Consider the following 57,671-nt stretch of genomic DNA (forward strand, 5'->3'; position numbering starts at 1 on the left):
GCGTCGGCGAGCAGGGCGCGGGCGATGGAGAGCCGCTGGCGTTCGCCGCCGGAGAGCTTCATGCCGCGTTCGCCGACGACGGTGTCCAGCCCGTCGGGCAGCGCGTCGACGAAGCCCGCGGCGTTGGCCGCCGCGAGCGCGTCCCGCAGCTGCGCGGCGGTGGCGTGCGGTCGGGCGATCGTGAGGTTGTCGCGGACCGAGCGGTGGAACAGGTAGGTGTCCTGTGAGACGACGGCGACCTGGCGGCGCAGCTCCTCCAGGTCCCAGTCGGCGACCGGTGTCCCGCCGAGCAGGACCGTGCCGTGCTGCGGGTCGAACCAGCGCAGCAGGAGCCCGATCAGGGTGGTCTTGCCGGCGCCGGATCGGCCGACGACGGCGACGTGTTCGCCGGCGCCGACGCGCAGGGTGAGGTCGCGGACGGCGGGTCCGGCCCGGCCCGGGTAGGTGAAGGTGACCGCCTCGAAGTCCAGCGCCAGCGACCGCGTCGCCGGCACCCACGGCCGGGCCGGCGACGTGACCGGCGGGTCGGCGTCGAGGATCTCGAAGATGCCGGTGGCCGCGGACAGGGCCGGGTACCCGGCGTGGAAGGCGTTCTGGAGGTCGCGGAGCGGGCGGAAGCACTCCCGGGTCAGCAGCAGGATCATCAGCAGTGACAGGGCCGGTATGGCGCCCTCGGCGTGCCGGACCGCGCCGAGGCCGGCGGCGAACGCGGTGCCGAAGCCGACCGCCAGGCCGACCACGCCGACGTAGAGGACGGTGATCGCGCACAGGCGGATGGAGACGCGGCAGAAGTCCTTGGCCTTCTCGGTCAGCTCCCAGCCGCGGCGGCGCGCGGCGCCGAAGACCTTGAGCGTGGCCATGCCCTGGATCGCGTCGAGGTTTTCCGCGTAGAGGGCGTGGTAGGCGGCCATCCACGGGTCCGTCCGGCGGGCCAGTATCCGCTGCGACAGCTGCGGCACGAGCGGGACGGCGAGCGCGCAGGCGGGCACGACCGCGCCGACGACCGGGTCCAGCGCGAGCAGAAAGCCGGCGATCGCCGCGGCGCCGACGAGGGCGGCGACCGCCTGCGGCAGGAAGCGGCCGACGTACGCGTCGAGCGCCTCGACCCCGTCGACCAATGTGGACTGCACCGCGCCGGTGCGGCGGCGGCGCACGTCGGCCGGGCCGAGCCGCAGCAGCTGGGCGTACAGGTCGGCGCGGACCGCCTCCTTGACCGCGGCGGCGGCGCCCGCGGCGGCCACCTCGCGCCGCCACTGCGCGGCGGCGCGGACCGCCTGCACCGCCACAAGACCGGTCAGGGCGGGCACCGAGCCGCCGAGGCCGGCACCCTCGACGACGTCGTCGACCACCACCGCGAGCAGCAGCCCCTGCGCCGCGTAGGTGGCGGTGACGGCGACGGAGAGGGCGACCAGCTCGGCCATCCGCCACCGCGCCCGCAGGGACCAGCGCAGCAGGCGCGCGTTGGCGCTCATCGGACGGCGAGCAGGACCCGGTCGTCCAGGTCCTGCCAGATCGTGCCGATCTCCCGGAAGCCGGCCTCGGTGAGCGCGGTCACGTGGGTGCCGAGCGAGGTGAGCCGGTCGCCGTCGCGCGGCCCGTAGCGCTCGTCGGCCCGCTCCCGCCGCCGCTGCCGCTCCCGAGCCTCGCCGGCGAGCGCGTCACCGGCGAGGGACCACCAGCGTTCCCAGTCCGGCACGCCGGCCACCGTGAACGCCTCGTGCGTGGCCCGCTTGGTGGCCTCGTCGGCCAGCCGCTGATGGAGCGCCTGGCCGGGGTCGTACGGCATGTTGTCGCCGTTGAGCAGCACGCCGCCGGGGCGCAGCAGCTGACCGACCCGCTGGTACAGCGCGAACAGCGCGCCCGGTTCGAGCCAGTGCAAGGCGGTGGTGGAGACGACGGCGTCCACTCGCCCCACGCCCACGAGGGAGGTCCACGACGGATCGCGCAGGTCCGCGTCCACCCAGCGGAGCCGGTCGTCGTACCCGGTCAGGGCGTTGCGGCCGAGCCGCAGCAGCAGCGGGTCGGCGTCCACCGCGACGGCGGTCGCCTCGGGGTACGCGTCGAGGACGCGCTGGGACAGCGAGCCCGGCCCGCACCCGAGGTCGAGGACGGTGAACCGGTCGCCGACGGCGGCGCCGAGCGCGCGGACCATCGCCGCGAAGCGCTCCTCCCGCCGGGGAAGGTACCCGGCCTGCTGGGCGTCCCAGGTGGACAGCAGGTCGGTCCAGCTCGGTGTGGTGTCCACAGTGGTCATGGCGAAACCCCTTCGATCGTTGGCAGATGGCGGAAGAAGTCACGGGCGGCGAGCAGGTCGCGGGTCACCGGATGGCGGCCGGTGCCGGCCGGCAGCTCGTCGACGAACCGGCCGGCGTGCATGACGAGCATCCGGTCGGCGACCTGCTCGACCACTCCCAGGTCGTGCGAGATGAGCAGCATGCTGAGCCGGTCGCCGCGCAGGTCGCGGAGCAGGTCGACGAAGCCGGCGCGGTGGATCGAGTCGAGCGCGCTGACCGGCTCGTCGAGGATGAGCAGGTCGGGTTCGCCGGCCAGCGCGCGGGCGAGCACGGCACGCTGCCGCTCGCCACCGGACAGCTGCCACGGCCGCCGCGCGCCGTGCGCGCCGGTCAGTCCGACCCGGGCCAGCAGCGCCGCGCGGCGGGCGGGCACGGTGTCCGCCGGTACCCGATGGAGGTGGAGTGCCTCGTCGAGCGCGTCGGCGATCCGCTGGCGGCGGTCGAGCGCCGCGGTCGGGTCCTGGAAGACGAGGTGCACGCGCTGACCGTCCACAGTGACCGTCCCGGACAGGCGGTTTTCCAGGCCGGCCAGCGCGCGGGCCAATGTGGACTTGCCGCAGCCGGAGTTGCCGACGAGCGCGACGACCTCACCGCGGCGCAGCGTCAGGTCGACGCCGGCGACCGCGGTGACCGGTGGGCGGCGGCCGCCGCCGGGGTAGGTGACGCGCAGGTCGCGGGCGGTCAGCAGCACCGGTCCGGCCGGCGGCGGCGCGACGACCGGCTCAGGCAGGTCGGCGGCGGCGACGAGGCTCCGGGTGACCGGGTGGGCGGGCCGGCTGAGCACGGTGGCCACCGGTCCCGACTCGACGACGCGGCCGGCGTCGAAGACGGCGATCGTGTCGGCCAGCCGCGCGGCCATCCCCAGGTCGTGGGTGATGACCACGAGCGTGGTGCCGAGCCGCCGCTGGATCCGGCCCAGGAGCTCGACCACGCCGACCGCGGCGGTGGCGTCCAGCGCGCTGGTCGGCTCGTCGGCGATCAGCACCTGGGGATTGCCGGCCAGCGCGAGCGCGAGCAGCACTCGCTGCCGCATCCCGCCGGACAGCTCGCCCGGCCGCTGCCGCGCGACCCGGTCCGGTTCCTCGATCCCGACCAGTGCGAGCAGCTCGCGTGGGCTCCGGTCACCACTGTGGAGGGTCACCGCGGACGCGAGCTGGGCGCCGACGCGGCGCAGTGGGTTGAGCGCGCCGCCGAGATCCTGTGGCACGTACGCGACGGTGCGGCCGCGGACCGTCCGCAGGCCGGCCTCGTCGAGCCCGACGAGCTCGCGTCCGGCGATCCGGGCGGAGCCGCCGACGCGGGCGGTCATGTGTGGCGGGAAGAGGCCGAGCGCGCCGAGCACGGTCATCGTCTTGCCGCTGCCGCTCGGGCCGACGACCGCAAGGGTTCCACCGGCCGGTGCGGACAGGGTGGCGCCGTCGACGACGCGGGCGCCGTTCACGTCGACGGTCAGGCCGGTGATCCGCAGGCCGCCGCCGGTGTCGGGCGCCGCGGCCGGTGGCGGCTCGCCGGTGGTCCGGCTTCCCGCCGTGGTACGGGCGGTGCCGTGCGTGAACCATCCGCCGAGCCGGTCGGCGAGCAGGTTGCCGGCGACCGCGACGGCGGCGACGGCGGCGGCCGGGGCGAGAAACAGCCAGGGCGCCGTGGACAGGTACGGGCGCGACTCGACAAGCATCGTGCCCCACTCCGGGGTGGGCGGCGGGGCGCCGAGGCCGAGGAAGCTGAGCGTCGCCACGGCGACGATCACCTCGGCCGCCGTGATGCCGAGCAGCACGAGGACCGGGCCGCCCAGCGACGGCAGGATGTGGCGCAGCAGGATGCGGGCCGGCCCGGCACCGAGCAGCCGCAGCGCCTGGTTGCTCGGCTCGTCCCGGCGCAGCCGGGTCTCGGTGCGGACCACACGGGCGTACGGGGGCCACAGCGTCAGCCCGAGGGCGAGCGCGACGTGCCACGGGCCGCCGCCGAGCAGGCCGGCCAGCACCAGCCCGAGCAGCAGCGTCGGCACGCTCGTCACGACGTCGACCAGCCGGAGCAGGAGCCGGTCGAGCGGGCCGCCCCGCCAGCCCGCGACGACGCCGACGCCGCCGCCGAGGAGCAGGCACAGCAGCAGGACGACACCCACCGCGATCACCGGACCGCGGGCGCCGGCGACGACCCGGGCGAGCTCGTCCCGGCCGAGGTGGTCGGTGCCGAGCCAGGCGGCCGGGCCGGGGCCGAGCAGGGCCCGCCCCAGGTCGGTCTGCCGTTCCCGGCCACCGGTCAGCACCGGACCTGCGACGCCGGCCAGCGCGAACGCGCCCACCACGGCGGCGGGCAGCACGAGGCGGCGCCTCACGGCGTGCTCCGCGCGCGGGGGTCGACCAGCGCGGCCAGGGCGAGGCTCGCGCCGCGGGCCACGATCACCACCACGCACATCAGCAGGACGCTGGCCTGGAGCGGCTGCCAGTCCCGGTACCGCAGCGCCGAGACAAGATACGAGCCGAGGCCGGGCCAGCCGAACACCTCTTCCACGATCAGCGTGCTCGTGGCCAGCGCGGCCAGGATGTTGCCCGCCACGACAAGACTGGTGACCGCCGCGTTCGGCAGCGCCGTGCGCAGCAGGCAGGCGGTGCGGGATAAGCCCTGGGCGCGGGCCATGACGACGTACGGCTCGGCCATCACCTCCCGCAGCCGGGTCGACAGCACCCGTCCCAGCGCGGCGCCGCCCGGCAGCCCCAGCACCAGCGCCGGCAGCACGAGTGCCCGCGGTCCGCCGGCCATGCCCTGGGTGGGAAACCAGCCCAGCCGTACCGAGAACTGCTCGACCAGCGCGAACGCCAACGCGAACGCGGGCACCGACACCAGCAGCAGCGACAGGCCGCGGGAGGCTGCGGGCAGGACGCGTCCGGTGGCGGCGTTCTCGACCAGGCCGATCGCGAGGCCGACGAGCAGCGCGACGAGGCTCCCGGAGGCGGCGAGCGTGAGCGTCGGCGCGAGCCGCTCGGCGACCTCGCCGGCCACCGGGTGGCCGGTCCGGATCGACACGCCGAGGTCGCCGGTGACCGCGCGGCCGAGCATGTCCACGTACCGCTCGTGTGGCGGCAGGTCCAGGCCGAGGCGTTGCCGCTCCGTGGCGATCCGCTCCTGGGTGACCGGGCCGCCCTGCTCGCGGACCACCGAGGTGGCCGCGTCGCCACGGGTCAGGCAGAGTAGGCCGAAGCTGACCAGCGAGATCACCAGCACCAGCGCGGCCATCTCGGCCACCCGGCCGGCCACCATCGCGACCGGCCCGCCCCACCGCGACCGCATCGGCTACCGGGCCACGCCGACTTTGGTCAGCGGCAGGTCGTACTCGGTGACGCCGAGCGTGAATCCCTTGACCGCCGGGCCGACCGCCCAGACCCGGGGCAGCTCGACCACCGGCGCGACGGCCCAGTCGTCGTCGAGCCGGCGCCACACCTTGTCGTACGCCGCCGCCCGCACCGCGTCGGTCGTGCCGGCGAGGGCGGTGTCGATGAGCCCGTCGAGCCCCGGCGCGGTGTACAGGAACGTCGGCTCGGTGCTGCGGAAGTTGGCGTTGAGCATCGCGAACGGGTCGTACGGCGGGCCGTACGTGAGGTAGAAGCGCAGGTCGTAGTCGCGCTTGGCGGCGGTGTCGGAGTATCCGGCCGCGTCGAGCTGGTCGATCTTCACCTGGATGCCGACCTTGGCCAGGTCGGCCTGCACGGCTTCGCTGAGCGTGCGCGCCTGCGGCAGCATCCCCGGGTCCAGGATCAGTCGCAGGGACAATGTGGACTGTCCGGCCTGGGCCAGCAGGTCTCTGGCCTTCTGCTGGTCGAGGGACACCTCGCGGGGCTGTTGCGGCGCGTACGGGATCGAGGGCGGAAACACCTGGGTGGCCGGCTTGGCCAGGTCGTGGAAGAGCACCTTCGCGTACGCGTCCCGGTCCAGGGCCCGGTTGACCGCCTCGCGCACGCGCGGATCGGCGAGGGCGCGGTTGCCGGTCGTGGTGTTGAACGCCAGCAACAGGTTCGTCGAGGACGGCTCGGTCAGCAGCGAGATCCCTGACTGGCGGCGCAGGTCGAGGCTCTCCTCGGGGGCGAGCGGCGCCAGGTAGTCGCCGCCGATCACGTCCACCTCGCCCGCCTTCAACGCCGCGAGCCGGGCCTGCGAGTTCGGCATCACCGCGAAGACGACCCGGTCGAGGTTGGGTCGGCCGCCCCAGTACGTGTCGTTACGGACCAGCACAATCTCGGTCTGCGAGGACGACTCCAGCTTGTACGGTCCGGTGCCGATCGGCTTCACGAAGTTGCCGGCGGCGTCGAACGACGCCGGGCTGCGAAACCGCACCGGCCGCATCAGCGTCAGCTCCTGGAGCGCCGGGTAGTACGGGTCGGTCAGGCGGAGCACCAGCGTCCGCTCGTCCGGCGCCTCGATCACCTTCGTCTGCCGGGAGACGCCGAGGAACGGGGTGTCGCCGATCCACCGTTCCATGTCGGTCTTGGCCACCGGCGCGGTGAACGCCGTCCCGTCGGAGAACGTCACGCCGGCGCGCAGGTGGAACGTCAGCGTGCGCCCGTCGGGGCTGACCTCCCAGCGCTCGGCAAGCGCGGGCTGGATCTCGCCTTTGGGGCCGTACCGCACGAGCGGCTCGTAGATCTGGTCGAGCACGTTGAACGAGTGCGTCTTGTACTGGAGACCGTTCAGGTCCGCCTCCGGCTGTCCCAACGCCACCCGGAGGGTGCCGCCGGCCGGCACGGCCGTGTCGCCGCCCCCGGTATCGCCGGTGCCGGTGCCGCCGCTTCCGCACGCCGCGAGCCCCACGACCAGCGCGGCACAGGCCACCGCCGCTCGCCAGCGCCGTCGCCCCCTCATGCCCGCCCTCCTCACATCTTGTTGAAAATGAAAATCGTCTGCTGCTAGCGGCAGGCTAGCGGTCGATCATGAAGAGAGCAAGAGCAGCTAGTTGCAGATATATAGCAGTTGCCAAAGATTTGCAACTAGACGGCAGGTTAGCTTTTGTCGATCACGGTGGACAACAGCTGGGTGAGCCAGATCACCGACGCGAACGCGCGACTGGGCTTTGTGCCGGCGCGGGTGTGGTGGGATCGCCCGCCCGGCTCCCACCGGGCAGGGCGGCCGGCGGCGTGCCAGCCGCGGGTGCGGCGCACCCCGGCCTTCGCGGCCAGGTCGGGGAGGTAGTCGCCGTCTGGTTCCCGGGAACTACCGGCGGCGCGGACCGCCCTCACCGGGGTCTCGCGCGGAGCCGGCGGCGAAGGAGTAGGCGGCCAACAGACGGTCGAGGTAACGCCCCGCCGGATACGCCGCGGCGGCGTCCCGGCCCGCCTCGGCCAGCCGCTCGCGCAGCTCCGGCTCGGCCAGCACCCGGCCAAGTGCGGCGGCGAACGGAGCCGCCCGCGCCGGTGTGCTCAGCCGGCCGGCCGCGCCGCCGCTCGTGCCGGAGCCCGGGCGGGTGGCCAGCGCCGGGTCCGCGATGACGACCGGGAGCCCAACCTGTTCCGCCTCCAGCAGCACCAGGCCTTGGGTGTCCGTAGTGGACGGAAACGCGAGCACGTCGGCCGTCCGGTAGTACCCGGCCATCCGCGCGTGCGGGACCGGAGGCACGATCCGCAGCGCGCGGGCGACCCCGGCCCGGCGGGCCAGGCGCAGCAGCGCGCGGCGCCGCTGCCGGACGCCGAGCATCACCAGGTGGGCGTCGGGGATCCGTCGCACCAGCTCGGCGAACGAGGCCAGCAGGAGCGACGGGTTCTTCTCCGGCGTGGCCCGCCCGACGGCGAGTACGACCGGCGCGGCCGGCGGGATGTCCAGCGCGCGGCGCGTCTCCTCCCGGCTCCGCGGATCGTCCGCGAGTGCCAGTGAGGTCGGCACCGTCCAAACAGGCGGGACGCGGGCGAACTCGGCGAAGCCCGCCGCGGTCTTGTCGGACGGCGCGAGGATGAGCGCGACGTGGTCCATGAACGCGTCACCCAGCCGGAGCAGCTGGCCTCGGCGCCCGGCGCCGGGCCGCACCAGGCGCAGGTAGTCGCGGACCGACCAGCCGAGCCGAAGTTGCAGTGCGGCGACCGCGGCACCGACCTGTATCTCGGGGAAGAAGGCGGAGTACGCGAGCAGGTCGGTGTGCCAGGTCATGACCACCGGGATCGCGTGCGCGCGGGCGTACCTCATGCCCCCGATGCCGATCGGCCCGGTCGTGTGGACGTGGACGACGTCCGGGACCGGCCGTGGCGTGGCGAAGCGCGGCACACCGACGCGGATCTCGCGGAACGGCACCGGCACCGAACGCACTCCGTACGGCTCGTCGCGGCCGCCCAGCAACGGCACCGCCTGGTAGAGCCGCACCTCGTGGCCGGCGGCGCGCAGCAGCGAGACGGTGGCCGCGACGGCTGTGGCCACGCCGTCGGTGCGGCCGCGGTGGCTGTCACAGAAGTGCGCGATCCTCATGGCACTCGATGCCCTTCCCCCGACAAGGGACCATTGTGCATCCCCGCGCCAGCGGCATAATCGCTCTAGAAACGGGGGACCGAAATGGATGTTCGCGGTCGCGGTGCCCGGCAGGGGCGCCTGGTGGCCGCCGTCGCCGCACCGTTGCTGCTGATGGCGGGCACGCTCCTGGCCGAGGCGCTCCAGCCTCCTGGCTTCGACCCTCTCGATGCCACGCTGAGCGACATGGCCAGCCTCGACGCCGCCCACCGCGAGGTGATGACCGGCGTGATCATCGGCATGGGCGCGTGGTTCGCCGTGACGGGATGGTGGCTGGCCGTAGTCGGAAAGGCTGGGCGGATCATGCTCGGTGCCGGCGGGGCCGCGTGCCTCGGCATCATCGCGTATCCGGTGTCCGAAGACGCCGTCCCGCTCCAGCATTTCGTCTTCGCCACGCTGGCGTTCTCGGCGCTGTCGCTCTGGCCGGTGGCGGGGATGCGACGGTCCGTGGACGCGCCGTGGCCGGTGCGGCCCGCGGCCGCGATCACGGTCAGCGCTGTCCTGTGTGTACTGTCCGCCTGGTTCACCGTCACCGTGACGCGCGAGGCGGGGATGGGGCTGCCCGAGCACATCCTCGCCGTCATCCAGGTGACCTGGCCATCCGTCGTCGCCTTCGCGTCCCGCGATCGCCCCCGCGCGGCGGCCGCACCGAGCCCGGGCCGCCGCGAGTACGCGGAGCAGGCACGATGATCGTCGCCGTCTCCGCGCTCTTCTGGGCGATCGTGGTGCTGACCTGCCCGCTGTTCTTCCTCGGCGCGGTGGTGGTCTGGGCGTTGACGCTGCCGTTCGACCGGCGCCGCGTCCTGCTGCACCTGTACTCGTCCGCGTGGGCGGTGTTCTACGTGCACGTCAATCCACTATGGAGGCTGCGCACGTCGGGGCGCGAGCTGTTGCCCTGGCACGGCGGAGCCGTCCTGGTCGCCAACCACACCTCGCTCGTCGACGTCCTGGCCCTGTTCTCCCTCTTCCGCCCCTACAAGTGGGTCGCCAAGGCGAGCCTGTTCCGGGTGCCGCTGATGGGCTGGAACATGCGGCTCAACGGATACGTACCACTGGTTCGCGGCAGCGGCAGCTCGGTCCGCGCGATGATGGATCGCTGCGGCCGCCTGCTGCGGATCGGCGCACCGGTGTTCTTCTTCCCGGAAGGCAGCCGCTCGGCCGACGGCCGGCTCGGCGAGTTCAAGATGGGCGCCTTCACGCTGGCGGTCGACCACCGGGTGCCGGTCTATCCGGTCGCGGTGTGGGGCACCCGGGACGCCCTGCCCAAGCACGGCCTGACGTTTCGGCAGCGCGCGGACATCCGGGTCCAGGTCCTGCCACCGCTGCTCCCGGCCGACCACCCCACCGCCGAGGACCTCCGCGACGCCACCCATCGGGCACTCGCCGAAGCGCTCGCGGGCCGCCGCCAGTAGAGAGGCGCTCAGGAGGCGGCGCGGGTGATCTGGTCGTGCATGCGGCGGCGGGCGAGCTCCATGCGGATGCGTTGGTCGCTGCGGGGGTCGGTGGTCACCGGCGCGATGGGCTCGCCGACGACGATGACCATCGTGGGTTTGCGGCGCAGCAGCCGGCCCACGCCGGTCGGCGGGGTGAAGCGGATGGACAGCGGCACGACGGGCACCCGGGCCTGGGCGGCGAGGTGGAAGGCGCCGCGCTTGAAGTCGCGCAGGCTCGTGTCGTAGGGCTTCAGGTCGCCCTCGGGGAAGAAGTGCACGATCCTGCCCTTGGCCAGGAAGAGCTCCATCTCGGAGAAGAAGAGCGGCAGCCCGGCCGGCGTGAGCGGCACCGCGACGCCGCCCAGCAGCCGCACCAGGCCGCCGTACCAGCGGTTCTGGAGGTTGATCGGCGCCGAGGTGAAGACGACCCTGCGCGGAAACACGGCGAGCCCGACGAGCGCGCTGTCGAGCATATGCACGTGGTTGCAGACGGTGAGCGCGCCGCCGGTACGCGGGAGCCGGTCGCGGCCTTCGGTGCGGACGCCGAGGACCGCCCGCGTCCAGACGAATAGAAGCGGGATCGCCACCGCGTAGTAGAAGGCGGTCGACAGCAGCCGGTAGAGCCAGCCGGCGTATCCGGCCGGCCTGTCCGGCGCGCGGCCCGCCCTGGCGTAGACCCGCTCGATCCCCTTGACGCTGCGGTCGACCGCGTAGAGCGTGCCGTAGCGGGCATAGGTTTCCGACAGGGCGTCGAGCTCAGCCGGATGGTCGATCCAGTCGTCGATGCGTTCGGCGAGGGACGCCGGGTCGCCGGCGCGAAACAGGTTGCGCGGTTCGAGGGCGAACTGGCCGGTCGCGCTGCGCCGGCTGTCGGAGATGACCGGCACCAGCCCGCAGGAGAACGCCTCCATACAGGACAGTCCCTCGATCTCGACGTCGGAGGCGTGCACGTACAGGTCGCAGTCGCGGATGAGGGCGACGAGCTCTTCCTGCGAGTAGTAGCCGAACCGCGCCGGGTTGGGCAGCTTCGCGGCCATCCGGCGCAGGCGCTTCTCCTGCGGGCCGCGCCCGGCGAAGTGCAGCTCGATGCGTGCGGCGTGGCGCGACCGTCGCATCGCCCGGATCAGGACGTCCTGCCGCTTCTCCGGGGAGAAACGGCCGACCATGAGTATCCGGAACGGTTCGTCGGCTTTCCGCGCGCGGGCGGGGCCCGGCCGGAAGCTGCCGTCCACGCCGTTGGAGATCACGTGCAGGCGGGCCCGGTAGCCGTGGCGGCGCAACTGCGCGGCGATGAAGGTGGATGGACAGTGGATGTCCGCGAAGCGGCCGTAAAAGGCGAGGCGCAGCAGGAGGTACACCAGGTGCGCGGCAGGTGGAAACCAGCCCAGGCCGATGTTGTAGGTGATGTTTTCCGGCTGGACGTGAAACGCGGCGATGGCCGGCACGCCGAGCCGGCGCGCGATCCGCTCCGCGGCCCGGCCCAGCGGCCAGGGTTGGTAGATGTGGACCACGTCGGCACCCTCGATCGCGGCGACCAGCACCTCGTGCACGGGCTTGGCGAAGAGGGTGTGCTGGCGATGGGCGAAGCGGCTCGCGATCGGCACCACGAGCTCCGGCACGTAGAACATCTCGGGCCCGCCGGGCGCCTCGGCACCCGGCTCCCCGCAGGCGACCACGCGGACCGTATGCCCCCGCGAGATGAGGGCCGTGGCGAAGCGCATCGCCGACATTGTCGTGCCGTTGTTGTTCACGTTGAACGTGTCGGTGACCAGCGTGATGATCATCGCTGCGTTTCTTGCCGAAGGTCCACACGCGGCAGCGGCATCCCGGCTCCTCACATGTTCGAACGGGGCCTACGTAGTGTGCCTCCCACACCCGCCGCCGGTGCCCCGGGAACCACCGGCGCGTCCCGACCGTCAGAGGCCAGGTGAGACGGACACAGCACGGCCCGGCGGCCATCCTCGTGATCGTCGCGCTGGCAGTCACCGCGTGCCAGGAGCCGGGCGCCCGCGCCACCCAGGTCGACGAGCGGGTGTCGGGCGTCGGCATCCTGTTCAAAGACGCGGACGGCACGGTGCGACTGTGTGCCTCCGCCGTCGTCCCGGCCCCGGCCGGCCCGCCCCTGGTGGGCAACTGCTACCCACCCGACGTCCCGGTGGCCGGGGCACCGGATTCGGCGTTCACCGTCAAGGGTGACGGCCGGGCCAGCAGCGACTCCGTCCGCGTGGAGGGCGTGTACCGCGACGGCACGGTGTCGGTCGACAAGGTCCAGCCGGGTGAAGGCCCGATTGGTACGGAGCCCGCGGCCCTGGATGTGCCCTGTGACGCGCCTCCGGGCGGATGGCGGACAACCTCGGTGTACACCGACGGCGCCGACCTCGATCGGGCGCGGGTCCGGCTCGCGCAGGTGGTGGACGCCGATCCCGAGACCTACGCCGGCCGCCGGATGGGATACCCCGACGATCGCCGGACCGGCGCCTCGGTGTTGGTCGTCGGCACCGTCCGCGATGTCGAGCGGGCACGCCGGGCGGTCTCCGCGGTCTACCAGGACAACCTCTGCGTCTACAGTGCCCGATTCAGCGCCGCGGATCTGGATCGGACGGTGGCCGAACTGGAGGCCGGCGGGGTGACGGCGGAGGCCGACGTCACGGCGAACCGGGTGCGGGTGCGGCCGGTGATCCTCGACGCGCCGACCAACCACCTCTTCGACCAGGTCGGCCGGGAAGCCCTCGTCATCGACGATCCGCTGCTCGCCATCCGGTAGCTCATGACCGGAGTGCGGGCGCGCCGGCCGGCGCGCCGACGTCGAGTTTTCCGCGCCGGCCCGCCCACCGCTTGAACGCCAGGGTGGCGAACGGCGGTATCCCGCACGCCAGCGCCGCGGCGGTGACCCACAGGCTCCACCGCTGGGCCCATGCGGTCGCCAGGGCCAGCACGCAGTACGCCAGGAACAGCGCGCCGTGGATCGGCCCGAAGACCCGCACGCCGATCTCGTTGTCGGGTGGGCCGTACTTGACCACCATCCCGCAGAGCAGGCCCGCCCAGGAGAACGCCTCCGCGATCGCCACCGCCACGAACAGCCGGGTCACCTTGTCACGCACCCGGCCAGCGTAATAGTGGTGCGATTATGGCGGTGATGGAGTCTTACGTCGAGCGTCCGCCGGTGCCCGGATTGGCGAGGGTGGTGCGGACGGTCTGGATCCAGCGCACCGGCGCGGAGGCGTACGTGCAGCGGCACCTGCCGACCGGCGGGGTGGAGATCCACTTTCCGATCGGCGGCCCGCCGCAGCTGGTCGGTCCGCTGACCGGTCCGGAGATAGAGGTCATCCCGGCACATACCACCATCGTCGGCGTGCGGTTTCAGCCAGGGACCGCGCCGCCCCTTCCGGCCGTGCTCGACGACCTGGTCGACCAGCGCCTGGGCCTGGCGGACCTGTGGGGCGGCTCGGTCGACCGCCTCGTGGAGGCGATGGCCGGGGCCGGGACGCCCGAGCGGGCGCTCGTGGCCTTGCAGACCCACCTCCTGCTGGAGTTTCGACGTGCCGCCTCCGTCGATCCGCTGGTGGGCGAGGCGGTGCGCGCGCTGATGCCCTGGCACTCCGTCGACATCGACAGCCTGGCCACCCACCTGGCGCTCTCCGCGAGCCAGCTGCGCCGCCGCTGCCTGCACGCGGTGGGGGTGGGTCCCAAGGTTCTCCAGCGGACGCTGCGGTTCCAGGGCTTCCTCGCGCTGGCCCAGGCGGGCGCCGCCGCCTCCGGTCGGCGTGGCGCGGACGGCGTGGCCGGGCTGGCGGTCGACGTGGGGTACGCCGACCAGGCGCACCTCAGCCGGGAGTGTCTGCGCCTGACCGGCCTGACGCCGCGCCAGCTCCTCGGCGGCGACCTCGAGCGGTGCGCCTGCGGCCACGACCACTCCGCGTCGTACAAGCCGTTTCTCGCCGCCCGCGGCCGGCATGCTCGATTCGTTCAAGACGGGCCGCCACGCCGCTCGTAGGTTCGCGTATGTGCCTGATCTCGCGCTCGACGGCGAAGCGTTCGCGCCCGACTCGCCGGGCTACGACGCGGTCCGCCGCCCGGCCGGCGCCGCGTACCGGGACACACGCCCTCGGCTCGTGGTGCGGTGCCGCTCGGTCGCGGACGTCACCCGCACCGTCCTCCACGCGGCGGCCACCGGGGACCGCCTCGCCGTCCGCGGCGGCGGGCACTGCTTCGCGGGCCGCTCGTCGACGGACGGGATCGTGCTCGACATGTCTGGCCTCGACGGCATCTCGGTGGCCGGCGACGGGGTCGCCACGATCGGGGCCGGCGCCCGCCTGGCGGCGGTGTACGCGGCCCTGCACGCCCACGGCCGGACCCTGCCGGCCGGGTGCGGTCCGACCGTCGGCATCACCGGTCTCACGCTCGGCGGCGGCATCGGCCTGCTCGGCCGCCAGCACGGGCTGACCTGCGACCGCCTCGTCGGCGCGCGGGTCGTGCTCGCCGACGGCAGCGTCGTGGACTGCGACCACGACCGCGAACCGGACCTGTTCTGGGCGCTGCGCGGCGCGGGCGGCGGCCAGTTCGCCGTGGTCACGTCGCTGCGGTTCGACACCGTCGCCGAGCCGACGACCACCCGCGTCGAGGCGCGCTGGTCGGACGTCGCCGTCGAGGACCTGGTCGCCGCCTGGCAAACCTGGGCACCGGACGCGCCGGACGGGCTCACCGTCAACCTCGCCCTCGACTCCGAGCCCGGGGTACCCGTCCGGGCCACCCTCTTCGGTGCGTCCACCCTCGGCGAGAAGCCGACCGCGGCGCTGCTGCGCGAGCTCACCGGCCGCGCGTTCGCGCTGCGCGCCGGCCTCCCCTTCCACCAGCTGAAGAGCGGTTTCGCTGGCCCCCGGGACGCGCCCGCCACGCGCACGCGGTCGGAGTTCTTCGCACGCGCGCTGCCCGAGGACACGATCGCGTCGCTGCTGGCCCGGCTCGGCGAGCCACGGGCCGGGGGCCGGCGGCAGCTCGCTTTCACCGCGATGGGCGGGGCGTACAACAGGGTCGCCGAGGACGCCACCGCGTTCGCCCACCGCGGCGAGCGCTTCCTGCTCGAACACATCGCCGCACCGGCCGACCAGTGGGTCGACGGCTCCTGGGCGACCGCCCACGCCCACGGGTCGGGCCGGGTCTACCCCAACTTTCCGGACCTCGCGCTCGACGACTGGGCCGCGGCGTACCACGCGGGCAACCGCCACCGGTTGGCCGCGGTCAAGGACGCCTACGACCCGGACCGGTTCTTCGACTTCCCGCAAGCCATCCAAGGAGGGACATGAGCAAGGTAATCAGCGCCCACTCCGTCTCGGTCGACGGTTACATCAGTGGTCGCACGCCCGCGGGCCAGAGGAGTTCGGGCGCGGTCTCGGCGAACGAGGTGGTCCGATGATCCTCGTCACCGGCGGGCTCGGCATGATCGGCGCCCACACCGCCCGCGCGCTCGTCGACCTCGGACAGGAGGTCGTCGTCACCTCGCACCGCAGGGCCGAGATCCCGTCGTTTCTCGCCGGCAAGGTCGCCGTGGAACGCCTCGACGTCACCGACCGGGACGCGTTTCTCGCCCTCGGCGGTCGCTACGACGTCAGCGACATCGTCCACCTCGCCGGCAGCATCCCCGGCGAGGACCCGGTCGCCTTCTTCCGCACCGACATGACCGGCCTGCTCAACGCGCTGGACGCCGCTCGCGCCTGGGGCGTGCGCCGGTTCGCGGTCGCCAGCAGCCTCGGCGTGTACCTCGGCGCGAGCGAGACCCCCTGGCACGAGGAGCTGGCGCTGCCCACCGCGGACCTGCCGCACCTGATCGTCGCCTTCAAGAAGGCCGTCGAGCCGATCACCACGCACGCCCTTCAGGGCAGCGGTGTCCAGCCGGTCGTGCTGCGGATCGGCAGCACGTGGGGGCCGCTCATGGACCCGGAGTCGCCGTTCAACGCCATCCCGCCGTACATCAGCGCGGTACTCCGCGGCGAGCGGCCGGGTCCGCTGCATGCCGGCGACGGCGGCGACTCCTGCTACGCACCCGACGCCGGGCGCGCGATCGCCCTGCTGATGACCACGGAGACCCTGCGCCACGACACGTACAACGTCTCCAGCGGCCGGGGGTTCACCCACCGCGAGCTCGTGGACGGCCTCCAGGCGATCACTCCGGGCCTGGAGCTCGACCTGCTGCCCGGCGGACAGCCGGGACCTCACCTCGACATCACCCGGCTCACCAAGGACACCGGGTTCGCGCCGGCCTTCGACGTCGCCGCCGCGGTCGCCGACTACGTGGCCTGGCGATCCGGCAATCCCCGCTGACGAGCCCGCGAGCCCCGGGTTCAGGCCCAGATCGCCTCGGCGACCGCGACGCCGCAGAAGGCCGCGCCGAGCCCGGCCGCCACGCTGCCGGTCACGTACGCCGCGGCGTAGAAGTAGGCGCGGTCCTCGACCAGCCGGATCGTCTCGTACCCGAAGGTGGAGTAGGTGGTGAGCGCCCCGCAGAACCCGACGCCCGCCAGCGCCATCACCTCGTCGGACACGCCGCCCGCGGCCACGCCGGCGGCCAGCAGGCCGAGCAGGAACGAGCCGGCCACGTTGACCGACCAGGTGCCCCACGGAAACCGCGAGTCGTGGCGGGCCTGCACGAACCGGTCGGTCAGGTAGCGCAGCGGCGCCCCGACCATGGCCCCGGCCACGACCAGCAGCAGGGCGCTCACGCCGGTGTCCCGCCGCGGGCCCGGACGACCGTCCACCGGGTGACGCCGAGCCCCACCCACGTCGCCGCCAGCGCCGCGAGCAGGGTGCCGGCCAGGTACAGCAGCCCGGTACCGGCCGCGCCCGTGTCGACGAGGCGCTGGATGTCGACCGCGTAGGTGGAGAACGTGGTGAACCCGCCCAGCACCCCGACGCCCAGAAACGGCCGCACCAGCGGGCGGCCGGTCCACACGTCGACGACCAGGACCATGAGCACGCCGATCAGCAGGCAACCGGAGACGTTCACCCAGAAGATCGCCCACGGGAAGCCATCCGGAGCGGCGGGAAACGCCCGGTCGAGCCCATACCGGGCGGACGCCCCGAGCGCGCCGCCGGCGGAGATCACCGACAGCACGGCCCACGGCGCCCGCCGCAACTCCGCACGCTGCCGGGGCATCCGCAGGTCGACGTCCGAGTCCGCGGGGAGGGCCTCCGCCCCCGATTCAGTCACTACGCACTCCTACCAGCACACTTCGCGTGCGGGCGAGCCGGGTACCGGCAGAACCTCCCATCTGCGCGGAGGCGGACGTAACGTCGGAGCCGTGGAGACCGCATGGACCGAAGACGAGCTGCGCCGGGTCGGCGGCGCCGAGGAGCTACAGGTCACCTCTCGCCGCGCCGACGGCAGCCTGCGCCCGTACGTGACGATCTGGGTGGTGCGGGCCGGTGACGAGCTGTACATCCGCTCCGCCTACGGCTCGGACAACCCCTGGTACCGCCGGGCCAAGGCCAGCGGCAGCGGCCGGATCCGCGCCGGCGGCGTGGAACGCGACGTCACCTTCGCCGACGCCGACCCCGCGGTCCATGCCGGTGTCGATGCCGCCTACCACAGCAAGTACGACAGGCACGGGCCCGCGATCGTCGGCACCGTCGTCGGAGACAAGGCCGCCGCGGTGACCTTCCGCCTGCTGCCGCGCGCCGCCTGAGCGGAAGCGGCCGACCGCGGCGGAGTTGTTGTGGGGTGCTTACGAGTCGGCGCACAGCGGTCCGGCGGGGCGCCGCGGGCCGTACGGTGCGGGTGTGCGGATTCTGGTCACCGGCGGTGCCGGCTTCGTCGGCTCCCACGTCGCCGATCTCCTCGCCGCGGACGGGCACGAGGTCGTCCTGCTCGACGCGTTGCTTCCGCAGACGCATGGCGGCGGCCCGCCGCCCTGGTCCGCCGGGCACGACCTGGTCGACGGCGACGTCCGTGACGGTGCGCTGCTGCGACGGCTGCTGCGCGGTGTGGACGCGGTGTGCCACCAGGCGGCGATGGTCGGGCACGGCCTCGACCCGTCCGACGCGCCGGCGTACGCGAGCCACAACGACTACGGCACCGCGGTGCTGCTCGCCGCGATGCACGGGGCGGGTGTGCGCCGGCTGGTCCTGGCGAGCTCGATGGTCGTCTACGGCGAGGGCCGCTACACCTGCCGGACCCACGGCGCCGTCCGCCCCGGCCCGCGCCGGGAGGCGGACCTCGCCGCCGGCCGGTTCGATCCACTGTGTACGGAGTGCGGTGCCGCGCTGGAGCCGGGCCTGGTGCCCGAAGACGCGCCGCTGGAGCCGCGCAGCACCTACGCCGCCACCAAGCTGGCGCAGGAGCACCTCGCCGCCGCCTGGGCACGGCAGGTAGGCGGCGCGGTGTGGGCGCTGCGCTACCACAACGTGTACGGCCCTCGGATGCCCCGTGACACGCCGTACGCCGGCGTGGCGTCCATCTTCCGTTCGGCGCTGGCCCGGGGCGAGGCGCCGCGGGTGCTGGAGGACGGGCGGCAGCGCCGCGACTTCGTGCACGTGACGGACGTGGCGCGGGCCAACGCCCTCGCACTCGCCGCCGCGCCGCCACCGGGCGGGTTCGCCGCGGTCAACATCTGTTCCGGCGAGCCGCACACCGTCGGCGACCTGGCCGAGACGCTGGCCGCCGCGATGGGTGGGCCGGCGCCGGTGGTGGCCGGTGGCGCGCGGGCCGCGGACGTGCGCCACGTGGTCGCCGCGCCGCACCGGGCGGCCGAGCTGCTCGGCTACCGGGCGGCGGTCGGCTTCGCCGAGGGGGTCGCCGCGTTTGCCACCGACCCGCTGCGCGAGCCGGCCGCGGTCACCACCACGTCCACAGTAGATGGTTGACGGCCAGCGCCGTGCCCGCCTGGGCGATCAGCCAGGCTCGGTGGTGCGGTGCGGGCAGCCGGGCCGCGGCCACCACCAGCCACACGGTAAACGGTAGCCAGATCCGCTCCACCTCGGCCTTGCTCAGCCCGGACAGGTCGGCCAGCAGCACCGCGACCGCCGCGGCGAGGGGCAGCACGACCGACGCGGCCCGGTCGCGGCGCACCGCGCGGACCGTCCTCTGGAGCGCGGGCAGGAGCACCGGTCCGGCGGCGAGCACAAGGGCAGCGAGGTTGGCCCACACCCAGTAGCCGTAGGGGCGGTCGGCGGCCCAGCCCTGGTAGTAGCGCTCGACCACCAGCTCGTACCCCTCCGGCCACCAGAAACCGGCGGCGGTGAAGGTGAGCGCGACGGCGGTGGCACCGGTCGTGCCGGCCGCCAGCACGGCGAGGCGGCGCCGGCGGCGCAGCGCGATCACGGCGAGCGCGAGCAGGCCGGCGAGCACGAACCCGTACGACAGGTAGAGCGCGAAGCCCAGCACCGCACCGCCGGCGAGGCCGAGCCACCAGCGGGGTGCGGCGAGCAGCGCGAGCCCGGCGGCCACCACGGCGGCGAAGATGCCGTCCGCGGACACACCCACCCACACCGCGCCGGGAAGCAGCACCAGGTACGGCACCACGGCCCGCGCGGCGGCCTCGTCGCCCAGCCACCGCAGCGCCACCGGCACCGACACGGTGACCGTGGCACCGGCCAGCACGCAGGCGAGGGCCGCCGCGCCACCGCCGCCGAGACCGATCCGGTCCAGCCAGACGAAGACGAGCAGGGCACCGGGCGGATGCCCGGCGGTGTGCGTCGACCACACACCGGCGTCGGTGGCCACGATCTTGTCGGCGAAGCCGGCCAGCGTCGCTGGGATGTCGGTCACCCGCGGCACCTCGTTGAGGTACTCCGCCTCCGGGGTGAGCCGGGTCGCCAGGCCGTCGCGCCAACCGTCCACAAAGGCGAGTGCGAGGATCCAGGCCACCGTCGCCGCATAGGCCGCCGCGAGCAGCCGTACCCAGGGAAGCCGGCGGGCCCAGGACGGACCGCGCCACACCACGAGCGCGGCGACCACGACGGCGGCCGGGGTGCCCCAGCCGGCGTGCGGCCGCCACTGGCCGAAGATCGGGGCGGCATCGGCCCACAGCCGCACACCCCGCGTGTGGAGAACCGCGCCCACCGCGAACGCGGCGGCCACGAGGGCCGCCTCGACGCCGAGCGCGAACAGGTCCGCCCGTTTACCGCCGTTCATATGGCCGGTGACGGTACGGCAGTGTCGCGGCCGCCGCGACCGGAACGAGCGAGCCGTCAGAGGTTCGTAACAACCTGTGCCACGGTAAGGGTTTCGTAAGCGGCAGCGCCGTTCCCGGCGGCCGGCGCGCGCCTACGGTGCCGGTATGGATCCGGATGTGGACGTGGTGCTGCCGTGCCTGGACGAGGCCGCGGCACTGCCCGGCGTGCTCGCCGCGCTGCCCGCGCGATACCGGGCGATCGTCGTCGACAACGGCTCGCGGGACGGGTCGCCGGAGGTGGCCGCGGCACACGGCGCCACCGTGGTTAGCGAGCGGAGAAAGGGGTACGGCGCGGCCGTGCACCGCGGCCTGGAGGCGGCGACCGCGGAGGTGGTGTGCTTCCTGGACGCCGACGGCTCGCTGGACCCCGCCGCGCTGCCCGCCCTCGCCGCGCCCGTGCTGGCGGGCACGGCCGACCTCGCCGCCGGTCGCCGGATCCCCGTCCGCGGCGCCTGGCCGTGGCACGCCCGCGCGGGCAACGCCCTGCTCGCCGCGCGGCTGCGCCGCCGGGGCGTGGCCGTCCACGACATCGCCCCGATGCGGGTCGCGCGCCGCGAGGCGCTGCTCGACCTGGGGGTTGGCGACCGCGCTTTCGGGTACCCGCTGGAACTGCTGCTGCGCGCCGGCGCGGCCGGCTGGCGGATCGTCGAGCTGCCCGTGGCATACCGGCCGCGGACGGCAGGTACCCGGTCCAAGGTCTCCGGCTCGGTGCGCGGCACCCTGCGCGCCGCCCGCGACATGGCGGCGGTGCTGCGGTGACGGTCCTGCTCGTAGTGGCGAAGGCTCCGGTGGCGGGCCTTGCCAAGACCCGGCTCTGCCCGCCGGCCACGCCGGTACAGGCAGCCCGGATCGCGGCCGGCGCGCTGCTCGACACGCTCGCCGCCGTCCGCGCCACGCCGGAGGTCGCGCCGGTCCTGGCGTACACCGGCGACCTCGACGCCGCCGAACGCGCGGACGAGCTCCGGGCCGCGCTGGCCGGCTGGACCGTCCTGCGCCAGCGCGGCGACGGGTTCGGCGAACGCCTCGCCGCCGCGCACCGGGACGCCGGTGCCCGCTGGCCGCGCCGGCCGGTGCTCCAGATCGGCATGGACACCCCGCAGGTGACGCCGGGCCTGCTGGCCGCCTCGGCACACCGGCTGTCCACCGTGGACGCCGTGGACGCCGTGCTCGGGGCGGCCGCGGACGGCGGCTGGTGGGCGCTCGGGGTGCGCGATCCGCGCCACGCCGCGGTCCTGTGCCAGGTGCCGATGTCCACACCCGAAACCGGCCGTCTCACCCGGTCCGCCCTGACCGCGATCGGCCTTCACGTGGAGGTGCTGCCAGTCTTGTCCGATGTGGACACATGGGAAGACGCGCTGTCCGTGGCCGAAACCGTGCCAGACGGGCGGTTCGCCGCCGCGGTCTGGGACAGCGCCCACCACCATTCCGGCGCGGAGCCGGTCTGGCTCGTCACCGCCGACGGATGGCGGCACCGCCTGCCGGTCTCACGGTGGCGAGACGGCCCGGAGCCGGCCGTCCGCGAGCTGCTGGAACGCTGCACCGGGCCCACGCTCGACGTCGGCTGCGGTCCGGGCCGGCTCACCGCCGCGCTCGCCGCGCGGGGCGTGACGACGCTCGGCATCGACACCTCCGCCGGCGCGGTCGCACAGGCTCGCCGGCGGGGCGGCAGCGCGCTTCGACGCGACGTGTTCGCGCCGGTGCCGGGCGAGGGCAGGTGGGCGCACGTGCTGCTCGTCGACGGCAACATCGGCATCGGCGGCGACCCGGTGCGGCTCCTGCGCCGCTGCGCCGCCCTGCTCCGGCCGGGCGGCACCGTGCTGGCCGAGCTCGACGCCGGCGACACCGGGCTGTGGCGGGGATACGCGCACCTGTCCTATGGGGAGCGTGCTCACCGCACCGCCCCGTTTCGCTGGGCCCGCCTCGGCCTGACGGCTCTGCACCGGCTCGCGGACACCGCCGAGCTCACCGTACGGGCGGTACTGCACCGTGACGGGCGCTGGTTCGCCGAACTGGAGCGGCGGTGAAGCTCCCGATCCCGCGCCCCGAGGACTTCCGCGCACCGGCGCACGCTCCGGCGGTGACGGCGCGGATCGGACTGTGGCTGGGTGTCGCGTTCGGACTGTGCTTCCTGACCGGGCTGCTCAGCCACGCCGCCCAGCACCCGCCCGGCTGGTTCACCTGGCCCACCCGGCCGGTGAGCCTCTACCGGATCACCCAGGGCGTGCACGTCCTTTCCGGCATCGCCGCGATCCCGTTGCTGCTGGCGAAGCTGTGGAGCGTCTACCCGCGCCTGTTCATCCGCCCCTGGCACCGCGGCCTCGCCGAGCGGGTATCGGTGCTCGTGCTGCTCTGCGCCGCGTTCTTCGAGCTCGCCACCGGGCTGTTCAACGTCGCCCAGTCGTACCCGTGGCGGTTCTTCTTCATCGAGACCCACTACGCGGTCGGCTGGATCGCGGCCGGCGCGCTGGCCGTGCACATCGCGGTAAAGCTGCCGGTCGCCCGGGAAGGGCTCGGCGTCCGCCCGGACGCCGACCGGAGGGCCTTCCTGCGCACCGCGTGGGCGGCGTCCACAGTGGCCGTACTCGCCACCGCCGGCATCACCGTGCCGTGGCTGCGCCGGGTCTCCGCGCTCGCCTGGCGTTCGGCGGGTGGGCCGCAGGGGCTGCCGGTCAACCGCACCGCCGCGGCCGCCGGCATCCAGGTGCCCGCCGACTGGCGGCTCGAGGTCGTGTGGGAGGGCGCGCGGCACGCGTTCACGCTCGACCAGCTCGCCGCCCTCCCGCAGCGGACCGAGACGCTGCCGATCGCCTGCGTCGAGGGGTGGAGCGCCACCGCGCGCTGGACCGGCGTGCGGATCCGCGACCTGCTCGCCACCGCCGGCGCGCCGACCGGCCGGGCGGTACGGGTCACCTCGCTGGAGCGGGCCGGCCTGTACGCCGCGAGCACGCTGCCCGCCCCGCACGCCGCCGACCCGCTGACCCTGCTCGCCCTCCGCGTCGACGGGCAGGTGCTGGACGCCGACCACGGTTTCCCGTGCCGGATCATCGCGCCCAGCCGGCCCGGCGTGCTCCAGACCAAGTGGGTGACCCGCCTGGAGGTCCTTCCGTGAGGGCCACGCGGTTCCTGCTCGCCGCGGCCGGCTTCGCGCTCGCCGCCTACGGCGCGTGGCTGCTGCGCCCGCAGCTGCCCTACGCCTGGACCTGGCTTGTCGCCGGCCCGGTCCTGCACGACGCGGTGGTGGCGCCGCTGGTGGGCCTCACCGGCCTGGCGCTCGCCCGCCTGCTGCCCGGCCGGACCTGGCGGCGCTGGGTCGCGGCCGGTCTCGCGGTCACCGGGACGCTGCTGCTGATCGCGACACCCCTCGTCTGGCGGCCGCACCGCGCACCGCCCAACCCGGGCCTCCAGGACCGCGACTACGTCCGCGGCCTAGCCATCTGGCTGGCGGTCCTCTGGGCCTGCGTCCTACTCGGCGCCGCCGCCAGCCGCCTGCGCGCCCGGCGCGCTCGGCCGTAAGGCTTTCGAAACACTTTGCCGCGCACAGCGGACTAGCCTGAACACGATGCGCGACCTGCTACTGATCTTCGCTGCCGCGCTGGCCGGCGCGCTCGCGATCGGTGCCCTCGGCGCGGCGGCCCTCCGGCTGCTGCACCGCCGCACGATCATGACGCACATCTGGGTGCTGATAGCGGTGACCGTCGGCAGCGTGACAGCCGGCGTCGTGGTCATCGCCGAGGCCATGTTCCTGTCCCCGCACGACCTCCAGGTGGTGCTGACCACGGTGGCCGCCGGCGCCGCGGTCAGCGTCGCGGTCGGCTGGCTGTTCGGCCGCCGGCTCGCGGCCGCGGCGGTGTGGGCAGCCCAGGCCCGCGAACGGGAGCGGCGCCTGGAGAAGGGCCGCCGCGACCTTGTCGCGTGGGTATCGCACGACCTCCGCACGCCCCTGGCCGGTCTGCGGGCGATGGCGGAAGCCCTCGAAGACGGCGTGGTGTCCGACCCGGCCACGGTCGCCGAGTACCACCGGCGCATCCGCGTGGAGAGCGACCGCATGGCCCGGCTGGTCGACGACCTGTTCGAGCTGTCCCGCATCAACGCCGGCGCGCTCCGGCTGTCACCGTCCACGGTGCCGCTCGGCGACGTGGTCTCCGACGCTGTCGCGGCGACCGCGCCGATCGCCGACACACGCGGCATCCGGCTGGTGGCGATGGAGTCCGGCTGGCCCGTGGTGCGGGCGAGCGAGCCGGAGCTCGCCCGCGTGCTGGCCAACCTTCTCCTCAACGCCGTGCGATACACGCCGCAGGACGGCACGATCTGGGTCAGCGGCGGCAACGACCGCGACGGCGCCTGGCTCGCCGTCGACGACAGCTGCGGCGGCATCCCGGAGGCCGACCTGCCCCGCGTCTTCGACGTCGCGTTCCGGGGCGAGCCGGCCCGCACCCCGCGCGGCGCCGACGGCGCGGTCGGCGGGCTCGGGCTGGCCATCGTCCGCGGACTTGTCGAAGCACACGGCGGCCGCGTCGACGCACGCAACATCCCCAACGGCTGCCGCTTCGTGGTCCACCTCCCCACCGCCCTCTGACCCCCGAGCCATCGCCGGCACAGGGAGTGGAGGCGACACCGGAACGTAGGATCGTCCGCGTGGATCTGGACGACACCGCCGCCCGGCTCGGGGTACCCGTCGAAGACGTCGACCGCGTGCACCGCCTCGCCGGCGACCGGCCGTCGGCTCCGCTACCCGCCAAGGCCGACGCGCAAGCGCTCCTCGACCGGCTCGCGGTGCGGCCGGACGACGCCGCCGAGATCATGGCGGGCTGGCCGGACCCAGACTCTCCACTATGGACACCCGAGCTGCGCTGGCTGCTCGACCGCTCGATCGCCCTGGTCCGCGCCGACCTCGGGGGCCACGAGTGGCTGCCGCCCGGTCCGGAGCTGCCACGCGAGCGGGGCCTAGCCTGGCGGCACCTCTACGTGTACGCGTACCTTGCCCTGGTCGGCGTCGTCACCGGCTACCACCGCGACCACGGCGTCACCGAGGCCGTATCCTGGGCGTCCCTCGCCGACCTGGGCCGCAACCTCGCGATCGACCGGCGGATGCGGCGCGAGGGCTGGCCGGTCATGCAGAGCTGGCTGACGCTGCACGCCCGCGGCGCCATCTACGAGCTGGGCCGCCTGCAATACCACCGCGGCGGCACCGCCATCGACCTGCACATCCCCGAGTCGGGCCCGATGACCCCGGAGTCCGTCACGGCGTCGCTCGACGAGGCCCGCGCGTTCTTCCCGCGTCACTTTCCCGACGAGCACTACACGGAGTTCGCCTGCGGCTCGTGGCTGCTCGACCCGCAGCTGCTGGAGTACCTGCCCGAGGACTCCAACATCGTCAAGTTCCAGCGCAGGTTCGCGCTGGATCCCTACGAAAAGCAGGAATGGATCGACGCCGACGTCGAGGTGATGCGGTTCGTGTTCCGCACGCTGACCACCCCGCTCGACCAGCTCCCGCGCCGCACCGTGCTCCAGCGCGCGATCGTCGACCACCTGAAGGCCGGCCGCCACTGGCAGGTCCGCCGCGGCCGCTTCCCGATCTAAGCCCTTCGGAGTCAGGGTGTCTGCCCGTGGTGAGTTTCTGGAGACATATTTGCCCACGCCCGCGTCAGCTGTAGACCGTATGCTCCCGCGGGCACCGCTCCCGGCCGGCGGCTCGCAGCGCTCGCCGAACTCCCCGGCCGTCCACTGCCAGCTCCGCGAGACAAGCCCCGAAGGGGTCTACGCGGGCCCCACCCGCACCATCCTGACGCAACGTAACCAGCCAAACGGGCCAGACTTCGAGAACAGACATTGTGGGCAAACGTCGACCACCGGCGCGACCAACGGCGGACGGGTGAGGCCGCGGGAGCAACGGTCTGGACCACGACGGACATCGCGGTAGCTCAAATCTCTGTCCAAATAAGGGATTCAGTGGTCAAAGCCGCCCGACTCTGGAAGGTCTTTAGACCAAAGCTAAGGATTCGGGTCACCGGAGCGACCCGAATCCTTCACGATGACGCCGCGCCACGAGTTGGTCAGTCGGTCACGGCTACCGGCTGGCGGGACGGGGTGAGCATCATCGCGACGCTGGCGATCGTGACCACGACCACGACACCGACGAGGACCTGGATGGCCGCCGGCACGTCGACGAAGAACGCCGGCAGCGCGGTGACCATGGAGATGATCCGGGCACCCGCGGCGACGCGGACGGCGGTGCGTCTGGCGGTGCGCCAGGCGATCACGACGGCGATCACGGTGATCAGGCCGAGCACGCCGTCGAGCACCAGGATGGCGAAGGGCGGGCCCGCCTCGGCGTCGTCGGGCGTCGGCTGGAACGGCGCGGTCATGTCGCCCAGGCCGAGCAGGAAGGCGATGACGAGTCCGGTCTTGTTGAGCTTGGAGAGCTTCACGACTATCACTCCCGGGTCGGAAGGGCACCTGTTCTTCGGTGCCGTTGGGCCAAAGCTTGCGGGCCGGCCCGTTCCCGCCGGATCGGTCGACGTGCCTGCCGCACCGGGAAGATTCCCGACCGTACCCGGGAATGTATTCCTGGGTCGATGATCAGCGCAGCCCTCATGATGGATCCATGACACCGCCCGATGGACCGATCACCGTCGTCCTGGTCGACGACCATTTCGTGGTTCGGGAGGGGCTGCGGGCGCTCATCGAGTCGTTCGAGGGGTTCGCGGTCGTGGGCGAGGCGACCGATGGCGAGCAGGCGGTCCGCGAGGTCCAGCTCCACCGCCCCGACGTGGTGGTGATGGACGTGATGATGCCGCGGGTGGACGGCGTCGAGGCGACCCGCCGGATCGTCCGCGCGTGTCCCGGCACCGCCGTGCTGGTGCTGTCGATGGCGGAGGACGACGAGGTGGTGTTCAGCGCGATGCAGGCCGGCGCCCGTGGATACCTGCTCAAGGGCGCCGCGCAGGAGGAGATCGACCGGGCCCTCAAGGCGGTGGTGGCCGGTGAGGCGATCTTCGGCCCGGGCATCGCCACGCGGGTCCTCGGCCTGTTCGCGCGCGGCGCCACCGGGCACGCGCCGCCGTTTCCCGAGCTGACGCCGCGTGAGCGGGACGTGCTCGAGCTCGTGGCGCAGGGTCGGCGCAACGCGGCCATCGCCAAGGCGCTCGGCATGGCACCCAAGACGGTCGCCAACCACCTGTCGTCGATCTTCGTGAAGCTCCAGGTCACCGACCGCTCGGCGGCGATCGTGCGGGCCCGCGACAGCGGGCTGGGCCAGGGCCGACCGTCATGATCATCTGGCTCTCGCTCGGCATCGGCGCGGCCTTGCTCGCCGTTGCCGTGCTGATTCTCCTCGCACTGCGGCGGCGGGCATGGCCGGACGGCACCGTACCCGCGCGGCTGCTGGGGCTGCTGCTCGCCGCCGCCGCGACCGGTCTGCTGGCGGTGGCGCTGCGCCTGGTCACGGGACCCGGCGGGGTGCCTGACCGGTTGGCCGTGTTGAGCGTCGTCGTGCTGCTCCCGACCGCGCTCGTGCTGTACCCGGACGACAAGCCGCCGGCCGGCCTCGGCTGGACTCCGGTGGCCGTCGTGGCGCTGTGCGGCGGGATGGGGCTCGTCTATCCCGGCCTGTTCGCCAAGAGCGGCCTCGGCGAGTTGGTGGCGTACCTGTTGGTGCTCGCCGCGCAGTGGTGGCGCTTCGAACACACCGACGTCGCCGGCCGCCGCGCGCTCCAGTGGTTGGCGCTCGGCGCCCTGCCCGGCCCGCTGCTGGCGGCCATGGCGAGCTTCGCCATCTCGGACGTGCTGGCGGCCGTGCTCGACCTCGCCGTGTGGACCGTCTTTCTGGCGTGCTTCTGCGTGGGCCTGGCCGCGCCGGGCGTCCGGGACGTGCGCGCCATAACGCTTTCCGTGGGCGTCCACGCGGCCGGCGGGCTCCTCGTGCTCGCGGTCTTCGCGTCGGTGATCTCGCTGATCGACACGGTGGCCGGGGATCGGGTCGTCCTCTCGCCGGGTGCGCTCGGCCTGGTCGCCGCCGCGTGCGCCATGGGCTACCCACCGGTCTCCCGGCTGCTCAGGCAGGTCGTCGAGCTGCTGCTGTTCGGTGCGCGCAGCGATCCGATCGAGGCCGCGTCCACTGTGGGCGAACGGCTCGGCGACGACCCCGTACCGGCGCTGCGGTCGCTGCGGGAGTCGTTGGCGCTGCCGTACGCGGCGCTGGTCGACCCGGCGGGTCAGGCGGTGGCCGTCAGCGGTCGCCCGCCCGAGTCGGCGGTCCGGCGCGCCCTGACCGTCGCCGATGGCACGCTCGGATACCTCGACGTGGGGCTGCGACCAGGCCAGCAGGCGCTGCTGCGCACCGACGAGCAGGTCGTGGCGGTGCTCGCGCCGGCGCTGGCGCAGCTGATGCAGGCCCGCAGGTTTCGCGCGGACCTCCAGGCGTCCCGGGCCTCGATCGTCGCGGCGGTCGAGGAGGAGCGGCGCCGGCTGCGGCGCGACCTGCACGACGGGCTGGGGCCGCGCCTGACCGGCGTCGCGTACGCCGCCGACGCCGCGCGGAACCTCCTGCACCGAAACCCGGCGCGCGCCGCGGAGTTGCTCGTCAGCGTGCGGGCCGAGGCGGGAGAGGCGATCACCGACGTGCGGCGGCTCGTCGAAGGCCTCCGCCCGCCCAGCCTGGACCAGGTCGGGTTGGAGCAGACCGTGCGCCAGCACGCCCGCCACCTGCTCCGCCCGGACGGCGGCCCGATAGAGGTCGACGTGCGGGTGCCCGCCCCGCTGCCGGGACTGGGCGCCGCCGTGGAGGTGACGGCGTACCGCATCGTCGTGGAGGCGCTGACCAACGCCGCCCGCCACTCCGGCGGCCACCACGCCACCGTCACGCTCTGCCTCGAAGACGGCGCGGACGACAAGGTACTGGCGATCGAGGTACGCGACGACGGCCGGTCCGGCGAGCAATGGGTGCCCGGGTTCGGGCTCACGTCGATGCGCGAGCGCGCGGAGATGCTCGGCGGCACGCTACAGGCGCACGTCGACGGCACCGGCGGTGTGGTCTCCGCCCGGCTTCCGCTCGAAGCCGGGCGCGGCTGACGCGTCGATCAGGTGCGCGACGCGAGCGCGAAGCGGGGCGGCGCGGGCGCCGCTCCGATGACGAGGTCCGCGACGATCCGACCGATCACGGGCGCGAACTTGAAGCCGTGCCCCGAGAACCCGGTCGCGACGGTGACCGGTCCGACCCGGTCGATGACGAAGTCGTGGCTGGCCGTGTTGTCGTAGAGGCAGCTGATCGGCTCGGCGGTGTCCGGGTCGAGCCCGGGCAGCCAGCGCCGGACGTAGTCGCGCAGCAGGCGGCTGCCTTCCTCGGTCGCGGTGAAGTCGCGGCGGTCCGGGTCGACGACCGGGCCGCTGCCGTGAAATCCCACCTTGACGCCCTCGCCGGGGCTGAGCAGCCCGTACGCGGCGTGCTCGGGCTCGGCACGCCAGTGGATGAAGCTGGGCCAGCCGGCGCCCGGGTCGAGCGCGTGGAAGTGTGCCGGCTGCTCCTGCGTGACGGTCAGCGCCGGCAGGTCCAGGACGCCGCGCAGGATGCCGGGGGCCCACCCGCCGGCCGCGACGACGACGTGCCGGGCGGAGAGGACACCCTCGGCGGTCCACACCTCGACGGCGTCGTCGCCGCGGACCGCGACGCCAGTGACCCGGCGGCCGTGCTCGATCCGGGCACCCGCCTCGGACGCGAGGCGTTGCAGAACCTGGATCGCCGCGTCGGCCAGCAGGCGGCCACCGTCCGGCTGGTGCAGGACGGGCGACTCGAACTCCATGCCCGGCCATCGCCGCTTCGCCGCGGCGGCGTCGAGGACCGTGAACGGCACGCCGTGCGCCGCCAGGACCTCGGCGATGCCCAGCGCGTCCGGACCGTGGTCGATCGCTCCGGTGGTGGTCAGCAGCGGGACGCCGGACTCCTCCTCCAGGTCGCGCCAGAGCCGCAGGGCGCGCCGGGCGAGGGTGACGTAGTCGGGCTCGGGGTAAGCGAGCCGGAAGATCCGGGTGGCGCCGTGCGAGCCGCCGCGGTCGTGGCCGGCCTCGAAGCGCTCGAGAAGATGCACCTCGCGGCCGGCCGCGGCGAGGGCCCAGGCGGCGGCCGAGCCCATCGCGCCACCGCCGACCACGATTACGTCCTGCACGTTTTCAAACGCTACAGACAGCCGACGATGGCGGCTCGGCGCGGTTCAATCCTTGCCGCAGATCGTGCCCTTCGAGGTGCCCGCGGGGAGGGTGGCGCGTTCGTCGGCGGTCAGGTCCCTACCCACGATCGCGCACAGGTGTGCGGCCCACTGCTCGGGGGCGAGCGGATAGACGGCGCGGCCGACGTTGCCGGTCACCTGAAGAGCGTTGCCGTCGTCGGCGAGGTCGACATCGCCGGCATCGGCCAGGTGCAGCACCGCGGCCCGCCGGTCCCAGCTCCAGAGCGTGAAACCGTCCGAGGACTTGATGCCGATCAACGTGCCGGTGAGGTGGCCGGCGCGGACGATGCCGACGAGCTCGGGGATCGTGCCGGGTGGTGAGACGGTCAGCGCGGGCCCGTCGAGTCGGCGGCGCGCCACGTCCCACATCTGGAGCGAGCCGTCGGTGAGGATCATCAGCCGTTGCCCGTCCGGGGTGTACCTCATGTCGCGGACCTCGGCGGCCTCGGGCATCGGCAGCTCGGCGATCCGCGTGCCCTCGGTGGCCGACCACATCTCGACCCGGCGCTGGTCGACCTGCACGGCCACCTCGGGCCGTCCGGGCCAGGACGCGCAGGCCACGCCGTGGCCGGTGGCCAGCAGCTCGGTCCTGGTACGCCACGGCTGTACCGCGTCGCCGACCTGGGTGCCCCGGCGGATGTCGAAGCGGCTGAGCATCCCGCCGTACCAGACAGTGATGGTGTCCGTGGTTGCCGCTTCGGGTTCACAGATCGCGATCGACGTCCACAGCGTGCCGGGCGAGGGTCGGGGAACCCCCGGCGCCGCGGGTATCGGGATCCGCGCGGTGAGTCGCATCGTGGCGGTGTCCCACACCAGCAGGTGCCGCCACGGTGCGTCGACCATCAGGATCGTCCGCCCGCTGTCGACGAACCCGTACAGCCGCTCCGTTTGGGCGAACAGGTCGGACGGGTTTTCGGGCACCCGCGGGAGGTCCGGCGGTCGGTCGGCTCGGCCGAGCTCCTGCCCCGTGGTGGCGTCCCACAACCGCAGCCACGGTCCCTCGGGGGTGAGTGTGGCGATGCGCCGCCGGTCCGCGTCGAGCACCAGGTCACGTCCGGGAGTGGCGAGCGCGTCGTCCAGCGACGAGAAGGCGGACGGTTCGACGTCCGCCACGGCGACGGTCGGGCCGAGCGCGGTGGCCAGCCACCACCCCCGCGAGGTGGTGCCCAACAGCATCTCCGGACGCATCCCCGCCTCGCCGGCGGGCAACCGGACGTGTGCGGTGGCGCCGGTCTCCAGGTCGGTCATTTCGGCGGACCGGCCGGGTAGCTCGTCGTCCGACCGGCGAAATGTGTCGTGGACGACGGCTCGGGCGCTGTGGTCGACGAGGATCTCACCGCCGAGGAGGTTGCCGGGAGCGGCGATGCCGTCGTCACAGCCTCCGCGGGTCGTGACCGGCGGACGTCGTGCCCCGGTGACCAGGTCCCAGATATGCAGCGTCTGGTCCACGCACGCCACGGCGGTGCGCGCGTCGCCGCTGACTCCGGCCGCTGTCGCGCCGGCGGTGAGCGTGCGCCGGCGACCGGTCGCCAGGTCCCACACGTCCAAAGTGGTGTTTCCGGCGCGTCTTGTCGCGACCACGAGCTGTCGACCTGGCCCGAACCAGGCGTTGGCCCGGTCGGGCAGGCCGGCCGGAGTGCGTTCGGCGGTGGCCCGGGTCACGTCGAAGATCCGTAGCCCTTCGCCGGGGAAGCCCGCGATCAGCCGGTGGCCTTGGCCGTCGAAGCGCAGCAGATCAGGGGTGGTCGCACCGTCGTGCAGCGTGACGACCTTGCGGCTCGGGCCGATGACCGCGATCCGGCCGCCGTCGAAGGCCGCCGCGACCGTCGCGCCGTCCGGGCTGACGGCGAGCGTCCCGATCCGCGCGTCGATGCCCTCCTCGAACTCCGTCCTGGTCTCCACCCGCTCCAGCCGCTGGTCCACCCGCCCCCAGAGCAGCACTCCGTCCCGGCCGGCGGCCGCTATCACCGACCCGTCCGAGGACGCCGCGAACGCGGTGAGGTCTCCGGCGCCGATGTCGAGCAGGCGGCTCGTGGCGCGGTAGCGGTCGTACTGGTCGAACAGGCGCACCAGCGCTTGTGGGTGCGGGCTGGTCCGGTACGCCGCGATCGCGGTCAGGACGGCGGTGTCCGGCCGGCTCCGGTCCTGCTGCCCGGCGAGGTGGCCGAGCAGCTGCGCGGCGTTCTCCCGTACCTGAGCGTCCAGCTCGTCCGACCGCCTGTCCAGCACCACCGCGAACGTGCTGGTCAACACCAGCAACGCCACGATGAGCGCGGCGGCGCCTCGCCATGCCACGGCCACCCGCCGGTGCCGGCGGCGGCTGGCCAGGATGAAGTCGCGCTCGTCGGCGCTGATGTCGCTCGGATGCGCGCGCAGCCAGCGCACGCCGTCGGCAAGCCGCTGGCGGCGCAGCGGCTCCGCGCGGTCCATGCTCGCGCGCAGGTCTTCCTGCCAGGAGCGGAAGTCGCGTTCCTCGGCCAGCCAGGCACGCATCCGGTCCCAGTGGACGGCCAGCACCTCGTGGGCGAGGTCGTAGCTGCGGCCGCCCCCGGGGTCGTGCCCGGCGACCAGCAGGCGGCCGGCGGCCAACACCTCGGCCACCGGCAGCAGCTCCGCGTCGAGCTCGGCGGCGCGTGCGGTGCGCCGGGTGCCGCCGTGCGGGTCAGGCCGGACGAGCTGGACGAACAGCCGCCGGGCGGCGGTGCGCTGGGCGGCGCCGAGCTGCTCGGTCCAGACCTGCTCGGCGTAGCTGGTCAGGGCGCCGGTCACGCCGCCGAGCTCTTCGTAGGCGGCGTGGGTCAGCCTCCCGGCGTCCTGCGTCTCCCACAGCTGGGTCAGGGTGAACTCGACCAGGGTCAGCGCGGCGGGAGCGTCGTCGACGTCGGCCACGATCCGTTCCACGAGACCGGGTTCGAAGACGACACCGGTGTCGCGTAGCGGCGCCTCGATCGCGGTGCGCAGGTCGTCCGGGCGCATGGGGCCGACCAGGTACACGGTCTCCCGGGCCGCTTCGTCGAGCGCCAGATGATCCGCGGCGATGTCGAGCAGGTGCGGGCGCAAGGTGACCGTCACGTGCACGGCAACCGCCCCTTGCGAGATCGCGACCAGCACCTCCGCCAGCTCGCGCGCGGCCCGCCGGTCGGCGACCACGAGCTCTTCGAACTGATCCACCACCACCAGCAGGCGCCCGGCTCCGGTGCGCGCCAGCACGTCGCCGAGCAGCTCGGCAAGCCGGCCATCCCCGATCGCCGCGGAGAGGGTGGCGCGCGCTTCCAACGCCCGCGCGCCGCTCGCGTCCGGCTCGAGCAACGGCAGCAGGGCGTCGGCGAGCATGGTGGCCACGGGCAGCCCGGCCACCGGCCGGAACGTGGCCACGGCGAACCCGCGCGGGCGTACGCGCGGCAGCAGGCCCGCGTACACCAGAGACGACTTGCCGGACCCCGACGCCCCGACGACGGCGATGAACCTCGACCCGGTCACCCGCTGCGCCAGGCGGTCGGCGAGCGCGTCCCGCCCGAAGAACAACTCCGCGTCCGCCTCCCGAAACGGGGCCAGGCCCCGGTACGGGCACGGTGGCCGGCTCGCGGCGACCACCTCGGGCCACGCCTGGAAAATCTGCTCGCTCGGAATCAGGTACGCGGTACGCAACGCCGGATTTGTCTCCGCCGCGACCGCCATGCCGACGATGCCGCCGAGCTGCTCGTCCCAGACCGGGGCGCCGGAGAAGCCGGGCGCGATCCGGAAGCCGACCGCGCCGTCCGCCTCGACCTGGATCCATCCGCTGCCCAGCCGGCCGAGCAACCGGCCCGAAAACCACACCCCACCGTCGCGCCGGGCCGGAAACCCGAACACCCGACACCGGTGATGCCACACGTCGCCGGCCGGCAACAGCCCCAACGGGCGGATGCCCGCCGGCCGCTCCACCAGCCGCAGGCCCGCGATATCGCCCGAGTGGTCCGGCCGGGGCGGCGCCCAGATCTCCACCCGAGCCGTGACGACGTGCTCGGCGGCCACGAGCGGAAAGACCATCCGCACCGGATCACCCGGCGTGTCCCCCGAGTCGTCCGGCAGGCCCAGCGACCGAGCCACGACATGCGCACACGTCAGAACCTGATCCTGGCCGACCAGAAAACCGGCGCCGACCGCACGGCCTTGTCCATCGAGTATCGCCGCCACGCACGCGTCGAGAGCGCTGGCATCAGGCACGTCGACCCCAGATTGGAAATGATTCCTTTGGCCCACAGTCTAGAGATGGAACGTCACAGCCTGCCATCGATGTCGGTCGCGTGCCCGGGACGCCCGTCAGTCAGGCGACGCGGCCGCGGACCGGCCGGCCCGGCATGGCGTCGAGCACCAGCTCGTGGTCGCGGACCACGAACTCCCCGTTGACCAGTACGTGCGCGATCCCCGCGGACGGCAGGATCTCCGTGTACGTGGCCCGGTCGGCGACCGTGGCGGGGTCGAAGAGCACGAGGTCGGCGTCGGCGCCCGGCCGGATCCGGCCCTTGTCGCGCATGGCCGGTGCGAAAGGTTCGAGCATCTGGGCGGGCAGCAGCGAGCAGCGCCGCACCGCCTCCATCATGGACAGCGCGCCAAGCTCGCGGACCAGCCAGCGAAACGTGCGGGCGTACCCGCCGGCGCTGCGCGGGTGTACCCGGGCGGTCGGCGGCACCGGCCACGTGTCGCCGGCGAGCCGCACGCCACCGTCCACAATGGGCATCGTGTCGGTGGCGACGACCGTGTCGGTCAGCAGCAGCGAGCGCAGCAGCAGGTCGCGTTCGACCGGATCCGTCTCGTCGCGGAAGTCGATGATGACAAGCCCGCCGGGGTCGTCGGAGCGCAGCTGGCGCAGCCGGGCCGCGTCGGCGACCCGCTCCCCCGTCGCCAGGTAGGTCACCACGGTGGTCGGGCGGCCCTGATCGGCCAGTGCCTCCGGCGACAGGAAGGGCGCGCCGATGTTGGTCGACGCCGCGCCGTACGGGTACGCCTCGGTGGTGACCAGCGCGCCGCGGGCCCGAGCCTCGGTAATGGCCGCGCAGATCTCCTCGGTGTCGTTCTCGGAGGAGCTGTTGAGGTGGCAGATGTGCAGCCGCGCCCCGGTCTGCTCCGCCGCCGCGAGCACCTCGGCGACCCCGGCCATCCCCGCGTACCGCATGTGGGTCCAGCACGGCACGCCGAGCGACGCGGCCAGGGAGGCGAGCGCCAGGTACTCGGACCGGTCGGTGTCCGGTGCGTACCCGAGCAGGACCCCGAAGCCGAGCGCCCCGTCGGCGACCTCCCGCCCGAGCAGGTCGAGCAGCCGGTCCACGTCGCCGGGCGCGGCCGGCCGCCGCCAGTGCGGCCGGTGCACGTTGGCCAGCCCCACGTCCAGCGCGTCGCCGTCCACCGGCACCCCGTCGAACAGGTGCATCCGGCTGACCTGCCAACCGGCCGAGTACCCGAAGTTGATGGGCCGACCCTCGTCGGCGGCACGCTGGTAGCGCACGGCCACCGGCAGCCCGCCGGCCTCCAGCTCCAGCGCGGTCGTCACGCCGTCGAGGGCCTGGAGCCGCATGCCGACCTGGTCCTGCGCGTGGCTGTGCAGGTCGACGAAGCCGGGCGCCAGGACGAGCCCGGTGGCGTCCAGGACGGTGGTCGCCGGCGGCGGCGTCTCGGTCACGCTCGCGACGGCGCCACCACGGACGCCGACCGCGCGCACCGCGTCGAGACCGGACTCGGGATCGACGACCCGGGCACCGGCGATCACAAGATCCACAGGCCCCACCTTAGCGACCCGTCATGCCGGCTTGCGGGCGAGGACGAGCCCGCCGCGCGGGTCGCCGTCCCGCTGCCGGCCGAGCTCGGTCAGCGCGGCGGTGGTCACGGTGAAGCCGGCCGCCGTCAGGTCGTCGCGGAGCGCGGGCAGCGGGGTGGTGCGGTAGTACATGACGAACGGGGGCCGCCACACGGCGTTGCGGACCCGCATGGCCAGGTCGAACCCGAGCGTGAACCAGTAGGCGACCGCCGTGAGGGGCGGCGGCGCGCCGATCGGGAAGGCGAACAGCCCGCCGGGACGCAGGGCGCGGTACACCCCCTCGAAGACCGCGGGGCGTTCGGCGGGTAGGAAGTGCCCGAGCGCGCCGAAGGTGACCGCGAGGTCGAAGCGTCCGGCGAAAGGCATGGCGCGGGCGTCGGCCCGTACCCAGGTGGCGTCCGGGTGTGCGTCGCGTGCCTGTGCGAGCATGCCGGCGCTGAAGTCGACCCCGGTGATCCGCCCCTGGCACACGGCGCGGAGCACATGCATGCCCGCGCCGGTGCCGCAACACACGTCCAGCCCGTCGCGGAACGGCCCGAGCTCCGACAAGGCCTGGGCGGTCGCGTCGAGGATGCTCCGCGGTGTGCGGAAGGGCGTGTGGTCGAACTTCGGGGCCAGCAGGTCGTAGCCGCGCTCGACCGAGGACAGCGCCTGGACGCACAGCTCGCGCAGCGACGGGCCTTGAGGCGAGAACATCGGCCGAGGGTACCCGCCCCGCTACCCGTCGTCGTCCTGCACGGTCAACAGGCCGTACGCGTCGCCGACCGAGGCTCCGCTGACCGCCTTGGCGGCGACGACGTAGGTGCGGCCGTCGCCAGGCTGGGTGTCGCCGGTCACCTGGATCGGGATCGGGATCGTGGTGCTGCCGGGAGGGACGGTCACGACGGTAGCGGTGACGCCGCCGGTCGCCGGGTCCACGACGAAGACCCGTACCCGGCCGTTGCCGCTGCCGGAGATCTGGGCGGGCACGTGGTGGGTGACTGTGCCGGAGTCGCCTTCCGGCACGGTCAGCTCCCCCAGGTCCGCCCGCGGCAGCCCGACCGGCTGCGGTGCCGGCAGGCCGGGGCGCCAGCCCCAGGCGTCGAGCAGCCAGACCTGTGCCCAGGACTCACCGGCCCGCGGCACGATCTCCAGCCGCGTGACCCGGCCGAGGTCGAGCCCGGCCGTGACGGCGTTGGTCAGCGGCATCCGCACCTCCTGCCCCCACGTGTGCGAGAGCATCGGGTCGAGAGTGGACGTGCCCAGGACAGCCCGCCGGCCGGCGGAGTCGGCGATGGCGACGTCGAATCGCGTGCCCGGCGAGCCGATCGGCACCACCACCCGCAGCGCCACCGCCTGGGCGTTCGTGAGCGAAACCGCCGCCGGCGGCTGGATCGTGACCGGCGTGCCCAGCGCCGTCCACCGGACCCGCACCGCGTACCGGCCGGCCTCCGGGCGGATCGGCTCGAACGGGTCGAAGTGCGGGTTGGTGCTGTCGCAGGAGGTCGGCGTGGTGGTCGCGGTGACCTGCTGGCACAGCACACCACCGGTGCCACTGACCACAGTGGACGAGTCCGGGACCACCAGCGGCGCCCGGTTGCCGCCCACCGCGTGGCTCAGCACGACCGCCGGGTCGACCGACGGTGCCCGTACCCCGGAACCGTCCAGCAACGGACGGACCTGGTCGTCGCCGGCCACGAACGCGGCCGCCGCGGCGGCGGTATAGGTGGCGCCCACCTTCTGCTGCTGTTCGGGGGTGAGCCGCTGTGGCGAGGCCGACCTGCATATCGGGTCGTGCGGGCTGGCGAAGTCGTCGAACGACGGTGCCGCGGACAGGCCCGGAGTCCACTCGGTGTTGTAGTAGTTGTGGTTGGCGCCGACGACGTACGCCGCGCCGTGCAGGGCGAGACCACGGCCGACCCCGCGGGTCGCGTCCACGTACTGCTGGCCTTGCAGGTCGGAGACGTCGCCGTCGCAGCTGGACAGGATGGTCATCGACGGCACGTCCGGCGCCGGGTTCTGCGGCAGGAGCGTGGGTGCGATCAGCGCCAACCCACGGATCTGCCAGCGCACCGCGCCGGTGTACCCGTCGCGGCCCGCGGGTGGTGGCGTGAGGCTGTCGACCGCCGCCCTGCCCACCCCTTCCCCGCCACGCGAGTGGCCGACCAGCAGCACCCGCGTCATGTCGGTCACCGGCGCCGACCGCACGACGGCGGGCGCGCCCGGCCGCCCGCTGCCGGCCCAGTCCGCCCAGCGCGCAAGATGGATCCGGACCAGCGACGACCGCGCCTGCGCACCGCCGTCCGCCGGCGGCACGAGGCCACCGTCCTGGGCGTTGACGCCGTTCGCCGCGATCGACACGGTCACGTAGCCCTGCGATGCCAGCAACTGCTGTGCCCGCTGGTATCCGAGGTGGCTGGGCACCGGCGTCCAGCCGGCCGGGCACGGCCACGCCAGGGTCGGCTGCGCGGTGCCCTGGTAGCACGTGGCGTGCCGGCCGTGCAGGAACAACACCAGCGGGCGCTGGCCCGACGTGGCCTGCGGCGCCACCACGAACCCGCGCATCTCCACGGGCGCCGCGAAGCCGGGGAGGGACACGTCGGGCAGCGTGTACTCGCCGGAAATCGTCGAGAACGGGCCGGGCACACCCGGATCGACGGCGTTGGGCGGCAGCTGGGCCAGCTTCGCCACGCCCTGGCGGCGGTCGACCGCGCCGGCGGGAACGTCAAGTCGCCGACCACCCGCCAACACCCGCGGGTCGGTCAGCCTCCGCAGGGCCACACCGTCGACCGCGAGCCGGAACGTCCGCTGGTCGGCCGCGGCGACCGGCCAACCCAACAGCCGGTCACCGGCGTGGAACTCGACCATCGCGCCGCCGACCGGCACCGGCGCCGGCGCGTGCCAGACAAGCTCGAACCCCGATCCGCCGCGGCGCACCTCCCAACCATCCGGCAACGCCGCGGCCGCCGACGCGCCCTGACCCGGCTCCGCCCACGCGGCTCCACCACCGCCCAACGCCAACGCGAGCGACACCGCCGCCGCGACCACGCCTCGACCGACGCGCACCGACACCCTCCCCCGTGTATCCGTGAGGATCGATGCTAAGGGCCGGCGGCTTCACTTGGGCTTCACGCCCCAACCCGACCGGGACGGGGGCGGAGGCGGCGTCCGGGTGTGCGGCCACAAACCTAGATTCGAAAGACAGATCTGAGCTACCGCGACGTCCGCCGTGGTCCAGACCGCTGCTCCCGCGGCCTCACCCGTCCGCCGCTGGTCGCGCAACGCGAACAGATCTTGGTACGCACGCGCCCCCACAGGGGCCAATCCGTACCAAGGTCTGGTGGAGTGACATGGGTAAATCTGTCTGCGGAAACTCACCGAGAGCGAGACCCCTGATCCCAAAGGATCTCTAGGACCGGCATTTCGGTGCTGGTCAGAGCGTGTGGCGACTGTTCGTCGCGATCGCCGGAGGCGGTCCGGGGTGCCGGTGATGCGGGCTCGGGTCCGGTGTCCAAAGTGCTGCGATCGGCGACGAGGGTGGGCGAGATCCTGGTGATCGCCCGCCGACAAGGATCAGACGGCTCCCGGGCCAATCGGCGCGCCCGGGTGACCGCGGGTCTACGCGCTGCCCCGCCAGACGATGGGGGTGGGCATCAGGGTGCCGCCGGTAGGGGGTGTCTCGCCCATGAGCTGTCGCAGCACCAGGTCGGCGGCGTGCGCGCCGATCTCCTTCGCCGGCTGGTGCACAGTGGACAGTGCGGGGTCGGTGCGCTGGGCCCAGGGGCTGTCGTCGAAGCCGACGATGCCCACGTCGCCGGGGACGGTGCGGCCGGCCTCGCGCAGCACCTGGATGGCGCCGGCGGCGACCGAGTCGGACGCGGCGAAGACGCCGTCGATGCGAGGCTCGCGGCACAGCAGCTCGCGCATGCCGTCCATGCCCGCCGTGTAGTTGTAGAAGTCGACCTCGGCGACCAGCCGGGGGTCGAACCGGGGCCCGAGCGCCTGGCGGAAACCGGCGAGCCGGTCGGCGCCGGAGTCGCGGTCGAGCGCGGCGGCGATCATGCCGATCCGCTCGCGGCCGGTGGCGGCCAGCCGCTCGGTGATCGCCCGCGCGGAGCCGAGGTTGTCGACGCCGACGAACGGGATGCCCTGCCGCAGGTCGGGTGGGTGGCCGACGAACGCGGCCGGCAGCGCGAGGTCGGCGACCAGGCGGGTGATCGGGTCGTTGGCGCGGGCCGAGACGATGACCGCGCCGTCGACGAAGCCGCCGCTGAGGTACTTGGTGATCCGCTCGATGTCGCGGGCGGAGTCGATGACGAGGTTGACCATCTGGTAGTCGGCGTCGGACAGCACGGCGTTGACGCCGAGCATGATGGCGCCGATGTTGGGGTCTTCGAGCAGCAGGCTGTGTGGCTCGAGGACGAGGAAGCCGATCGCCTGGGAGCGCTGGGTGACGAGGTTTCGCGCGGCGGTGTTGGGCGCGTAGCCGACCTGGGCGATGGCGGCCTCGATCGCCGCCCGGGCCTCCGCCGAGACGTATCCACCATTGAGGACTCGGCTGACGGTGCCCCGTGAGACGCCCGCGACGGCCGCGACGTCGTGCACGGTCGCCCGCTTCGACGCCCCCTGCCGCCGCTGCACGCAGTCACTCTAGCGCCAGGGCTTGACCGGGGCGAGTCGCTGTGCCTAGTGTGTGCACGTTCACACATGTGCACGTGCACACACGGCCTGACCTCGGAGGGGAGCCGATGATTACTGCCGGCATCGGCCTCGGTTGTGACTACAACCCGGAGCAGTGGTCACCGGACGTCTGGCGGGAGGACGTCCGGCTGATGCGGCAGGCCGGCATCGACATCGTCGCCATCAACATCTTCGGCTGGGCGTACCTGGAGCCCCGGCCGGACGAGTACGACTTCACCGGGCTCGACGCGATCGTGCGACTGCTGCACGAGCACGACATCAAGATCAACCTTGGCACCGGGACCGCGTCACCGCCGCCGTGGCTGGCGACCCGGCATCCGGAGATCCTGCCGGTCGCGGCGGACGGCACCACGCTTTACCCCGGCGGCCGCCAGGCCTGGTGTCCCAGTTCGCCGGTCTTCCGGCGGCGGGCGCTGGCGCTCGTGGAGCGGGTCGCCCGGCGCTACGGCGAGCACCCGGCGCTGGCCCTCTGGCACGTCTCCAACGAACTGGGCTGCCACAACGCGCACTGCTACGACGAGGACACCGCCGAGGCGTTCCGGCGCTGGCTGCGCAAGCGCTACGGGAGCGTCGACGCCCTCAACGACGGGTGGGGGACGTCGTTCTGGAGCCAGCGGTACGGGGACTGGTCCGAGGTGCGGCCGCCCGGCCAGGCGCTGTCCGCCCGAAACCCGGGTCAGGTGCTCGACTTCCACCGGTTCAGCTCGGACGAGCTGCTCGACTACTACCGCGACGAGGTCGAGGTGCTGCGCCGGCACTCCGCCGTGCCGATCACCACGAACTTCATGGTCACGGCCCACATCCGCAACCTCGACTACTGGACCTGGGCGCCCGAGATGGACGTCGTGGCCAACGACCACTACCTCGACCACCGGCTCGGCGACCCCACGGCGGAGCTCGCGTTCGCCGCCGACCTCACCCGCGGCCTGGCCGGCGGCCAGCCGTGGATGCTCATGGAGTCGGCGGTCGGCGCGGTCACCTGGCAGCCGCACAACCTGACCAAGGCACCGGGTGAGGCGATCCGCAACTCCCTGACGCACGTCGCGCGGGGCGCCGACGCCGTGTGCTTCTTCCAGTGGCGCGCGTCGACGCAGGGCGCGGAGAAGTTCCACTCGGCGCTGATCCCGCACGCGGGCACGGACACCGAGGCGTGGCGCGAGGTGCTGCGACTGTCGGCGACGCTCGACCGGCTGGACGAGGTCGCCGGGACCACTGTGGACACCGACGTGGCCCTGCTCTTCAGCTGGCAGGCCTGGTGGGCGTGCGACGGGGAAAGCCGCCCGTCGCAGGACCTGCGCTACCTGGACCAGGTGCACCGGGCGTACAACGCGGTGCGCGAGCTGGGCGCGACCACCGACGTGGTGGCCCCTTCCGCGGCGCTGGACCGGTATCGCCTGGTGGTCGTCCCGTGCCTCCACCTTGTCTCGGACCAGGAGGCGGCGGCGATCCAGGCCTATGTGGCGGCCGGCGGGCACGTGCTCGTCACGTTCTACAGCGGCATCGTCGACCAGGACGACCGCATCCGCCTCGGCGGATACCCGGGGGCCTTCTGCGAGATGCTGGGCGTCTCGGTCGAGGAGTTCGTGCCGCTGCTGCCCGGCCACGAGGTGTCGCTGGACACCGGCGGCCGGGCCCGGCTGTGGACCGAGCGCCTGCGGACCACGACCGCGCGACCCGTCGCCCGGTACGTCGGCGGCCCGCTGCCTGGCGTCGCGGCCGTCACCCGAAACGCGTACGGCGCGGGCACCGCGTGGTACGTCGCGACCGAACTGCGGCCCGACGCCCTGCGCGACGTGGTCCGCGAGGCGGTCCGGACGGCCGGCGTACGGCCGCTCGGCCCGGAAGGCGACGGCTCGGTGGAGGTGGTGCGCCGCTCGGCGCCAGGCCGCAGCTACCTGTTCGTCGTCAACCACGGCACCCGCGACGCCGAGTACGCGGCCACCGGCCTCGAGCTGGTGACCGGCGACGCCGTGAACGGCCTGATGCGGATCCCCGCCGGTGAGGTCCGGGTGATTCGCGAGGAGTCCAGATGACCGTCATATCCGGGCGCCGCCGCGTCCCGCACAAGGGCGCGATCGCCTTCTTCGTCCTGCCTTTCGGAGTGTTGTTCGCACTGTTCTTCGTCGTGCCCGTCGGCTACGCCGTGGTCCAGTCACTGTACAAAGTGGAACGGGTGGGCACGTTCGGCCCGGCGCGGGAGGTGTTCGGCGGGCTGACCCAGTACAGCCAGGTCTTCTCGGCCGGACCGTTCTGGTCCTCGGTCGGCCGGGTGCTGCTGTTCGGTGTCGTGCAGGTGCCGGTGATGCTGGGGATCGCCCTGCTGCTCGCGCTGCTGCTGGACTCCGGGCTGGTCAAGGCCGGGCGCTTCTTCCGGCTGGCCTTCTTCCTGCCGTACGCGGTGCCGGGCGTGGTCGCGGCGATCATGTGGGGCTTCCTCTACTCGCCGAACCTGTCCCCGTTCACCGCGATCACCTCGCGCCTCGACCTGCTCTCGGCCAACTTCGTGCTATGGGCGATCGCGAACGTCGTGACCTGGGTCTACGTCGGTTACAACATGATCATCATCTACTCGTACCTGCTGGCGATCCCGACCGAGATCTACGAGGCGGCCCGCCTCGACGGCGCCGGACCGATCCGGGTCGCCTGGTCGATCAAGATCCCCCTCGTGGCGCCGGCGCTAGTGCTGACGACGGTGTTCTCCATCATCGGCACGTTCCAGCTGCTGGCCGAGCCGCAGGTGTTCCGCAGCTTCAGCTCGGCCGTATCGAGCACGTACACGCCCAACATGACGGTGTACTCCACCTCCTCGATCCCGAACTTCAACCTGGCGGCGGCCTTCTCGGTGGTGCTCGCGCTGGCGACCTTCGCCCTGTCGTTCGGATTCCTCAAGATCACTCAGCGGAAGGGGTGGCGGTGAGACCTCGCGAAAGCCTCCTCAGCCGGTCCGCGGCCATGATGGTCATGGGCGTGTGCGCGCTCTACATCCTGCTGCCGGTTTGGTGGCTGGTCGTCGCCTCCACCAAGAACCGCGACCAGTTCACCGGCACGAACCCCTTGTGGTTCGCCGACTTCTCGTTCGTCCACAATGTCCGCGAGCTGCTGACCTACCGGGACGGCGTGTTTCTGCGCTGGGTCGGCAACAGCATCGCCTACACCGGTGGCGCGGCCCTCTTCGGCACGCTGCTCGCCGCCATGTGCGGCTACGCGCTGTCGAAGTACCGGTTCCCCGGCCGGGAGGCGCTTTTCAACGTGGTGCTCGGGGGCGTGCTCGTGCCCGCCACGGCGCTGGCCCTGCCGCTGTTCCTCATCTTCAGCTACGTCGGCGCCACCAACACGTTCTGGTCCGTGTTCCTGCCCAGCCTGGTCAACCCGTTCGGGGTGTACCTCGCACAGATCTACGCCCGGGCCAGCGTGCCGGACGAGCTGCTGGAGGCGGCGCGCATCGACGGGGCCGGCGAGGTACGCACGTTCTTCACCGTGGCGACCCGGCTGATGTTTCCGGGCCTCGTGACGATCTTCCTGTTTCACTTCGTCGCCGTCTGGAACAGCTTCCTGCTCCCGCTGATCATGCTCGGCGACGAGCGGCTGTTTCCGGTGACGCTCGGCCTCTACACCTGGAACACGCAGGTCAACCAACTGCCGGAGCTGCGCGGGCTCGTGCTCGTCGGCTCGCTGCTGTCGATCGCTCCGCTGGTCGCCGCATTCCTTCTGCTCCAGCGCTTCTGGCGCAACGGACTCGGCACGGGGGCCGTGAAATAGCCGCCCTACGAAAGGAACCCACGATGAAGGCTATTTTGAAACCGGCCAGCGTCCTGCTGGCATCCGCACTCGTTCTCGCGGCATGTGGCTCGGACGACTCGTCTTCCACCGGCGCCGCCGCCCCGAACGCCTGCGCGCCGTCCAGCGGCACCGTCAACCTGACCTTCACGTCCTGGATCCCCGGGATCGAAGAGGTGGCCAAGGTGTGGAACGACAAGAACCCCAACATCCAGGTCAAGGTGCAGACCGGGCCGAACGGCAACGGCGGCACCTACCAGAACTTCTTCAACCAGCTCAAGGCCGGCAACGCCCCCGACCTCGGCCAGATCGAGTACGACACGCTGCCGAGCTTCCGCGTCCAAGATGGACTGACCAACCTCGCCTCCTGTGACATCGTCACCGGCGCCAAGGACAAGTTCGTCGACTGGACGTGGGGCCAGGTCACCTTCGGCGAGCAGGACTCGGTCTACGCGGTCCCGCAGGACGCCGGCCCGATGGCCATGTTCTACCGCGCCGACCTGTTCGAGGCGAACGGCATCGCCGTGCCGACCACCTGGGCCGAGTACGCCGCGGCGGCGGAGAAGGTCAAGGCCGCCGGCGGCTACATCACCAACTTCTCGCAGAGCGACGTCAACCAGTTCGCTGGACTGGCCTGGCAGGCCGGCGGCCGCTGGTTCGGCAACGACGGCGCACAGTGGACCGTCGACTTCGCGGACGCGAAGACCACCGAGGTCGCCACCTACTGGCAGGACCTGCTGAGCCGCAAGCTCGTCTCGACCGTCCCGCCGTGGACCACCGAGTGGGACAACGCCTACAACACCGGCAAGGCCTGGACCTGGGTGTCCGCGGTGTGGGGCGCGAACTCCATCGCCACCGGCGCACCGGCCACCAAGGGCAAGTGGGCGGTGGCACCGATGCCGCAGTGGAACGCCGGCGACAAGGCCGCCGGAAACTGGGGCGGCTCCTCCACGGCCGTCTTCAAGACCTCCAAGCACCCGTACGAGGCGGCGCAGTTCGCGCTCTGGCTGAACACCTCGGACGAGGCGCTGACCCTGCTCAACCAGAAGGCCAACCTCTACCCGGCGACCAAGGCCGGCGCCACGCTGCCCGCCCTGAGCAGCGGCGTCGACTTCTACGGCGGTCAGAAGATCTACGAGGTCTTCGCCGAGGCCTCCACCCAGGTGTCCCCCGACTTCGTCTGGGGTCCGATCATGACCAAGACCTACGCCGACGCGGCCGACGGTTTCAAGGCCGCGGCGTCCGGACAGAGCACCCTCACCGACGCGCTGAAGGCCGCGCAGACCTCCACCATCGAAGCCATGAAGTCACAAGCCATCCCGGTCAAGGGCTAGCCGATTGCTCGTCTACCTGCGCGCCGCGGGTGCCAGCCTGGTGCTGGACGCCCGCGGCGCCACCACGCCCGCCGTCATCCACTGGGGCGCCGACCTCGGTGACCTGGACGAGACCGCGCTGGCGGCATTCGCCGACGCGTCCATCCCCGCCGTCCCGTCGAGCGCCATCGACACGCCGTTCCGGCTGACGCTGCTGCCCACGCCCGCGGAGGGCTGGAGCGGCCGCCCGGCGATCTCCGGATGCTCGCTCGCCGGCGCGGACCCGGTGATCGACCTGCGCCTGGAGCGGGTGCACCAGGCCGCCGCCGGCGCCGCGGTCGTCGAACTGTCCACTCCGGACGGCCGCCTGCACCTCACCACCGACATAGGACTGTCACCCGAGGGCGTGCTGGCGATCCGGCACGAGCTGCACAACCGCGGGCCGGACACGTTCCAGCTCGCGTCCCTCGACGTGCTGCTCCCGGTACCGCGGGAGGCTCGGGAGATCCTCGACTTCAGCGGGGTGTGGGCGCAGGAACGCCGGCCACAGCGGACCAGCCTCGGCGACGGGGTGTGGAGCCGGGAGACCCGCCACGGCCGCCCCGGCCACGACGACGCGTACCTGATGGTCGCCGGCGAGCCCGGCTTCGGGTTCCGGTCCGGACGGGTCTGGGCCGTACACCTCGCCTGGAGCGGCGACAAGCGCGTCTGGGCCGAGCGCCACTCCGCGGGCCAGGCGGCCATCGCCTGCGGTGAGCTGCTCGCGCCCGGTGAGGTAAGGCTCGCGCCCGGGGAACGGTACGCCACCCCGTGGGCCGTCGCCGCCTGGTCCGACGCCGGCCTCGACTGCCTGTCGGCCCGCCTGCACGCGTGGATCCGGGCCCGCTCGGGACCGCGCGGGCCGCGTCCGGTCGTGCTCAACACATGGGAGGCGGTCTACTTCGACCACGACCCCGACCGCCTCGACCGCCTCGTCGACCTCGCGGCCGAGGCCGGCGTCGAGCGCTTCGTACTGGACGACGGCTGGTTCGCCGGACGCCGCGACGAGCGCCGGGCGCTCGGCGACTGGCACGTCGACAAGGAACGGTGGCCCGCCGCGCTGCACCCGCTGATCGAACGCGTGCACAGCCGGGGCATGGACTTCGGGCTGTGGGTGGAGCCGGAGATGGTCAGCCCGGACTCCGAGCTCGCCCGCGCGCACCCGGAGTGGGTGCTCGGCCCGGCACACGCGCCGACCTGGCGGTTCCAGCGGGTCCTCGACCTCGCCAACCCGGCCGCCTACGACTACGTTCTGGAGCGGCTCACCGCGCTGCTGACTGAGTACCCGATCAGCTATCTCAAGTGGGACCACAACCGCGACCTGCTGCGGGAGGGCGCCGCGCACCGGCAGACCACGGCCGCGTACCGCCTGCTCGCGGCCGTGCGGGCGGCGTTTCCCACCCTGGAGATCGAGGGCTGCGCCGCCGGCGGCGCCCGCATCGACCTCGGCATGCTCGACCTCGTCGACCGCGTGTGGACATCGGACAACAACGACCCGCTGGAACGCCAACGCATCCAGCGCTGGACCAGCCTGCTCGTGCCCCCGGAGTACCTCGGCGGGCACCTGGGCGCCGCGACCGCACACGTCACCGGCCGCACCTCGGACCTCAGCTTCCGGCTCGCCACCGCACTGTTCGGCAACGCCGGCATCGAGTGGGACCTCACCGCCGCCACACCCGACGAACGCGCGGCCGTCGCCGGCTGGGTCGCCCGGTACAAGGCGCTGCGGCCGCTGCTGCACACCGGCACGGTCGTCCGCACCGGCGGCGACGACCCGGACCGCTTCGTGCACGGCGTGGTCAGCGCCGACCGCGGCACCGCCCTCTACGCGTACGTCGCCCTACGCCCGGCCGAGTCGGCACCACCCGCACCGATCCGGCTGCACGGACTCGACCCGGATCGGCTGTACACCGTGCGCCCGCTGCCGCTGGGCCCGCCGGTCCGCACCACGCACCAGGTGGCGCCCGCCTGGATCCGCGCCGGCGCGGTCCGCCTGCCCGGCCGTGTGCTGGCCGAGGCCGGCCTACCCGCGCCGCTGCTGGCCCCCGCCCAAGCGACGCTTTACGAGGTAGAAGCGGTCGGGTGAGGGCCCTTCGAAGGCGGGTTCGCCGCCTCTACCTCACACCGCCGCGACGGTTACTCGCAGCGACGAAACCTCTGTCGCTTTCCCGGACCGTCGATCCGGGAATAGACATCGTGGACAGACGTCGACCGCCGCCTGACCCAGCTCCATTACCCGCCCCGTTTCCTCCCGCCGGTTGCGCACAGGAACGACCGCGACCAACGGCGGACGGTTGAGGCCGCGGGAGCAGCGGTCCGGACCGCAACGGACATCGCGGTAGCTCGAAAAAGTCCTGGAATTTGGTCGCCTAGCTCACCTTCCAGGCGCGGGTGATCGTCTGGTCGATGCGGTTGCCGGCGGTATCGGTCGCGGTGACCCGCACGGTGGCGAACCGCGCCCCCGCCGGCGCCGCCGGGATCGTCGCCGTAACCTGGCGTCCGCCGGTCGTCGGCGCGGTGCGCCAGTGTGCTCCGTCGTCATAGGACACCCGCACGACCACCACGATCTTCCCGGCCCGCTGGTAGCCCGGCTGGTAGCCGAGGTTCAGCCTCAGCGGGTACGGGCGGCCGGCGGGCACCGTGTTGTCCAGGGCGGCGTCGATGTCGTAGCCGACCTGGAGCAGTGGCAGCACGCTGACCTTGTCGCCCTTGGGCTGGCTGGAGTCGAACGTCCAGGTGGTCGACGTGGCGGTCGACGTGGTCCACCACTCGCGGCCCTCGGTGAAGCGGTCGCGCGCGACGTCCAGCGTCAGCTTGTACCGGCCGTCGCCGGACGGCACGGTGAACCAGTAGTAGGGCCGGGTGGTCTCGCCGAGCACCTTGCCGCCCCGGGTGAGGGTGAGCTTGCCGGCGTCCGAGCGGTAGTCCAGCCAGCCGTACTGACTGACCGCTCCGTCGGCGTACTGGGGCATGGCGACGCGGATGACGTCGTGCCAGCGGTTGGCCGGCGCCCCGTAGGCGTAGTCCGCCGTGGTGTCGGGCATCGCGGGGCGGACGATCGGGCCGAACCATGTCTCGCGGCTCCGCTCGCCGGCCCGGTAGACGCGGCCCAGGTCGTTCATCGTGCCGAGGCTGCCGCCGAGGCCGAACGTGGTCTCCTGGGTCACCTGGTGCCGCCAGGCCACGCTGTCCCGGGTGCTGACGTAGTCGGTGCGCACGCCCGGCCGGCTGATGGCGCGGCTGAGGCCGAGCCCGACGTCGATGCCGTCGACGAATCCGAGGCGGCTGTCGCGGGCGCGCAGCTGCGGCAGGTGCCCGCGATACTCGGTGTCCACAGTGGCCAGTTGCAGCTCGGCGGCGGCGTAGTGCAGGTCGGCCGGCACCCGGTCGCGCTCGGTGAGCAGCAGGTCGTAGCGGTAGGGGCTTTCCGCCAGGCCGGTCAGGTCGAGTGTGACGGCACCGGATGCCAGCCGCTCGCGCAGCCGGATCCCGTCCTGGCGGGCCAGCTTGTACGCCGGCACCGCGCTGCCCCCGCCGTACGCCGGGAAGTCGTCCCGGTCGGCGGTGAGGAGGACCACGGCGGCGCCGGCCTCGCCCGCCGCCGACAGCTGCTCCCCCACGGCGTCGACGCCGGTCCAGCGGATCAGCACCGCCGCGCCGCGGGAGCCGGACAGGTCGTCCGGCGTGCCGTCGCCGCCGTCCACGAGGGGCAGTGTGCGGCGGCCGTCCAGCGCCGGCGCGCCTTCCACCGGTCGCGGTTCGGTCAGCGGGAAGCCGCCGGCGCCGGTCACCGCGGCGGTCAGCGGCGGCGCGGCGAGGTCCCAGCGGGTCACCAGCTGGAACGTGCCGGTCTTCGGCGCGGTGGACGGCAGCGCGTACACGTTGCGGGACGCCGCCGCCCCGAACGTGCTGCCGTCCACATCGGACCGCGGGCCTGCGCCGCGTTGCCAGACAAGGCCGAACCCGTTCAGCGTGGCGGGCCGCGGGGTGTCCACGGTCAGCTTGGCGGCCTTGCGGCCGTCGTAGGTGAGCCTCCGGTCGCCGCTGAGCACAAGCTCGGGCTCGCTGACGGCGGTCACCTCGTCGGTGTTGCCCTCCTCGTCCACCCCGTAGATGCGGCCGTTGAGTGCGTACCGGCCGGCGGGCACCTCACCGGAGACGGTGTCCCCGTCGCCGGTGAAGTGCAGGTAGCCGACCTCGCCGGTGTCCAGGTTCCACAGCCGCACGTTGCTCAGGAGGCCCGGTGCCCCGCCGTCGTGGGCGATGCCGCGCACGGTCAGCGTGTGCGTGGGCGGCACGAGGTTGGCGCCCAGCGGGGTGCGCAGCTCCTCGCCGCCGCCGCGCGCGGTGAGCACACCGTTGTACATGCCGTCCGGCGCCGCCGACCGGTCGATGTGGACCGTCGCGGTGGCGGAACCGTGCGCGGGTACGGTCAGCCGCGCCGGCGTGATCCGCACCGCCTGTGTCTTGCCGAAGGCCAGGTTCAGCGTGACCGCCCTGGCGCCGTCGTTGTGGTAGGTGACCGTGGCGCGCGGCGCGGGTTCGCCGGCCGGCACCTTGCCCAGCTCGATCGCCGCCGGCTCGACCCGCACGTCCCGGTCGATCGCGGCGGCGACGTCCACCCGGCCGGCACCTTGCTCCCACACCTCGGCGCCCTTGACCGGCTCGGCGCTCGCCACCAGCGCGGCCTTGAGCTGCGGCGCCTTCCAGTCCGGGTGCCGCTGGGCGAGCAGCGCGGCCGCGCCGGCCACGTGCGGCGCCGCCATCGAGGTGCCGGACATCGACGTGTACGCCTTGTCGATCGGTTCGCCGAGCGTGGTGCCGGCCGCGCGGGCGGCGACGATGGCCACGCCCGGCGCGGTGACCTCCGGCTTGACAGCACCGTCGCCGAGGCGAGGGCCGCGCCCGGAGAAGGTGGCCAGCGCGTCCGATTTGGACACCGCGCCGACGGTCAGCGCGGAGCTGGCCGTGCCGGGCGTGGTGACCGTCTGCGCGCTGGGTCCGCTGTTGCCGGCGGCGACCACGAACAGCGCCCCGGAGCTGGCGCTCAGCGCGTCGACCGCCTCGCTGGCCGCGTCCGGTCCCTCGAACGCCTCGGCGCCCATGCTCAGGTTGACGATCCGGGCGCCTTGACCGACCGCCCACTCCATGCCGGCGATCACCCAGGACAGGTCGCCGGAGCCGGACGAGTTGAGCACCTTGCCGACCAGCAGGTCGGCCTTGGGCGCCACGCCGGTGCCGGGCAGGCCGGCGCCACCCTTGCCCCTGCCGGCGATCGTCGCCGCGAGGTGCGTGCCGTGGCCGGTCCGGTCCACGGTGTCCGCCTCGTCGGTGAAGTTCGCCTCGGCCACGACCCGGTTCTTCAGCGCGGGGTGGGTAGCGTCGTAGCCGCTGTCGAGCACGGCCACCTTGACACCCTTGCCGTCGTAACCGGCCCGCCAGGCCGCCGGCGCGCCGATCCGCGGCACGCTGTCGGCGAGCGTGGCGCGCAGCTTGCGGTCCAGCCACACCCGGCGTACGCCGGACGCGAGCGTGGCCGGACCGTCCACGAGGGAGGACCACAGCGCGGCCGCCCGCGCCTTGTCCTCGGTGACCGCGACCGCGCCGATGCTGCGCAGGTCGCGGCGCTTCGTCGCGCCGGCGGTGGCGGCCAGCGGTGCGGCCCGGTCGCCGGACACCAGCAGCGGGATCGTGTCGCGGGCGGCATCGTGGTAGCCGCCCGCCACCAGGTCGGTGAGGTTGAACAGCGCGCTGTCCACCCGGCCCGACCGCACCAGCGGCACGGCCTCGGTGGGTATCGCGTAGACGTCGCCGCCACGCTCGGACAGCTCGAAGGCGGCGCCACTGTCCACAGTGACCGCCTGCCGGCCGTCGGCCAGTGTGGACAGCCGCACCACGTCGCCGGTGACGAGCGTGATCCGGTCGACCTGCCGGACGGCGGCGGAGCCAGCGGATGGCGCGACTGCGCCAGCGTGAGGTGCCGCCTCCGCCCGTCCGGCGCCGGCCGCGACCATCATCAGAGCAGCCGCTGCCGCCACCACGGTACGTAAGGATCCGACCACGACGCCCCCTTGACCCGCCGGTACGACGAGGGGCAGCGTCACACATCGTGGTCAGACGATAAAAGGATCTAGCCGCCGCGCAGGTGCGCCATGTCTCAACTGCGTCAACCGGCTTCGCCCGGGGCCGACGCGCGCCACGGTGCGCTATCGCGGCAGCCGAGCGCGCAAAGCCTCGGTGAACCAGTCAAGCGCCGGCGCCAGGCTCTCGCCCACCGACCAACCATTGATCACGGACAGCAGCTGACCGTACCGCTCCCTGCGCGAGTCGTTCGCGGCCACCACCCGAACCAGCAGATCGCGGCGGAGCGCGACACTGTCGCGGCGGCCGGCGGCGTCCGCGTACCGCGCGGTGACCGCCGAGACGACCGGCTCGGCGCGCGGCGACGTCGGGTCGATGCCGGCGGCCATGGCCGGGCCCGCCTCGTCACGGACGAGGGCGATGGCCTCACGGCGCACGACCGTACCGCCGGCGTCGACCCGCTCGGCGGCGTGCTGCTGCGCCATCCGGCGGATGGTGGCCCGGAAATCAGCGTCCTGCGACAGCTCCGCCAACTCCACCCACGCCTCGACCTGCTCGGCCTCGGCGTCGTCGGGCAGCACGGGAGTCATCGACACCCGGATCCCGGCGAACGCCGGATCGTCCAGGCCGCCGAAGACGCTGTCGAGGAACTCGTCGACCAGGCGCCGGCGTTCGTCATGGGAAAGTCTCGCCAACTTGTGCATCAGCTCCACGTCCTCCGGGGTCGATCCGCGCTTGGCGACCGCGGTCAGCACCGCACGCCGTAGGCGCAGGGTGCGAATCCGCACCGCCAGCACCTCGGCGTGCGCCGCGGCGACCTCGGCGAGCGACATCTGCCGGTCCACGACCTTCCTGATGGTCGGAAGGTCCAGTCCCAGCTCGCGCAGCGTCCGCACCAGGTCCAGCCGCGCGACGGCCTCGGTGCCGTAGCGGCGGTAGCCGGCCGGGCTGCGGTCGGTGGGCGGCACGATCCCGCTGTCCGAGTAGAACCGGATGGCCTTCACCGTCAATCCGGTCAGCCGCGCCAGGTCGCCGATCGAGTACCGCGTGTCGCCGTCCATGCCGCCCACCTTCACGTCTCCCCCTACAGGAGACTCAAGCTAGCCGTCCGCGGACCCGGCAGCGGAGGTCGGGGATCTCGGCGAGCGCAAGCTCGCCGCCGACCGGAGCGGTGCCCGCGGGAAAGCACCCCAAGAAAACGCTCCGCTGCGCTCCACGTTTCCCCGGGGACCCCGCGCATACCGTCCGCAGGTGACGCGGACGTGGGCAAAATGTGTCATGGATCTCCGCCATGATCGCTACGCCCGCGTGGTCTCTATGCTTGCTGCCGTGCGGAGCGAAACGTGCCGAAAGTAGCTGAAGTTCCGGCGCCATGACGGTGCTGGAGGCGGCCGCCATCCTCACCGCGGGGTTCTGGGCCGGGATGATCAACGTGGTGGTCGGCTCGGGCACGCTGGTGACGTTTCCGACACTGCTGCTGCTCGGCCACTCGCCGCTGGTCGCGAACGTCTCCAACAACATCGGCCTGGTCGGCGGCGGCATCACCGGCACCTTCGGCTACCGGCACCAGCTCACCGGGCGCGGCCGTAACCTGCGCCAGCTGCTGCCCGCCGCGGTGCTGGGCGGCATCACCGGCGCGGTCCTGCTGCTGGTGCTCCCGGCGGGCGCGTTCCGGATGATCGTGCCGGTGCTCATCGCGCTCGGCGTGGCCATGGTCCTGCTGGGTCCGGCGCTGCAACGGCGTGCCGCCCGCGGCCGGGACCCGGACTCCGCGCACGGGCGCCTGGCGACGCTGACCCGGCCCCGGCTTGTCGCGGTGCTGCTCGGCGTCTACCTGCTGGGCATCTACGGCGGCTACTTCGGCGCCGCACAGGGCATCCTCCTCGTCGGCCTGATGAGCGCGCTGACCACCGAGGGCATGCAGTCGATCACCGGCCTGAAGAACCTGCTCACCACCGCCGTCAACGCGGTCGCCGCCGTCACCTTCCTGCTGGTCTCGCCCGAGTTGGTGAACTGGGTCGTGGTGGCGCTGATCGCGGCCGGTGCCACGCTCGGCGGCGTCGTCGGCGCCCGGGTCGGGCGCCGCCTGCCGCCAACGCTGATCCGCATCCTGATCGCCGTGATCGGAACCGCGGCGATCGTCCGGCTACTCATCTTCACCTGAGCGGCCTGATACTCGGTTGGGGGCGCGGCCCCGCGAAGGTGAGGTGGCATGGCGACCAAGGCGTTGGTGCTCGGCGGTGGAGGCGTCACCGGTGTCGCGTGGGAGCTCGGCGTGCTGGCCGGTCTCGCCGAGGCCGGGATCGACCTGCTGGCCGCCGACCTGTTCGTCGGGACGTCCGCCGGGTCGGTCGTCGCCGCGCAGGTCACCTCGGGGGTCCCGTTGGCGGAGCTGTACGAGAGGCAGCTCGCCCCGGCGACCACCGAGGTCACCGCGAAGATTCGCATGAGCACGCTGGCCGCCATCGTGCTGGCGATGCTGCGCACCCGGGACGAGCAGGCGTTCCGGCGCCACGTCGGCCGGATGGCGCTGGCCGCACGGACGATGCCCGAGGTGGAGCGACGGGCTGTCATCGCCAGCCGCCTGCCGGTCCACTCCTGGCCGGAGACCCGGCTGCTGGTGCCGGCGGCCGACGCCGAGACGGGCGAGTTTGTGGTCTTCGACCGCGACGCGGGCGTCAGCCTCGTCGACGCCGTCGGCGCGAGCTGTGCCGTGCCCGGCGTGTGGCCACCGGTCACCATCCGCGGCCGGCGCTACATCGACGGCGGCGTACGCTCGGCGGCCAACGCGGACCTGGCGGCCGGCGCGGACCGGATCGTCGTCATCGCACCGGTAAACAACGGCGGCGGTCCGATCGCTCGCCTCGCCGCCCAGGTGGCCGCCCTGCGCCGGACGGCCGCGGTCACGGTGATCAGGCCAGACCGCGCGGCCGGTCAGGCGATCGGCCGCAACGTGCTGGACCCGGCCCGCCGGGCACCGGCCGCCCGCGCCGGACGCGTCCAAGGCGCCGCGCTCGCCGCGACGGTCGCCCACGTCTGGCACGACGCGGGTTGAAACGCTCTGCCCGCGCCGGCACCACGATCAGCTTTTCTGCCCCGCCGGTGTCCGACGGCGGGCGAACAGCGTGGAGTCGTGCACGTCGATCGTCACGCCGTCGCGGATCACCGTCCGCGGCCGCTGCTCGACCACGAGCACCTCGAAGTCGTCCGGCAGGGCGGGCAGCAGCTCCTTGGCGGCGAACATCGCCCGGTGCTTGCTCGTGGACCCGTGGGCGAAGACCTCGGACGGGGCGTGGCCGACGACGAGAAGGTGGCCGCCGGGTGCGACGGCCTCGGCCAGCCGGCGGGTGACCTCCACCATCCCACCCTCCGGCGGGTGCAGGTAGTGGCTGGTGACAAGGTCGAAGGACCGGCCACCCGCGGCGAAGGTCCGCGCGTCGACCTGCCACCAGTCGACGCGGCCGGCGACCCCGGCCTGCTCGGCGTGCCGGGCGGCGCGCGCCAAGCCGTTGGCGGAGAAGTCGGCGCCGGTGACCGTCCAGCCCTGGCGGGCCAGCCAGATCACGTCGCCGCCCTCACCGCAGCCGACGTCGAGCGCGGTGCCCGGCGCCAGCCCGCTCGCCGCGGCGACCAGCTGTGGGTTGGGGTTGCCGCTCCAGACCTTCTCCGGGCCTGAGTACCGCTCGTCCCAGCTCGGCGGCTCGAACATGCCGGCCGACTGTTCGTCGGTGTGCTGGTGCGCGTGTCCGGACTCGTTGACCTTCATGCGCACCAGCGTCCCGACGGCCGCCGATTTTGACAAACAACCTTGCCACTTTGGCAAACCCGCGTGGCCGCACCGCGAGAGCTAGCCGCCGCGTTGGTTTCGTTCGGCGATGCGCCGGGCCTGCCCCTCGTGAATGTCGCTCACCCACTCCCAGCCGGGCTTGGCCGACACGACCCGCGGGTCGCTGACCGGCTGGTTGTCACGCAGGGCCCGCACGTACGCCCGATCCTGGTCGATCCGTGCGCGTAGCTCGTCAGCTCCGCCGACCGACCCGTGGCCGGGGACGACGACACCGACACCGCCTGCCACGTCGTCGAGCAGGCTCAACGCCGCGAGGTAGTCCTCGATCGGGTCGGCGGCACTCAAGTCGAGCATCGGAACGAAGACATCGGAAAGCATGTCGCCGGCGACGAGAACGCCGCGTTCCTCGATCAACAGCGCCGCATGGCCCGGAGCATGCGCCTGATGCTCGATGACCCGGGCCTCCGGGCCATCCCAAGGAACCCGTGTGGTTTCGGCGGGCAGACCGGTAATGCGGCCGTACAGGTCCAGCGGTGTTTCGTCGGCGGTTTCCGGCGGTAATCCCTCGGCGACGCGGGCCTTCCAGTCCGCGTTCGACAGCACATCCCGCATGTCAGCCGCGCAGCGGGCCGTGCCGTAACGGGGCACTTCGCCGAACTCGGCGTGCCAAAGCAGATGATCCCAGTCGGCATGCGTCGAGAAGCCCGCCAGCACAGGCTGACCCAGCTCGGACAGGTCAGCCGCGAGGCATGCCATTTCGTCGCGTGTTTGTCCGGGCTCGATGAGCAACACACCGGCCCGGCCTTGCACGACAATGGTGTTGTTCTGGAGCAGCTCACTCTGGTGGACCAGCACACCCTCCGCGACTCGCCTCAGCACGGGCTCGCCTCCTTCGCATCCCGGGCTGACGATCCCGCCTCTAGCCCGGCCCGTGCCACAGCCTCCCATGTGGAGGCGGGGCGGTGGGAAACGCCCGCCCGGCCGGCGTGGCTCATGAGGGCGGACCTCCTGGCGGCTTCGCCTTCGGCCCCGAACCGGGTTGGCGGCCGTCCCGGCCCGGCAACCCGCGTCGACGGCGTCTCCACGCGACCAGGCGGCGGCTCTGGCAGGATCCACACCATGACCGAAATTCCCGCCCGACTGTCCATCGTCACGCTGGGCGCGCGGGACATGGGCGTTCTCCGCCCGTTCTACCGGGGGCTCGGCTGGCCGGAGCTGCCAAGCGGCGACGACACGTGGACCGGGTTCATGCTCGGCGGTGTCCTGCTGGCGCTCTTCCCCATGGGCGACCTGACCGCGGAGGCCGCGCCCGGCAGTACGGACCCGACCGGATGGTCGGGGGTCACCCTCGCCTGCACCGTCGACACCCGCGACGGGGTCGACCAGACCTTCACCGCGGCGGTCGCCGCCGGCGCCACCCCGATCGCCGCCGGCACCGACCGGCCGTGGGGCGGGCGCTCCGCGTTCGTCGCCGACCCGGAGGGCAACCGCTGGGAGATCACCTGGGGGCCCGAGGCGACCTTCGACGAGCGCGGCGCCCTCCTTTCCTGGGGCTGAGTGCGGGGTGCCCGACCGGCGCCGGTCGGGCACCCCTTGTCACCGACCGA

Annotated in this window: 47 protein-coding genes (1 of these 47 running past the window's edge); 24 read left to right on the forward strand and 23 right to left on the reverse strand. The window is 73.2% G+C overall.

What is annotated here, in order from left to right; all coding sequences use genetic code 11:
• The 7 genes from AC5L36_RS08520 to AC5L36_RS08550 all read right to left on the reverse strand — a co-directional run.
• Positions 1–1,472: the 5' portion of an ABC transporter ATP-binding protein gene (locus AC5L36_RS08520; protein WP_441217048.1), read on the reverse strand. Its footprint begins 268 nt before the window's first position; the window shows 1,472 of its 1,740 coding nt (coding positions 1–1,472); it begins with the start codon at positions 1,470–1,472; its stop codon lies beyond the left edge, outside the window.
• Positions 1,469–2,254: a class I SAM-dependent methyltransferase gene (locus AC5L36_RS08525; protein WP_441217049.1), complete on the reverse strand. Its 786-nt coding sequence runs from the start codon at positions 2,252–2,254 to the stop codon at positions 1,469–1,471. Before AC5L36_RS08525 ends, AC5L36_RS08520 begins: the two co-directional genes overlap by 4 nt.
• Positions 2,251–4,629, reverse strand: coding sequence for an ATP-binding cassette domain-containing protein (locus AC5L36_RS08530; protein ID WP_441217050.1), 2,379 nt, complete (start codon positions 4,627–4,629; stop codon positions 2,251–2,253). The genes AC5L36_RS08525 and AC5L36_RS08530 overlap by 4 nt, the downstream gene beginning before the upstream one ends.
• Positions 4,626–5,582 carry an ABC transporter permease gene (locus AC5L36_RS08535; RefSeq protein ID WP_441217051.1) on the reverse strand — a complete coding sequence of 319 codons (957 nt, stop codon included), beginning with the start codon at positions 5,580–5,582 and terminating at the stop codon, positions 4,626–4,628. The genes AC5L36_RS08530 and AC5L36_RS08535 overlap by 4 nt, the downstream gene beginning before the upstream one ends.
• Positions 5,583–5,585: 3 nt before the next feature.
• Complete coding sequence (locus tag AC5L36_RS08540; protein WP_441217052.1) at positions 5,586–7,148, reverse strand: ABC transporter substrate-binding protein; 1,563 nt, start codon at positions 7,146–7,148, stop codon at positions 5,586–5,588.
• Between the two features lie 137 nt (positions 7,149–7,285).
• Positions 7,286–7,522, reverse strand: coding sequence for a hypothetical protein (locus AC5L36_RS08545; protein WP_441217053.1), 237 nt, complete (start codon positions 7,520–7,522; stop codon positions 7,286–7,288).
• Positions 7,497–8,735, reverse strand: coding sequence for a glycosyltransferase (locus tag AC5L36_RS08550; RefSeq protein WP_441217054.1), 1,239 nt, complete (start codon positions 8,733–8,735; stop codon positions 7,497–7,499). The genes AC5L36_RS08545 and AC5L36_RS08550 overlap by 26 nt, the downstream gene beginning before the upstream one ends.
• A gap of 84 nt (positions 8,736–8,819) precedes the next feature.
• Between AC5L36_RS08550 and AC5L36_RS08555 the strand changes: the two genes are divergently transcribed.
• Together AC5L36_RS08555 and AC5L36_RS08560 are read left to right on the forward strand one after the other, a co-directional pair.
• The gene (locus AC5L36_RS08555) at positions 8,820–9,464 is read left to right on the forward strand and encodes a DUF998 domain-containing protein (RefSeq protein ID WP_441217055.1); all 645 of its coding nucleotides are present in this window, start codon (positions 8,820–8,822) and stop codon (positions 9,462–9,464) included.
• Positions 9,461–10,186: a lysophospholipid acyltransferase family protein gene (locus AC5L36_RS08560; protein ID WP_441217056.1), complete on the forward strand. Its 726-nt coding sequence runs from the start codon at positions 9,461–9,463 to the stop codon at positions 10,184–10,186. The genes AC5L36_RS08555 and AC5L36_RS08560 overlap by 4 nt, the downstream gene beginning before the upstream one ends.
• 8 nt (positions 10,187–10,194) lie before the next feature.
• On the opposite strand, the gene AC5L36_RS08565 is transcribed toward AC5L36_RS08560, so the two are convergent.
• Positions 10,195–11,991 (reverse strand): glycosyltransferase, encoded by a 1,797-nt coding sequence (locus AC5L36_RS08565; RefSeq protein WP_441217057.1) that lies wholly within the window; start codon positions 11,989–11,991, stop codon positions 10,195–10,197.
• Between the two features lie 143 nt (positions 11,992–12,134).
• On the opposite strand from AC5L36_RS08565, the gene AC5L36_RS08570 reads away from it, so the two are divergent.
• The gene (locus AC5L36_RS08570) at positions 12,135–12,971 is read left to right on the forward strand and encodes a hypothetical protein (RefSeq protein WP_441217058.1); all 837 of its coding nucleotides are present in this window, start codon (positions 12,135–12,137) and stop codon (positions 12,969–12,971) included.
• 1 nt (position 12,972) lies between these two features.
• Here the strand turns inward: AC5L36_RS08570 and AC5L36_RS08575 are convergent, their stop codons facing one another.
• Positions 12,973–13,308: a DUF3817 domain-containing protein gene (locus tag AC5L36_RS08575; RefSeq protein ID WP_441217059.1), complete on the reverse strand. Its 336-nt coding sequence runs from the start codon at positions 13,306–13,308 to the stop codon at positions 12,973–12,975.
• Positions 13,309–13,343: 35 nt separating this feature from the next.
• On the opposite strand from AC5L36_RS08575, the gene AC5L36_RS08580 reads away from it, so the two are divergent.
• From AC5L36_RS08580 to AC5L36_RS08590, 3 genes are all read left to right on the forward strand, one after another.
• Positions 13,344–14,201, forward strand: coding sequence for a DUF6597 domain-containing transcriptional factor (locus AC5L36_RS08580; RefSeq protein WP_441217060.1), 858 nt, complete (start codon positions 13,344–13,346; stop codon positions 14,199–14,201).
• A gap of 10 nt (positions 14,202–14,211) precedes the next feature.
• Positions 14,212–15,510: an FAD-binding oxidoreductase gene (locus AC5L36_RS08585; RefSeq protein ID WP_441217061.1), complete on the forward strand. Its 1,299-nt coding sequence runs from the start codon at positions 14,212–14,214 to the stop codon at positions 15,508–15,510.
• 106 nt (positions 15,511–15,616) lie between these two features.
• Positions 15,617–16,525, forward strand: a complete 909-nt coding sequence (locus AC5L36_RS08590; protein ID WP_441217062.1) for an NAD-dependent epimerase/dehydratase family protein — start codon at positions 15,617–15,619, stop codon at positions 16,523–16,525.
• 20 nt (positions 16,526–16,545) lie between these two features.
• Here AC5L36_RS08590 and crcB (AC5L36_RS08595) read toward each other — a convergent pair whose 3' ends face one another.
• Both crcB (AC5L36_RS08595) and crcB (AC5L36_RS08600) read right to left on the reverse strand, forming a co-directional pair.
• Positions 16,546–16,923, reverse strand: coding sequence for a fluoride efflux transporter CrcB (gene crcB, locus AC5L36_RS08595; protein ID WP_441217063.1), 378 nt, complete (start codon positions 16,921–16,923; stop codon positions 16,546–16,548).
• On the reverse strand, positions 16,920–17,357 hold the full coding sequence (crcB, locus tag AC5L36_RS08600) for a fluoride efflux transporter CrcB (protein ID WP_441217167.1): 438 nt from the start codon (positions 17,355–17,357) through the stop codon (positions 16,920–16,922). Before crcB (AC5L36_RS08600) ends, crcB (AC5L36_RS08595) begins: the two co-directional genes overlap by 4 nt.
• Before the next feature lie 145 nt (positions 17,358–17,502).
• Here crcB (AC5L36_RS08600) and AC5L36_RS08605 point away from each other — a divergent pair, with 145 nt between their 5' ends.
• Together AC5L36_RS08605 and AC5L36_RS08610 are read left to right on the forward strand one after the other, a co-directional pair.
• Entirely contained in the window at positions 17,503–17,886 is a 384-nt protein-coding gene (locus AC5L36_RS08605) for a DUF2255 family protein (protein ID WP_441217064.1), read from the forward strand.
• 94 nt (positions 17,887–17,980) lie between these two features.
• Positions 17,981–19,063: an NAD-dependent epimerase/dehydratase family protein gene (locus AC5L36_RS08610; protein WP_441217065.1), complete on the forward strand. Its 1,083-nt coding sequence runs from the start codon at positions 17,981–17,983 to the stop codon at positions 19,061–19,063.
• Here AC5L36_RS08610 and AC5L36_RS08615 read toward each other — a convergent pair.
• Positions 19,035–20,333 (reverse strand): hypothetical protein, encoded by a 1,299-nt coding sequence (locus AC5L36_RS08615; protein WP_441217066.1) that lies wholly within the window; start codon positions 20,331–20,333, stop codon positions 19,035–19,037. The two genes, AC5L36_RS08610 and AC5L36_RS08615, sit on opposite strands and share 29 nt — an antisense overlap.
• Positions 20,334–20,478: 145 nt before the next feature.
• Here AC5L36_RS08615 and AC5L36_RS08620 point away from each other — a divergent pair, with 145 nt between their 5' ends.
• Genes AC5L36_RS08620 through AC5L36_RS08645 form a run of 6 tightly spaced genes read left to right on the forward strand, consistent with a single transcriptional unit; the run spans position 20,479 to position 25,953 of the window.
• Positions 20,479–21,132 carry a glycosyltransferase family 2 protein gene (locus AC5L36_RS08620; protein WP_441217067.1) on the forward strand — a complete coding sequence of 218 codons (654 nt, stop codon included), beginning with the start codon at positions 20,479–20,481 and terminating at the stop codon, positions 21,130–21,132.
• A complete protein-coding gene (locus AC5L36_RS08625; protein ID WP_441217068.1) occupies positions 21,129–22,397 on the forward strand; it encodes a DUF2064 domain-containing protein in 1,269 nt (422 codons plus the stop codon). Before AC5L36_RS08620 ends, AC5L36_RS08625 begins: the two co-directional genes overlap by 4 nt.
• Positions 22,394–23,482 carry a molybdopterin-dependent oxidoreductase gene (locus AC5L36_RS08630; RefSeq protein WP_441217069.1) on the forward strand — a complete coding sequence of 363 codons (1,089 nt, stop codon included), beginning with the start codon at positions 22,394–22,396 and terminating at the stop codon, positions 23,480–23,482. The genes AC5L36_RS08625 and AC5L36_RS08630 overlap by 4 nt, the downstream gene beginning before the upstream one ends.
• Positions 23,479–23,886 (forward strand): hypothetical protein, encoded by a 408-nt coding sequence (locus AC5L36_RS08635; RefSeq protein WP_441217070.1) that lies wholly within the window; start codon positions 23,479–23,481, stop codon positions 23,884–23,886. The genes AC5L36_RS08630 and AC5L36_RS08635 overlap by 4 nt, the downstream gene beginning before the upstream one ends.
• Before the next feature lie 46 nt (positions 23,887–23,932).
• Complete coding sequence (locus AC5L36_RS08640; protein ID WP_441217071.1) at positions 23,933–24,949, forward strand: sensor histidine kinase; 1,017 nt, start codon at positions 23,933–23,935, stop codon at positions 24,947–24,949.
• Positions 24,950–25,008: 59 nt separating this feature from the next.
• A complete protein-coding gene (locus tag AC5L36_RS08645) occupies positions 25,009–25,953 on the forward strand; it encodes an acyltransferase domain-containing protein (RefSeq protein ID WP_441217072.1) in 945 nt (314 codons plus the stop codon).
• A gap of 473 nt (positions 25,954–26,426) precedes the next feature.
• Here the strand turns inward: AC5L36_RS08645 and AC5L36_RS08650 are convergent, their stop codons facing one another.
• Positions 26,427–26,801 carry a hypothetical protein gene (locus tag AC5L36_RS08650; RefSeq protein WP_441217073.1) on the reverse strand — a complete coding sequence of 125 codons (375 nt, stop codon included), beginning with the start codon at positions 26,799–26,801 and terminating at the stop codon, positions 26,427–26,429.
• A gap of 176 nt (positions 26,802–26,977) precedes the next feature.
• Between AC5L36_RS08650 and AC5L36_RS08655 the strand changes: the two genes are divergently transcribed.
• Both AC5L36_RS08655 and AC5L36_RS08660 read left to right on the forward strand, forming a co-directional pair.
• Positions 26,978–27,646: a response regulator transcription factor gene (locus AC5L36_RS08655; RefSeq protein WP_441217074.1), complete on the forward strand. Its 669-nt coding sequence runs from the start codon at positions 26,978–26,980 to the stop codon at positions 27,644–27,646.
• Positions 27,643–29,442: a sensor histidine kinase gene (locus AC5L36_RS08660; protein WP_441217075.1), complete on the forward strand. Its 1,800-nt coding sequence runs from the start codon at positions 27,643–27,645 to the stop codon at positions 29,440–29,442. The genes AC5L36_RS08655 and AC5L36_RS08660 overlap by 4 nt, the downstream gene beginning before the upstream one ends.
• Positions 29,443–29,450: 8 nt before the next feature.
• Here the strand turns inward: AC5L36_RS08660 and solA are convergent, their stop codons facing one another.
• The 6 genes from solA to AC5L36_RS08690 all read right to left on the reverse strand — a co-directional run bounded on the left by solA (position 29,451) and on the right by AC5L36_RS08690 (position 41,007).
• A complete protein-coding gene (gene solA, locus AC5L36_RS08665; protein ID WP_441217076.1) occupies positions 29,451–30,533 on the reverse strand; it encodes an N-methyl-L-tryptophan oxidase in 1,083 nt (360 codons plus the stop codon).
• Positions 30,534–30,578: 45 nt separating this feature from the next.
• A complete protein-coding gene (locus AC5L36_RS08670; RefSeq protein WP_441217077.1) occupies positions 30,579–34,835 on the reverse strand; it encodes an nSTAND1 domain-containing NTPase in 4,257 nt (1,418 codons plus the stop codon).
• A gap of 64 nt (positions 34,836–34,899) precedes the next feature.
• Positions 34,900–36,348 (reverse strand): amidohydrolase family protein, encoded by a 1,449-nt coding sequence (locus tag AC5L36_RS08675; protein ID WP_441217078.1) that lies wholly within the window; start codon positions 36,346–36,348, stop codon positions 34,900–34,902.
• A gap of 21 nt (positions 36,349–36,369) precedes the next feature.
• The gene (locus tag AC5L36_RS08680; protein WP_441217079.1) at positions 36,370–37,083 is read right to left on the reverse strand and encodes a class I SAM-dependent methyltransferase; all 714 of its coding nucleotides are present in this window, start codon (positions 37,081–37,083) and stop codon (positions 36,370–36,372) included.
• A gap of 21 nt (positions 37,084–37,104) precedes the next feature.
• Complete coding sequence (locus AC5L36_RS08685) at positions 37,105–39,432, reverse strand: alpha/beta hydrolase family protein (RefSeq protein ID WP_441217080.1); 2,328 nt, start codon at positions 39,430–39,432, stop codon at positions 37,105–37,107.
• 552 nt (positions 39,433–39,984) lie between these two features.
• The gene (locus AC5L36_RS08690; RefSeq protein ID WP_441217081.1) at positions 39,985–41,007 is read right to left on the reverse strand and encodes a LacI family DNA-binding transcriptional regulator; all 1,023 of its coding nucleotides are present in this window, start codon (positions 41,005–41,007) and stop codon (positions 39,985–39,987) included.
• Positions 41,008–41,114: 107 nt separating this feature from the next.
• Here AC5L36_RS08690 and AC5L36_RS08695 point away from each other — a divergent pair, with 107 nt between their 5' ends.
• From AC5L36_RS08695 to AC5L36_RS08715, 5 genes are read left to right on the forward strand one after another with little or no spacing between them, the layout of a single operon-like run.
• The gene (locus tag AC5L36_RS08695; protein WP_441217082.1) at positions 41,115–43,100 is read left to right on the forward strand and encodes a beta-galactosidase; all 1,986 of its coding nucleotides are present in this window, start codon (positions 41,115–41,117) and stop codon (positions 43,098–43,100) included.
• Positions 43,097–43,984 carry a carbohydrate ABC transporter permease gene (locus tag AC5L36_RS08700; protein ID WP_441217083.1) on the forward strand — a complete coding sequence of 296 codons (888 nt, stop codon included), beginning with the start codon at positions 43,097–43,099 and terminating at the stop codon, positions 43,982–43,984. The genes AC5L36_RS08695 and AC5L36_RS08700 overlap by 4 nt, the downstream gene beginning before the upstream one ends.
• Positions 43,981–44,826, forward strand: coding sequence for a carbohydrate ABC transporter permease (locus AC5L36_RS08705; protein WP_441217084.1), 846 nt, complete (start codon positions 43,981–43,983; stop codon positions 44,824–44,826). The genes AC5L36_RS08700 and AC5L36_RS08705 overlap by 4 nt, the downstream gene beginning before the upstream one ends.
• A gap of 23 nt (positions 44,827–44,849) precedes the next feature.
• Entirely contained in the window at positions 44,850–46,178 is a 1,329-nt protein-coding gene (locus AC5L36_RS08710) for an ABC transporter substrate-binding protein (RefSeq protein ID WP_441217085.1), read from the forward strand.
• Positions 46,179–46,182: 4 nt separating this feature from the next.
• Positions 46,183–48,282: an alpha-galactosidase gene (locus AC5L36_RS08715; RefSeq protein ID WP_441217086.1), complete on the forward strand. Its 2,100-nt coding sequence runs from the start codon at positions 46,183–46,185 to the stop codon at positions 48,280–48,282.
• A gap of 283 nt (positions 48,283–48,565) precedes the next feature.
• On the opposite strand, the gene AC5L36_RS08720 is transcribed toward AC5L36_RS08715, so the two are convergent.
• On the reverse strand, positions 48,566–52,237 hold the full coding sequence (locus tag AC5L36_RS08720) for a S8 family serine peptidase (RefSeq protein ID WP_494907786.1): 3,672 nt from the start codon (positions 52,235–52,237) through the stop codon (positions 48,566–48,568).
• Positions 52,238–52,402: 165 nt separating this feature from the next.
• The gene (locus tag AC5L36_RS08725) at positions 52,403–53,338 is read right to left on the reverse strand and encodes a MerR family transcriptional regulator (protein ID WP_441217088.1); all 936 of its coding nucleotides are present in this window, start codon (positions 53,336–53,338) and stop codon (positions 52,403–52,405) included.
• Positions 53,339–53,649: 311 nt separating this feature from the next.
• Between AC5L36_RS08725 and AC5L36_RS08730 the strand changes: the two genes are divergently transcribed.
• A complete protein-coding gene (locus AC5L36_RS08730) occupies positions 53,650–54,441 on the forward strand; it encodes a sulfite exporter TauE/SafE family protein (protein ID WP_441217089.1) in 792 nt (263 codons plus the stop codon).
• Positions 54,442–54,489: 48 nt separating this feature from the next.
• Positions 54,490–55,332 (forward strand): patatin-like phospholipase family protein, encoded by an 843-nt coding sequence (locus tag AC5L36_RS08735; protein WP_441217090.1) that lies wholly within the window; start codon positions 54,490–54,492, stop codon positions 55,330–55,332.
• A gap of 27 nt (positions 55,333–55,359) precedes the next feature.
• Here the strand turns inward: AC5L36_RS08735 and AC5L36_RS08740 are convergent, their stop codons facing one another.
• Together AC5L36_RS08740 and AC5L36_RS08745 are read right to left on the reverse strand one after the other, a co-directional pair.
• Positions 55,360–56,043, reverse strand: coding sequence for a class I SAM-dependent methyltransferase (locus tag AC5L36_RS08740; protein WP_441217091.1), 684 nt, complete (start codon positions 56,041–56,043; stop codon positions 55,360–55,362).
• An 81-nt stretch (positions 56,044–56,124) separates the two neighbouring features.
• Positions 56,125–56,943 carry an MBL fold metallo-hydrolase gene (locus AC5L36_RS08745; protein ID WP_441217092.1) on the reverse strand — a complete coding sequence of 273 codons (819 nt, stop codon included), beginning with the start codon at positions 56,941–56,943 and terminating at the stop codon, positions 56,125–56,127.
• Between the two features lie 240 nt (positions 56,944–57,183).
• Here AC5L36_RS08745 and AC5L36_RS08750 point away from each other — a divergent pair, with 240 nt between their 5' ends.
• Positions 57,184–57,621 carry a VOC family protein gene (locus AC5L36_RS08750; protein ID WP_441217093.1) on the forward strand — a complete coding sequence of 146 codons (438 nt, stop codon included), beginning with the start codon at positions 57,184–57,186 and terminating at the stop codon, positions 57,619–57,621.
• The last annotated feature ends 50 nt before the right edge of the window (positions 57,622–57,671 follow it).

Source organism: Phytohabitans sp. LZ39, from assembly GCF_059359075.1.

Coding starts and splice junctions, on each gene's coding strand:
- AC5L36_RS08525 (WP_441217049.1), bottom strand. CDS start 2,254: ATGACCACTGTGGACACCACACCGAGCTGGACCGACCTGCTGTCCACC.
- AC5L36_RS08535 (WP_441217051.1), bottom strand. CDS start 5,582: ATGCGGTCGCGGTGGGGCGGGCCGGTCGCGATGGTGGCCGGCCGGGTG.
- AC5L36_RS08540 (WP_441217052.1), bottom strand. CDS start 7,148: ATGAGGGGGCGACGGCGCTGGCGAGCGGCGGTGGCCTGTGCCGCGCTG.
- AC5L36_RS08550 (WP_441217054.1), bottom strand. CDS start 8,735: ATGAGGATCGCGCACTTCTGTGACAGCCACCGCGGCCGCACCGACGGC.
- AC5L36_RS08555 (WP_441217055.1), top strand. CDS start 8,820: ATGGATGTTCGCGGTCGCGGTGCCCGGCAGGGGCGCCTGGTGGCCGCC.
- AC5L36_RS08560 (WP_441217056.1), top strand. CDS start 9,461: ATGATCGTCGCCGTCTCCGCGCTCTTCTGGGCGATCGTGGTGCTGACC.
- AC5L36_RS08565 (WP_441217057.1), bottom strand. CDS start 11,991: ATGATCATCACGCTGGTCACCGACACGTTCAACGTGAACAACAACGGC.
- AC5L36_RS08580 (WP_441217060.1), top strand. CDS start 13,344: ATGGAGTCTTACGTCGAGCGTCCGCCGGTGCCCGGATTGGCGAGGGTG.
- AC5L36_RS08590 (WP_441217062.1), top strand. CDS start 15,617: ATGATCCTCGTCACCGGCGGGCTCGGCATGATCGGCGCCCACACCGCC.
- crcB (WP_441217167.1), bottom strand. CDS start 17,357: ATGCCCCGGCAGCGTGCGGAGTTGCGGCGGGCGCCGTGGGCCGTGCTG.
- AC5L36_RS08615 (WP_441217066.1), bottom strand. CDS start 20,333: ATGAACGGCGGTAAACGGGCGGACCTGTTCGCGCTCGGCGTCGAGGCG.
- AC5L36_RS08620 (WP_441217067.1), top strand. CDS start 20,479: ATGGATCCGGATGTGGACGTGGTGCTGCCGTGCCTGGACGAGGCCGCG.
- AC5L36_RS08640 (WP_441217071.1), top strand. CDS start 23,933: ATGCGCGACCTGCTACTGATCTTCGCTGCCGCGCTGGCCGGCGCGCTC.
- AC5L36_RS08655 (WP_441217074.1), top strand. CDS start 26,978: ATGACACCGCCCGATGGACCGATCACCGTCGTCCTGGTCGACGACCAT.
- AC5L36_RS08660 (WP_441217075.1), top strand. CDS start 27,643: ATGATCATCTGGCTCTCGCTCGGCATCGGCGCGGCCTTGCTCGCCGTT.
- AC5L36_RS08680 (WP_441217079.1), bottom strand. CDS start 37,083: ATGTTCTCGCCTCAAGGCCCGTCGCTGCGCGAGCTGTGCGTCCAGGCG.
- AC5L36_RS08695 (WP_441217082.1), top strand. CDS start 41,115: ATGATTACTGCCGGCATCGGCCTCGGTTGTGACTACAACCCGGAGCAG.
- AC5L36_RS08700 (WP_441217083.1), top strand. CDS start 43,097: ATGACCGTCATATCCGGGCGCCGCCGCGTCCCGCACAAGGGCGCGATC.
- AC5L36_RS08710 (WP_441217085.1), top strand. CDS start 44,850: ATGAAGGCTATTTTGAAACCGGCCAGCGTCCTGCTGGCATCCGCACTC.
- AC5L36_RS08725 (WP_441217088.1), bottom strand. CDS start 53,338: ATGGACGGCGACACGCGGTACTCGATCGGCGACCTGGCGCGGCTGACC.
- AC5L36_RS08730 (WP_441217089.1), top strand. CDS start 53,650: ATGACGGTGCTGGAGGCGGCCGCCATCCTCACCGCGGGGTTCTGGGCC.
- AC5L36_RS08735 (WP_441217090.1), top strand. CDS start 54,490: ATGGCGACCAAGGCGTTGGTGCTCGGCGGTGGAGGCGTCACCGGTGTC.
- AC5L36_RS08740 (WP_441217091.1), bottom strand. CDS start 56,043: ATGAAGGTCAACGAGTCCGGACACGCGCACCAGCACACCGACGAACAG.
- AC5L36_RS08750 (WP_441217093.1), top strand. CDS start 57,184: ATGACCGAAATTCCCGCCCGACTGTCCATCGTCACGCTGGGCGCGCGG.